This window comes from Neorhizobium sp. SHOUNA12A, from assembly GCF_023006505.1.
Lineage (GTDB): Bacteria > Pseudomonadota > Alphaproteobacteria > Rhizobiales > Rhizobiaceae > Neorhizobium.
In genome coordinates this window covers 1-56,658 of the sequence record NZ_JALBGV010000031.1, presented here as the reverse complement: position 1 = coordinate 56,658, position 56,658 = coordinate 1, and the positions used below count along the sequence as shown (strand labels likewise).

55 protein-coding genes and 2 pseudogenes (1 of these 57 only partly in view) are annotated in these 56,658 nt (G+C 58.6%); 26 read left to right on the top strand and 31 right to left on the bottom strand.

What is annotated here, in order from left to right; all coding sequences use genetic code 11:
* Positions 1–56 carry the 5' end (the start) of a GntR family transcriptional regulator gene (locus MOV63_RS15820; RefSeq protein ID WP_309500833.1) on the bottom strand. Its footprint begins 649 nt before the window's first position, so 56 of the gene's 705 nt are visible here — the first part of the coding sequence; its start codon is at positions 54–56; its stop codon lies beyond the left edge, outside the window.
* A 247-nt stretch (positions 57–303) separates the two neighbouring features.
* Here MOV63_RS15820 and MOV63_RS15815 point away from each other — a divergent pair, with 247 nt between their 5' ends.
* From MOV63_RS15815 to MOV63_RS15795, 5 genes are all read left to right on the top strand, one after another.
* Positions 304–1,431, top strand: a complete 1,128-nt coding sequence (locus MOV63_RS15815) for an ABC transporter ATP-binding protein (RefSeq protein WP_040124847.1) — start codon at positions 304–306, stop codon at positions 1,429–1,431.
* Positions 1,428–2,336, top strand: a complete 909-nt coding sequence (locus MOV63_RS15810) for an ABC transporter permease (protein ID WP_247034787.1) — start codon at positions 1,428–1,430, stop codon at positions 2,334–2,336. Before MOV63_RS15815 ends, MOV63_RS15810 begins: the two co-directional genes overlap by 4 nt.
* 76 nt (positions 2,337–2,412) lie before the next feature.
* The gene (locus MOV63_RS15805; RefSeq protein WP_051900709.1) at positions 2,413–3,213 is read left to right on the top strand and encodes an ABC transporter permease; all 801 of its coding nucleotides are present in this window, start codon (positions 2,413–2,415) and stop codon (positions 3,211–3,213) included.
* A gap of 17 nt (positions 3,214–3,230) precedes the next feature.
* Positions 3,231–4,301 (top strand): ABC transporter substrate-binding protein, encoded by a 1,071-nt coding sequence (locus MOV63_RS15800; RefSeq protein ID WP_247034785.1) that lies wholly within the window; start codon positions 3,231–3,233, stop codon positions 4,299–4,301.
* A gap of 30 nt (positions 4,302–4,331) precedes the next feature.
* Positions 4,332–5,843, top strand: a complete 1,512-nt coding sequence (locus MOV63_RS15795; protein WP_247034783.1) for a M81 family metallopeptidase — start codon at positions 4,332–4,334, stop codon at positions 5,841–5,843.
* 48 nt (positions 5,844–5,891) lie between these two features.
* On the opposite strand, the gene MOV63_RS15790 is transcribed toward MOV63_RS15795, so the two are convergent.
* Together MOV63_RS15790 and MOV63_RS15785 are read right to left on the bottom strand one after the other, a co-directional pair.
* Positions 5,892–6,176, bottom strand: a complete 285-nt coding sequence (locus MOV63_RS15790) for a hypothetical protein (protein WP_247034781.1) — start codon at positions 6,174–6,176, stop codon at positions 5,892–5,894.
* A gap of 514 nt (positions 6,177–6,690) precedes the next feature.
* Complete coding sequence (locus MOV63_RS15785; RefSeq protein WP_247034779.1) at positions 6,691–7,014, bottom strand: DUF1236 domain-containing protein; 324 nt, start codon at positions 7,012–7,014, stop codon at positions 6,691–6,693.
* 690 nt (positions 7,015–7,704) lie between these two features.
* On the opposite strand from MOV63_RS15785, the gene MOV63_RS15780 reads away from it, so the two are divergent.
* On the top strand, positions 7,705–7,935 hold the full coding sequence (locus tag MOV63_RS15780) for a hypothetical protein (protein WP_247034777.1): 231 nt from the start codon (positions 7,705–7,707) through the stop codon (positions 7,933–7,935).
* A 98-nt stretch (positions 7,936–8,033) separates the two neighbouring features.
* On the opposite strand, the gene MOV63_RS33000 is transcribed toward MOV63_RS15780, so the two are convergent.
* The 5 genes from MOV63_RS33000 to MOV63_RS15760 form a co-directional block, all read right to left on the bottom strand.
* On the bottom strand, positions 8,034–8,168 hold the full coding sequence (locus MOV63_RS33000) for a hypothetical protein (protein ID WP_405029339.1): 135 nt from the start codon (positions 8,166–8,168) through the stop codon (positions 8,034–8,036).
* A gap of 111 nt (positions 8,169–8,279) precedes the next feature.
* Positions 8,280–8,576, bottom strand: a complete 297-nt coding sequence (locus tag MOV63_RS15775; protein ID WP_247034776.1) for a nucleotidyltransferase family protein — start codon at positions 8,574–8,576, stop codon at positions 8,280–8,282.
* Positions 8,577–8,763: 187 nt separating this feature from the next.
* Complete coding sequence (locus MOV63_RS15770) at positions 8,764–9,285, bottom strand: GNAT family N-acetyltransferase (RefSeq protein ID WP_258719209.1); 522 nt, start codon at positions 9,283–9,285, stop codon at positions 8,764–8,766.
* Positions 9,275–10,720: an aspartate aminotransferase family protein gene (locus tag MOV63_RS15765; protein ID WP_247034775.1), complete on the bottom strand. Its 1,446-nt coding sequence runs from the start codon at positions 10,718–10,720 to the stop codon at positions 9,275–9,277. The genes MOV63_RS15770 and MOV63_RS15765 overlap by 11 nt, the downstream gene beginning before the upstream one ends.
* Entirely contained in the window at positions 10,612–11,886 is a 1,275-nt protein-coding gene (locus MOV63_RS15760) for an aminotransferase class I/II-fold pyridoxal phosphate-dependent enzyme (protein ID WP_247034774.1), read from the bottom strand. Before MOV63_RS15760 ends, MOV63_RS15765 begins: the two co-directional genes overlap by 109 nt.
* 154 nt (positions 11,887–12,040) lie before the next feature.
* Between MOV63_RS15760 and MOV63_RS15755 the strand changes: the two genes are divergently transcribed.
* The 4 genes from MOV63_RS15755 to MOV63_RS15740 all read left to right on the top strand — a co-directional run bounded on the left by MOV63_RS15755 (position 12,041) and on the right by MOV63_RS15740 (position 15,017).
* On the top strand, positions 12,041–12,505 hold the full coding sequence (locus MOV63_RS15755) for a YbhB/YbcL family Raf kinase inhibitor-like protein (RefSeq protein ID WP_247034767.1): 465 nt from the start codon (positions 12,041–12,043) through the stop codon (positions 12,503–12,505).
* An 18-nt stretch (positions 12,506–12,523) separates the two neighbouring features.
* Complete coding sequence (locus MOV63_RS15750) at positions 12,524–12,949, top strand: CBS domain-containing protein (protein WP_038543186.1); 426 nt, start codon at positions 12,524–12,526, stop codon at positions 12,947–12,949.
* 84 nt (positions 12,950–13,033) lie between these two features.
* Complete coding sequence (locus MOV63_RS15745; protein ID WP_247034765.1) at positions 13,034–14,203, top strand: zinc-dependent alcohol dehydrogenase; 1,170 nt, start codon at positions 13,034–13,036, stop codon at positions 14,201–14,203.
* A 13-nt stretch (positions 14,204–14,216) separates the two neighbouring features.
* Entirely contained in the window at positions 14,217–15,017 is an 801-nt protein-coding gene (locus MOV63_RS15740; RefSeq protein WP_247034763.1) for an SDR family oxidoreductase, read from the top strand.
* 6 nt (positions 15,018–15,023) lie between these two features.
* Here the strand turns inward: MOV63_RS15740 and MOV63_RS15735 are convergent, their stop codons facing one another.
* The 3 genes from MOV63_RS15735 to MOV63_RS15725 form a co-directional block, all read right to left on the bottom strand.
* Positions 15,024–16,085, bottom strand: coding sequence for a Gfo/Idh/MocA family protein (locus MOV63_RS15735; protein ID WP_247034759.1), 1,062 nt, complete (start codon positions 16,083–16,085; stop codon positions 15,024–15,026).
* A complete protein-coding gene (locus tag MOV63_RS15730; protein WP_247034757.1) occupies positions 16,078–17,070 on the bottom strand; it encodes a zinc-binding dehydrogenase in 993 nt (330 codons plus the stop codon). Before MOV63_RS15730 ends, MOV63_RS15735 begins: the two co-directional genes overlap by 8 nt.
* Before the next feature lie 109 nt (positions 17,071–17,179).
* Positions 17,180–17,737, bottom strand: a complete 558-nt coding sequence (locus MOV63_RS15725; RefSeq protein WP_247034755.1) for a DUF1003 domain-containing protein — start codon at positions 17,735–17,737, stop codon at positions 17,180–17,182.
* 186 nt (positions 17,738–17,923) lie between these two features.
* Here MOV63_RS15725 and MOV63_RS15720 point away from each other — a divergent pair, with 186 nt between their 5' ends.
* Genes MOV63_RS15720 through MOV63_RS15685 form a run of 8 tightly spaced genes read left to right on the top strand, consistent with a single transcriptional unit; the run spans position 17,924 to position 27,346 of the window.
* Complete coding sequence (locus MOV63_RS15720; RefSeq protein ID WP_247034753.1) at positions 17,924–19,030, top strand: NAD(P)-dependent oxidoreductase; 1,107 nt, start codon at positions 17,924–17,926, stop codon at positions 19,028–19,030.
* Positions 19,027–21,069: an SDR family NAD(P)-dependent oxidoreductase gene (locus MOV63_RS15715; protein ID WP_247034750.1), complete on the top strand. Its 2,043-nt coding sequence runs from the start codon at positions 19,027–19,029 to the stop codon at positions 21,067–21,069. Before MOV63_RS15720 ends, MOV63_RS15715 begins: the two co-directional genes overlap by 4 nt.
* The gene (locus tag MOV63_RS15710) at positions 21,066–22,184 is read left to right on the top strand and encodes a glycosyltransferase family 4 protein (RefSeq protein WP_247034741.1); all 1,119 of its coding nucleotides are present in this window, start codon (positions 21,066–21,068) and stop codon (positions 22,182–22,184) included. The genes MOV63_RS15715 and MOV63_RS15710 overlap by 4 nt, the downstream gene beginning before the upstream one ends.
* A gap of 2 nt (positions 22,185–22,186) precedes the next feature.
* Entirely contained in the window at positions 22,187–23,317 is a 1,131-nt protein-coding gene (locus tag MOV63_RS15705) for a glycosyltransferase (RefSeq protein ID WP_247034739.1), read from the top strand.
* Complete coding sequence (locus MOV63_RS15700; protein ID WP_247034737.1) at positions 23,314–24,405, top strand: glycosyltransferase; 1,092 nt, start codon at positions 23,314–23,316, stop codon at positions 24,403–24,405. Before MOV63_RS15705 ends, MOV63_RS15700 begins: the two co-directional genes overlap by 4 nt.
* A complete protein-coding gene (locus tag MOV63_RS15695; RefSeq protein WP_247034735.1) occupies positions 24,402–25,517 on the top strand; it encodes a glycosyltransferase in 1,116 nt (371 codons plus the stop codon). Before MOV63_RS15700 ends, MOV63_RS15695 begins: the two co-directional genes overlap by 4 nt.
* Before the next feature lie 12 nt (positions 25,518–25,529).
* Positions 25,530–26,573 carry a UDP-glucuronic acid decarboxylase family protein gene (locus tag MOV63_RS15690; protein ID WP_247034733.1) on the top strand — a complete coding sequence of 348 codons (1,044 nt, stop codon included), beginning with the start codon at positions 25,530–25,532 and terminating at the stop codon, positions 26,571–26,573.
* 2 nt (positions 26,574–26,575) lie between these two features.
* Complete coding sequence (locus MOV63_RS15685) at positions 26,576–27,346, top strand: TIGR04290 family methyltransferase (RefSeq protein ID WP_247034731.1); 771 nt, start codon at positions 26,576–26,578, stop codon at positions 27,344–27,346.
* Between the two features lie 174 nt (positions 27,347–27,520).
* Here MOV63_RS15685 and MOV63_RS15680 read toward each other — a convergent pair.
* Positions 27,521–27,739: pseudogene (locus tag MOV63_RS15680) on the bottom strand (helix-turn-helix domain-containing protein); the annotation flags it as partial.
* Between the two features lie 314 nt (positions 27,740–28,053).
* Between MOV63_RS15680 and MOV63_RS15675 the strand changes: the two are divergent.
* Complete coding sequence (locus MOV63_RS15675; RefSeq protein WP_247034730.1) at positions 28,054–28,791, top strand: hypothetical protein; 738 nt, start codon at positions 28,054–28,056, stop codon at positions 28,789–28,791.
* A gap of 6 nt (positions 28,792–28,797) precedes the next feature.
* On the opposite strand, the gene MOV63_RS15670 is transcribed toward MOV63_RS15675, so the two are convergent.
* The 5 genes and pseudogenes from MOV63_RS15670 to MOV63_RS15650 all read right to left on the bottom strand — a co-directional run bounded on the left by MOV63_RS15670 (position 28,798) and on the right by MOV63_RS15650 (position 35,255).
* Positions 28,798–30,225, bottom strand: a complete 1,428-nt coding sequence (locus MOV63_RS15670) for an ISNCY family transposase (RefSeq protein ID WP_247034728.1) — start codon at positions 30,223–30,225, stop codon at positions 28,798–28,800.
* 222 nt (positions 30,226–30,447) lie between these two features.
* Positions 30,448–31,743: an NAD(P)/FAD-dependent oxidoreductase gene (locus tag MOV63_RS15665; protein WP_051900457.1), complete on the bottom strand. Its 1,296-nt coding sequence runs from the start codon at positions 31,741–31,743 to the stop codon at positions 30,448–30,450.
* A gap of 110 nt (positions 31,744–31,853) precedes the next feature.
* A pseudogene (locus MOV63_RS15660) lies at positions 31,854–32,383 on the bottom strand (Glu/Leu/Phe/Val dehydrogenase); the annotation flags it as partial.
* A gap of 24 nt (positions 32,384–32,407) precedes the next feature.
* Positions 32,408–34,036, bottom strand: a complete 1,629-nt coding sequence (locus MOV63_RS15655; RefSeq protein WP_040125773.1) for a thiamine pyrophosphate-dependent enzyme — start codon at positions 34,034–34,036, stop codon at positions 32,408–32,410.
* Between the two features lie 31 nt (positions 34,037–34,067).
* Positions 34,068–35,255 carry an amino acid aminotransferase gene (locus tag MOV63_RS15650; protein ID WP_040124769.1) on the bottom strand — a complete coding sequence of 396 codons (1,188 nt, stop codon included), beginning with the start codon at positions 35,253–35,255 and terminating at the stop codon, positions 34,068–34,070.
* Between the two features lie 133 nt (positions 35,256–35,388).
* Between MOV63_RS15650 and MOV63_RS15645 the strand changes: the two genes are divergently transcribed.
* Positions 35,389–35,877: an Lrp/AsnC family transcriptional regulator gene (locus MOV63_RS15645; protein WP_040124767.1), complete on the top strand. Its 489-nt coding sequence runs from the start codon at positions 35,389–35,391 to the stop codon at positions 35,875–35,877.
* Positions 35,878–36,236: 359 nt separating this feature from the next.
* Here MOV63_RS15645 and hpaI read toward each other — a convergent pair whose 3' ends face one another.
* The 7 genes from hpaI to MOV63_RS15610 all read right to left on the bottom strand — a co-directional run bounded on the left by hpaI (position 36,237) and on the right by MOV63_RS15610 (position 43,335).
* On the bottom strand, positions 36,237–37,046 hold the full coding sequence (gene hpaI / locus MOV63_RS15640; RefSeq protein ID WP_040124765.1) for a 4-hydroxy-2-oxoheptanedioate aldolase: 810 nt from the start codon (positions 37,044–37,046) through the stop codon (positions 36,237–36,239).
* A gap of 9 nt (positions 37,047–37,055) precedes the next feature.
* Positions 37,056–37,859 carry a 2-oxo-hept-4-ene-1,7-dioate hydratase gene (hpaH, locus tag MOV63_RS15635; protein ID WP_040124762.1) on the bottom strand — a complete coding sequence of 268 codons (804 nt, stop codon included), beginning with the start codon at positions 37,857–37,859 and terminating at the stop codon, positions 37,056–37,058.
* A 1-nt stretch (position 37,860) separates the two neighbouring features.
* Complete coding sequence (locus MOV63_RS15630; RefSeq protein WP_040124760.1) at positions 37,861–38,730, bottom strand: fumarylacetoacetate hydrolase family protein; 870 nt, start codon at positions 38,728–38,730, stop codon at positions 37,861–37,863.
* Positions 38,731–38,742: 12 nt separating this feature from the next.
* Entirely contained in the window at positions 38,743–40,209 is a 1,467-nt protein-coding gene (gene gabD, locus MOV63_RS15625; protein ID WP_247034726.1) for an NADP-dependent succinate-semialdehyde dehydrogenase, read from the bottom strand.
* An 82-nt stretch (positions 40,210–40,291) separates the two neighbouring features.
* Complete coding sequence (gene hpaD, locus MOV63_RS15620; RefSeq protein WP_040124758.1) at positions 40,292–41,272, bottom strand: 3,4-dihydroxyphenylacetate 2,3-dioxygenase; 981 nt, start codon at positions 41,270–41,272, stop codon at positions 40,292–40,294.
* 99 nt (positions 41,273–41,371) lie between these two features.
* Complete coding sequence (gene hpaE / locus MOV63_RS15615) at positions 41,372–42,889, bottom strand: 5-carboxymethyl-2-hydroxymuconate semialdehyde dehydrogenase (RefSeq protein WP_040124756.1); 1,518 nt, start codon at positions 42,887–42,889, stop codon at positions 41,372–41,374.
* Positions 42,890–42,945: 56 nt separating this feature from the next.
* A complete protein-coding gene (locus MOV63_RS15610) occupies positions 42,946–43,335 on the bottom strand; it encodes a 5-carboxymethyl-2-hydroxymuconate Delta-isomerase (protein WP_040124754.1) in 390 nt (129 codons plus the stop codon).
* Positions 43,336–43,455: 120 nt separating this feature from the next.
* Between MOV63_RS15610 and hpaR the strand changes: the two genes are divergently transcribed.
* Entirely contained in the window at positions 43,456–43,914 is a 459-nt protein-coding gene (hpaR, locus tag MOV63_RS15605; RefSeq protein WP_040124752.1) for a homoprotocatechuate degradation operon regulator HpaR, read from the top strand.
* 82 nt (positions 43,915–43,996) lie between these two features.
* Positions 43,997–45,412 (top strand): aldehyde dehydrogenase family protein, encoded by a 1,416-nt coding sequence (locus tag MOV63_RS15600; RefSeq protein ID WP_040124751.1) that lies wholly within the window; start codon positions 43,997–43,999, stop codon positions 45,410–45,412.
* Between the two features lie 120 nt (positions 45,413–45,532).
* Here the strand turns inward: MOV63_RS15600 and MOV63_RS15595 are convergent, their stop codons facing one another.
* The 3 genes from MOV63_RS15595 to MOV63_RS15585 form a co-directional block, all read right to left on the bottom strand.
* The gene (locus MOV63_RS15595; RefSeq protein ID WP_040124750.1) at positions 45,533–46,333 is read right to left on the bottom strand and encodes an amino acid ABC transporter ATP-binding protein; all 801 of its coding nucleotides are present in this window, start codon (positions 46,331–46,333) and stop codon (positions 45,533–45,535) included.
* A 53-nt stretch (positions 46,334–46,386) separates the two neighbouring features.
* Positions 46,387–47,289, bottom strand: coding sequence for an ABC transporter substrate-binding protein (locus MOV63_RS15590; RefSeq protein WP_157885300.1), 903 nt, complete (start codon positions 47,287–47,289; stop codon positions 46,387–46,389).
* A gap of 72 nt (positions 47,290–47,361) precedes the next feature.
* Positions 47,362–48,123 carry an SDR family NAD(P)-dependent oxidoreductase gene (locus MOV63_RS15585; RefSeq protein ID WP_040124747.1) on the bottom strand — a complete coding sequence of 254 codons (762 nt, stop codon included), beginning with the start codon at positions 48,121–48,123 and terminating at the stop codon, positions 47,362–47,364.
* 178 nt (positions 48,124–48,301) lie between these two features.
* On the opposite strand from MOV63_RS15585, the gene MOV63_RS15580 reads away from it, so the two are divergent.
* The 4 genes from MOV63_RS15580 to MOV63_RS15565 all read left to right on the top strand — a co-directional run bounded on the left by MOV63_RS15580 (position 48,302) and on the right by MOV63_RS15565 (position 52,036).
* Positions 48,302–48,967: an amino acid ABC transporter permease gene (locus tag MOV63_RS15580; protein WP_247034722.1), complete on the top strand. Its 666-nt coding sequence runs from the start codon at positions 48,302–48,304 to the stop codon at positions 48,965–48,967.
* A gap of 5 nt (positions 48,968–48,972) precedes the next feature.
* Positions 48,973–49,629, top strand: coding sequence for an amino acid ABC transporter permease (locus MOV63_RS15575; protein ID WP_247034806.1), 657 nt, complete (start codon positions 48,973–48,975; stop codon positions 49,627–49,629).
* A gap of 84 nt (positions 49,630–49,713) precedes the next feature.
* The gene (locus tag MOV63_RS15570; RefSeq protein WP_051900455.1) at positions 49,714–50,445 is read left to right on the top strand and encodes a GntR family transcriptional regulator; all 732 of its coding nucleotides are present in this window, start codon (positions 49,714–49,716) and stop codon (positions 50,443–50,445) included.
* A gap of 4 nt (positions 50,446–50,449) precedes the next feature.
* Positions 50,450–52,036, top strand: coding sequence for an FAD-dependent oxidoreductase (locus tag MOV63_RS15565; protein WP_080719338.1), 1,587 nt, complete (start codon positions 50,450–50,452; stop codon positions 52,034–52,036).
* A gap of 257 nt (positions 52,037–52,293) precedes the next feature.
* Here MOV63_RS15565 and MOV63_RS15560 read toward each other — a convergent pair whose 3' ends face one another.
* From MOV63_RS15560 to MOV63_RS15545, 4 genes are read right to left on the bottom strand one after another with little or no spacing between them, the layout of a single operon-like run.
* Complete coding sequence (locus MOV63_RS15560; RefSeq protein WP_247034721.1) at positions 52,294–54,069, bottom strand: sulfatase; 1,776 nt, start codon at positions 54,067–54,069, stop codon at positions 52,294–52,296.
* A gap of 36 nt (positions 54,070–54,105) precedes the next feature.
* Positions 54,106–54,819 carry an SUMF1/EgtB/PvdO family nonheme iron enzyme gene (locus tag MOV63_RS15555; protein ID WP_040124743.1) on the bottom strand — a complete coding sequence of 238 codons (714 nt, stop codon included), beginning with the start codon at positions 54,817–54,819 and terminating at the stop codon, positions 54,106–54,108.
* Positions 54,816–55,466, bottom strand: coding sequence for a TetR/AcrR family transcriptional regulator (locus tag MOV63_RS15550; RefSeq protein ID WP_051900447.1), 651 nt, complete (start codon positions 55,464–55,466; stop codon positions 54,816–54,818). Before MOV63_RS15550 ends, MOV63_RS15555 begins: the two co-directional genes overlap by 4 nt.
* Positions 55,467–55,474: 8 nt before the next feature.
* On the bottom strand, positions 55,475–56,539 hold the full coding sequence (locus MOV63_RS15545; RefSeq protein WP_405029338.1) for an ABC transporter ATP-binding protein: 1,065 nt from the start codon (positions 56,537–56,539) through the stop codon (positions 55,475–55,477).
* Between the last annotated feature and the right edge of the window lie 119 nt (positions 56,540–56,658).

The following is a 56,658-nucleotide window of genomic DNA, read 5'->3' as shown; positions in this document are numbered from 1 at the left end:
ACCTTGTTCGAGCCGCCGACCAGTCCATCAGCCTCTTCCATTGAAGGTTCTGCCAAAGTTTTTTTCTCCACCACGATAATTTTGTTGCAACAAAAAAATCCCAAATGTATAGACGTTACATCTGACAGACGAACAAGCACGTCGAACGTGCGCAGGGGAATAAAACCAACCCGCCGACGGTACGTCCGGCTGCGGGAGCGTGGACACATCGCGTCTTCTTGCGATTATCGGCCGTTTTGTTTCCGGAACATATGGCTCTGCCATTGCTGAGAGCTCGCTCAATCTTGTGGAGGAAAACCGACATTGAACGGAGAACCTATCGATATACTGGGGATCGAAAAGCAGTTCGGCGACAAATCTGTCGTTTCGGATGTTTCTCTCTCCGTGAAGGCGGGCGAATTCCTGTCGCTGCTGGGGCCATCCGGATCTGGCAAGACGACCTTGCTGATGATGATCGCGGGGTTTGAGTTCCCGAATTCAGGGCAGATTCGTGTTGGGTCTCGAGACATTACGTATTTGGCTCCCAACCGGCGCGCCGTTGGCATGGTGTTCCAGAAATATGCCCTTTTCCCTCACATGACTGTAGAGCAGAACATCGCTTTTCCACTGAGAATGCGAAGCCTTGCAACCAAAGAGATCAATCGTCGGGTATCCGACATGATGGGTCTTGTCCAGTTGACCGGCTTTGAAGGCCGCTATCCGCAGCAACTGTCGGGTGGGCAGCAGCAACGGGTCGCCGTCGCGCGCGCATTGATCGCCGAGCCCCCGGTCCTGCTGATGGACGAACCACTCAGTGCGCTTGACAAGAAACTTCGCGAGACCATGCAGACCGAGATCAAGCGGATTCAAAACCGGGTCGGAGTCACGGTGGTCTACGTCACCCATGACCAGGAAGAAGCCTTGACCATGTCCGACCGTATTGCGGTGATGTCGGAGGGCCGACTGGTACAGGTCGGATCGCCGCTTGACCTCTATCAAAGACCGGCCACATCCTTTGTCGCCGAATTCGTCGGCAAGATGAACTTCCTGAAGGGGGAATTTGTCGGAAGCGACCATGGCACTTTCCGAGTGCGAATATCGGGGCATGCTACTCTCTCGTTCGATCTGGTCTTGAATGGAGAGGCCGAACAATACCGGCCGGGCTGCAGGGTCCGCGTCGCGATCAGACCCGAAGATATCATCATCAGGCAGCGTTTCGAACCTGGTCACCAGAGCGGCATTGTGCTGCGAGGGACGGTCGAGGCGGTTATCTTCCTTGGCCAGGCGCATGTGATCCTCGTCCAGATTGAGGGGCAGGGGGAGGCGCCGGTTCAGGTCCTGGTTCCTTCGCTCATCGGACAGGCGACATTTGCGCGGGGAGAGATGGTCGATCTCATGATCGCTCCCTCTGCTGTAAGGCTGTTTCCGGAGCTTGCGGGGTCTGTTCAATGACCGTTACCGCGACCATCGGGGTCCCGTCTACGGAAGCGATCAGGCGCCGGCCCCTGACCGGCTCCGCACGCAGCTATTCAAAAACACTCTCCCTGATACTCATCGCTCCGCTCGTGCTGTTGATGGGTTTCGGCTTCCTCTATCCCGTTGGCAAGCTGCTGCTCGGGAGTTTCTTCGCACCCGAATTCGGACTTGAGCAGTTCCAGCGGCTCATGCGCTCACCGCTTTATCTGACGGTTTTGCTGCGGACGTTCGAGATCGCATTTGCGGTGACGATTGCGAGCCTCGTTATCGGCTATCCGATCGCGTTTGCGATGGCGAAACTGCCACGCAGGTGGGCGGCCCTGACTACGGTATGCGTGCTCATCCCGCTCTGGACCTCGACATTGGTGAGGTCCTACGCGTGGATTGTGCTGTTGCAGCGCAAGGGTGTTGTGAACGCGCTCCTTCTGGACCTGGGCTGGATCACCGAGCCTTTGCGCCTGATCTACACGGAAGGGGCGGTTGTCATGGCGATGACCCATGTGCTCCTACCATATACGATACTGCCGATCTTCGCGGCGGTGCGCGCCGTCCCGAACGAACTTGGCCAGGCCGCGAGCAACCTGGGGGCAGGGACACTCAGTGTCTTCTGGCGGATCATGCTGCCGCTGAGCCTGCCCGGTGTTTTTGCGGGCTGCCTGATGACCTTCATTTTGGCACTCGGTTTCTATGTGACGCCGGCTCTGGTCGGTGGGCCCCGCACGATGCTGATGGCGACGCTCATCGGACAGCAAACCACCGAGACACTCGACTGGGCTTTTGCGGGCGCACTCTCGACGGTGCTTCTTGCAGCAACGCTCACCTTCGTCGTCGCCTTTCGCAAAACTCTGTCTCTCAATCGAGGATTCGCCGGTGTCTCCTGACATGGACTATGCACTCGCCGAGCGCGAAGCGGCTGAGATTGAAGGTCGCCGCCCGAAACCTGCCCGTCATCAGGCAATGGGTCTGCGTTACATCTCCGGGGTGGCGATGACGGTTGGCTTGGCGGCGCTGCTGTTCTTTCTGATTCTTCCGACCGTGCTGGTGATCCCCATGTCGCTTGGATCGGCGGACTACCTTGAGTTTCCACCGAAAGGCATCACCTTCAAATGGTACGTGCGATATCTGACCGATCCCGACTGGATCGCCGCGACGCTATTCAGTCTCAAGATCGCGTTGGCGACCACAGCCACGGCGACGATCATCGGCACGCTTGCGGCGATTGCCCTTGTCCGTGGCGACTTGCCGGGAAAGGCCGTTCTTCAGGCGATGACGATCAGCCCGATGATCGTTCCGCATATCGTCATTGCAGTGTCGGTGTTCGTGGCCTTCGCGCCGCTGAAACTGTCAGGCAACTTCGTCGGCTTTCTGATCGCCCACACGATGCTCGCCGTCCCCTATGTCGTTCTGACGGTCACAGCCTCACTTCAACGCTTCGACACGACGCTGGAACTCGCCGCGTTGAACTGTGGCGCCGGCCGGTCGAGGGCATTCTTCAGCGTCGTGCTACCCGGCATCGCGCCAGGCGTCTCAAGCGGTGCAGTGTTTGCCTTCCTCGCATCGTTCGACGAGGCGACTGTCGCTTTTTTCCTCTCCGGGATCGACGGCAAGACCATCACCCGCAAGATGTTCGAGGACATCGACTTCAATCTGACGCCGGTCGTGGCGGCGGTCTCGACGATCATGGTGCTCGTCTCGCTGCTGGTCATGGGCGGCCTCACGCTATTCCAAAAACACCAGAAGGCCACGAGCTGGAATTGATGGGAGGACAGCAGACAATGCGTAGATTTTTGAAGAATTGCACGAATGCAGGCCTGATCACTGCAGCCGTTTTCGCTGTTTCGGGATCGGGTTCGGTGTCTGCCCAGGAAAAGCTCGTCATCGCGACGACCGGCGGGACCCTGGAACAGGAAATGCGGACCCATTTCTTCGACCCCTTCACCAAGGAGACCGGGATCCAGGTGATCACCGTATCCGGCACGGGCGCCGAGAATGTCGCCCGCATCAAGGCGATGGCACAAACGGGCAATGTCGAATGGGACCTCTATCAGGCCGGCGAGATCCAGGCGGCCTCGGAGCTCCACAAATCGATGAACGAGGATATGACCGAGTTCTGCCGCGCCTATCAGGGCGACACGGATCTGCTCCCGGGCGCCTGCGCGTCCTCCGGCGTGCTCTCCGCCTACGGCACGACACTTCTGGCCTACAATACCCGGTCGTTTCCAGCACCCGGCCTGAAGACCTGGGGAGATTTCTTCAACGTAGAGAAGTTCCCCGGGCCACGTTCGATGCCGAATTTCAATGACCCATGGCGGGTCATGGCGGCAGCACTGCTTGCGGACGGCGTAAAGCCAGACGCGCTGTTCCCGCTCGACGTCGATCGCGCGCTTGGCAAGCTCGATACGATCCGGCCGCATATCAGTCTGTGGTGGAAGACGGGCGATCAGAGTACGCAAGGGTTTCGCAACGGAGAGTATGTCGCGGGCGAGATCTGGCAGACGCGCGCGTCCGCCTTGAAGAAGGAAGGCCAGCCGCTCGCCTGGAGCCAGGATCAGGCCTTTCTTGTCGGGGACCGCTGGGCATTGATCAAGAAAGCGCCTCATCGCGCCAACGCGATCAAGTTCCTCGAATATTTCCTCGCGCATCCGCAGGCGCAGGCCAGGGTCTGTGAGGCACTCACCTGCACGCCGGCCCGATACTCGGCCGCGAAGGCGATGAACGCAGAAGCGCAGGCGGCCGCGCCGACCTCACCAGACGTGTTCGAGAAGCTCATCCGGCCGGACGCAGCCTGGATAAACGCGAACAACCAGATGCTGCTTGAACGCTGGAACGAGTGGAATCAGCGCTAACGCCTCAACCGAACAGAAAGCTCTAAAATTATGAACGTGACCAACCAGAGGCCACGGATTGCCGTCGGCCGCCTATATCACGAGTCCAATCGCCTCAATCCGCAACCGGCCACCGCCGACCAATTCGAGATACAACGGGGCGAAGCAGTGTTTGAATGTGCCGGCTCGACATTGGGAGGCATCATCCGGTATCTCAGGCAAGCGAACGTCGAGATCCTGCCGCTGATCTCGGTCTCAGGCCCACCAAGCGGTCTCGTCGACCACGAATTCTACCAAGCGATCCGCACCGAACTGGTCGAGCGGATCCAGGCATCGCGCCCTGATGCAATCATCCTTGATCTGCACGGCGCGGCGGCTTCGACCGAGATCGCCGACCTCGAAGGAGATCTGCTGGCCTATCTCAGGCGACATTTCGGCCCCCTCGTTCCAATCGGAATCGGTCTCGACTTGCACGCGCACCTGACCGACGCCATGCTGGAAAACACCAACATCTGCATTGCGTGCAAGGAAAATCCGCATTCGGACGTCGTCGAATGCGGCATGCGAGCCGCGGAACTGACCCTGCAGGTTTTGAAAGGCGACTTGCGACCGGTCGTGATCAGTGCCCGGGTGCCGATGATCCTGCCAGGCGCCGGCGAAACCGCGAGTGGGCCGCTTGGCGAGATTCACGACAAGGCCCTAGAGCTTGCAGCCAGAACAAGTGGCATAGTGGATATCTCCATCTACAACGTCTTTCGCTACGCGGACGACTACAACATCGGGCAGGTGGTGACGATCATGACCGACGGAGCCCTTCCGCTGGCTTCGCAGGCGGCCAAGGACCTCGCATGGACGTTCTGGGACAACCGGGAACGTTTCGTCGATGATCTCTTCGAGATACGTGATGCCTTCGAGATCGTGCGATCGCAACCAGCCAACCGCCCATATGTCATGGCTGACATGGGCGATCGGATTCTAGCCGGTGCGCCCGGTGACAGTACGGTTTTGCTGGCGGAAGTGCTGGACCATTTCGCGGAGCTTAGAGGTGCCTTGACCATTACCGATGCGGCCAGCGTAAAACACGCACAGGATGCTGGATTGGGCGCCACGGTCACGCTCGACGTCGGCGGACAGATTTCGCCCGGATTATCGTCGCGCAGGATCACCGGGAAAGTGATTCACCTGAGCGACGGCGCATATACGCTCGCCGGGCCGTTCCATGGCGGGGAGGCAAGCTCCCTCGGTGCGGCGGCTGTCGTTCTGGTCGAAGGGCGAGTGTTTGTGCTTCTCACCAGCAAACCTGCCTTTAGTCACGACCCTGCCGTGTTCAGGAGCCAGGGAATTGATCTGAAGTCCATCGATTTCGTTGTGGTGAAGTCGGGTTATCACTTCACGATGAATTTCAAAGGGATTGCGACGCCGCTCCTCGTATCGACGCCCGGGGTCGGCTACTACCGGAAGGGGATCTTCCGTTACGACAAATCACGCTTTTGGCCGGAGCATGACATCGACCTCAAAGCCATCGAGACAAAAGCGTTTGGGGGCAGAACTATTTCGGCATGATCAGTAGGTTTGGGGGGTGGCGCTTGGGTATGCCATCCCCTGAAAAAGTCAGCCGTCCTTCTCTCCGCCACCCGCCGTTAACAGCCAAGCCACCGCCGCCCCAAGCAGCATGACACCGACGATGGCTCCAGTTGCCGCGGAAGGGTTCCTTTGGGCAGCCCTGCCAAGACCGTAACTTTCCTTTTGGAATTGCCGTGCGAACTGGCGAGCCTTAGGAGCGATGTATGTCGTCGCACTTTCCGCTGCGTCGCCAGCTTGCCCAGCGAGCGTAGTACGGAGATCGGCAAGTTGTTTGCCAATACGGTCGACCTCGGAAATGTAGTCGCGCTTCATAACTATCTCCGATCATCCCGGTCACGATCATATCCTCGCTCGCTCCCACGATCGCGGCTGAAGCCGCGTCCCGATTCGCCATCGGTCGAAGCCGACGTTTGGATCCGGTCGAGGATCTGTATCAATGCGTCGGCGCAATCTTTTGTAGAATCTGAATTGGCGCATCGCAGATCGACCCGCGTCCGACCGTTCTCGACTTGGATGCGGGCTCCACGTTCTGACGGCGGTGGGCGGTGGCCCCTATCGGGTCCCGGTCCACGTGGTCCCGAAGGTGGTGGCGGATTGCCTGCTGTTACTTCCGGAGGTGCCTTCGGCAGCGGCGAAGTGTCGGCCGGCGGAGACTGAGCGAAAGCGGCAGTAGCGGATAGTCCGACGAGCAGCGTCGTCAGTCGGATATAATTTCGCATGGGATTGCCTCTGATTTCCAGCGCAGAGAGAACGTCGGACGGATGCGATCGTTCCGCCCTCAGATATTGAGGTGAATCATAGTCGATCGCCGGGACGGGCCCATTTGTCACTCAACGATCCGCACCGCCACGAAGGTCTTGGGGTCGATGATCAGGCGTTTGTCATTGACGATCGTGAAGGCGAAGTTGGGCGCGTCCGGAATAGGTGACAGCACGAGGTTGTTTGGTATCGGCTGGCCAACCGCAATCTTCTCGCTGACCTGTACAGGATTGGCAGGCATGGGTTGCCTGCTGACAAATTCCACCGCCTTGTCGGATGGAGCCGCTGACCATTCCTCATTTTTCCGATGCGGCCATCCGTGCATCAAGAATCGGTGCGCCTCGAGCGGCCCGCCTGCGGCCCGAACCGGTTTCTCCCACTTCAGCGTCAAGATATTAGATCCTCCTTAAGAGGAAATAGCGCAGCCCGAGGGGAAGGCAAATGGTCGGCTACGGCTGGACGACGTTTTGGCGCGTCCGAAGCGCTCATCCAGGAACCAATATCTAGTCGCTACGGCTGCAATTTTCGGGCAACATCTGTGCGTCGCTCGAGTAAATATTACCTCAGTCCGAAGAAGCCGAGAATAAAGAGGACAATAACGACGGCTCCGACGAGCCATACGATGCTATTCATGGTGGCACCTACTGGTGGGTCTGATTTCAGATCCGGTTGGATCGCCGACGGAATGCCGTTGCCCGCTACTATGTTCCGAAATACGTGGATCTAGATCCAAATCGTTAGCCGGGATTTTCGAGACATAGCCGCACCTTGCGGTCGGACTATCTTCAACAAAATTTCCAGGTACACGAAACTTCCGTGAACTGCACTTGTTAAAGGATGGAACGCGGATGTTGATTTCAGCGCGTCTCCCAATGCCTGTTCCCCGTCACCATCCGCGTTCACCAGTGATCCACTACTCTACGAGGTCTCCCTCACTGGTCTCCGAGAGCGCCGACCCAGGAATGGGTCGAGCCCGGTCCGATTTTGATAGCTGCAAGGCGATCTCGTTAACCGTTAATTAAGCATCTTCTTGCAGACTGCGGACGGTGTGCGATGCTCCCCTGCCATGGGGAAACAGATCATGGACATGCGAACACAGACACCCGATGAACCATACGAACCTCTGCCTGCGCACCGCTTCAGGGTCGAAGCCGCGATGCTGGAGATGATCGAGCGCCTTCAGCAGGAAGGGCTCGGCCGGCAAGAAATCGCACTTATCCTCGCCGACGCAGCGGATGAGTACGTCATCATCTTGGCGAACATGACGGCTGAGACAGCGTCCGGTCAACACTCGTGCCAGCAACACCAGTAGGGTAGGGAGACAGAAAAGCTCCGAGAGGGCCAGCTGCGCGACCCGGGTGCGCGTCCGCTCATTGGGACTGCCGTCCAGGCCGCTTCAGAACGGTGCATTCAAATCGGTCGCAAGGGCCCATAAGCTTGCGACAATAATCGCGGAACGTCGGGAGCAAGGTTCAACAGCTCACCGGGAATGTTACGGCAGGCTTCAGATATAATTTCCAGCGCCCGTTGGGTGCCGAGGCGCAGCAGCCAATCGCGCTCGAACTCCGCCAGGGACTTTTCCGGTCGTGTGAATTTGAATGCCTTCGACGGCTTCCAGAATTTCAGCCAGAACCGGCCCGACCTTGCGCTTGACCATCAGAAGACACGAATGGCTGATTGCTCGATGTCGGTCCGCAGCATCGGATGCAGGCTACTGCGTGTTGTCACGTCGACCTCCACGGCAAGCTCTTCCTCCAGGAACTGCTTAATCCCGACCAAATCGAGGAGCGAGAACCGTGTGGCAGGGTCATAGTCGATGAACAGATCGAGATCGCTTGGCGCATGGGCTTCGTCGCGGGCGGTCGATCCGAAAAGATACATGGCCGTTGCGCCCATGCCTTTCACGGCATCGGCACGCTGCTGGAGCTTCTGAATGGCGTCGCTTCTGTTCATATCGCTAGCTTATATCATTCCGCTCAAGGCTTTCACCGTCCTCATCTGACGGCCTATCGGCACTACGTTCTAGATTCTGGCCGTCGAAGCTCCGCACACAGGAGTTTCAAGAACGGGGTTGGTAGCTTACAGCGATCGGAACATCCCGTAAAATCTGGTGGCGTTTTCAGATCCGAACTCCTGAGCCTCACAGTGCAAATTTGCCGGGTCGTTGCATCTCATAGAAGCGAAAGACAATCCCATGATGTTCGGTCATGCCGGCGAACGAAAATCCCAGCCGTAGCATGGCCTTCTGAGACCGGATGTTCGTCGGCCTGACGACGCAAACCAGCCGGCGCAGAGGAAGGCGTCGAAAGCCGAACTCGATCGCGGCTTCAAGACTTTCTCCGGCGATCCCCTTACCGGAGGAAAACCCGAACAGGCAGACACCAACCTCGACATCATGTTCGTCATATCGGCGCAGTCCGGCCCGACCGACGAAGGTCAGGTCACCGTTCGGTTCACGGAGATAGAGCATCCAGAAGCCATAGCCATAGCGGTCCCACTCATTGAGATAGAGATCGAGACGAGCGTCAGATTCGGCCCGCGTCAGCGGTTTGCCCTGCATGATAAGTTCGATGACAAGCGGATCGGTATGAAGGCGGTGTAGCGCGTCGCCGTCACGGGTGGTCACAGGCCGCATGAACAGCCGTTCGGTCTCAAGGTTCATCGGCCGCGACCTCTTTTCTCGCATGGGCTTTCCCGACCACCGCGCGCAGGGCGTCTTCGAAGATTGCCGCCAGCATGCCGACGTCCATCGGCGTCATCGGAGTCGAAATCGCCCCAAGGCCGACTTGCGAAATCAGAACGCCGCGATCGCGCATGTGCCTGATAATGTCGCCAAGCGTAGCGGAATCCTGCGAGGCGAGATGGGCGTCGGCATAACTTGAGATTTTGCCGGCGCCGATGAAGATGCGAAACAGCGATCCGGCGCCGGTGACCGCGCCGGTCACGCCCGCGCTTCGAAACGCATCGGCAAGCACGCGTCGCGCATCGTCACCGAGTTGATTGATGCGCAGAAACTCGTCTTCCGTCATCGCGCCCATCGCAGCCAGGCCCGCAACCATGGTCATTGGATTGGCTGTGAAAGTGCCTGAATGTGCAACATGCGGTCGTTTGCCCAACGGCGCAAAGACCTTCATCACATCACTGCCGCCCGCGACCGCACCTATCGGAAGACCACCGCCGATGATTTTGCCGAAGGCGGTAATGTCTGGCTTGGTCGAGCTTTCGCCGAAGGCGCCGGTGTACCCGAGCCTGAAGCTCAACACCTCGTCGGAGATCAGAAGAGCGGATCGGGCTGACGTCCATCGTCTCAGATAGTCGAGATATTCCGGAGTGATCTGAACGAGGCCGGCACGGGAGGGCAGGGGATCGATCAGTACGGCAGCGAGATCGCATCCGACAGCGGAGAGGATGCGATCGCTATTTTCGATGTCGTTGAAGGGGATCACGACTGTCTGCTGCGCGACCGAAGCGGTTAATCCGTCGTGCTCAAGGCTGCAGCCCCCACAGCCATCTGTCCAGCGGATTGGCGGGGCTGAGACGTTGATTTCGATCGAATCGTAGTTCCCGTGATATGCCCCATCGCATTTTGCCACCAGCGTCCGGCCGGTCAAAGCCCTTGCAGCCTTGATTGCCATCATCACCGCTTCGGAACCGGTGTTGGTGAAGCGCACTTGCTCGAAATGCGCTACCCGGTCGCAGAGAAGCTCCGCGAGTTCAATCTCGGGAAATGTTGGTTTCGCAAAGCTCAAGCCCTTCATCAACTGCGCCAGCAATGCGCTTGTCACGTCGGCATGACCATAACCATGGATCAGCGCGGTGAAGTTGTTCTGGAAGTCGAGAAAGCGGTTGCCATCGACGTCCGTGACATAGGCTCCGTCACCTGATGCAAGATAGATAGGATACGGCGTGGCAAATGCGGAGCTTCTTGTATTCCCCATGGGCATGACGCGCTGCGCCCGCCGGTTTGCTGCTTCAGAGACGTCGGTGATCAGCATGAACGCGGTCCCGATCCGTCGGCCGCACGTCCGTCGATGATCGACCTCAACTCGCGGCCTAACCAATCGACTTCTTCGACCAGATGGCTGGCGGTCGGGCAAACGCGCAAACCCGCTCGACCCTCGGCCACCGTCGGAAAAAAGATTGCGGACGTATAGAGGCCGCGGCCGAGCAACCGGCGCGCCGCTGAAATAGCTGCACGCTCGTCTCCGAGCATGATGGTGCGGATCGGAAAGGGCAGGGAGGTCTGCTCGGTTTCGATCATGGCATCGAACTGTTTGATCCGCTCTCCCAGCGCGATCTGGCGATCGAGGAGCTCCTGGGTGCGGTGAAGATTGGCCGATGCTATCGCGCCGCCGATGCCGGCAAGATTGATAGAAACCGAAAAGGCGAATGCCAGCGCGAACCGCCGAAAAAGGTCTTCCTGGCGTTGCGACCCGAGCATGAGCAACGCGCCTGAGGCGCCAAAACCCTTACCAAGCGACGCGGCAATGATGGTGCGATCGCCAAATTCCTCGGCGATGGACGATCGGGCATAGCCTTCCCCTCGGAAACCGAAAAGCGATATGCCGTGGGCGTCATCGATGTAGAGGAATAATCCGTATTGCCGTTGCAGCCTGAGCAGTTCATCGATCGGGGCTGCACCGCCCATGGAATAGAGACCATCGCAGACAAAGGCCACGAGCGGGTTTGCCCGACAGATCTGCTCGAGCATATCGACATCATTGTGATCGATGGTGAGCACCGTGGTCTCGGCAGCGACGAGCGGCTTGTGGACCGCCAGAGTCGCGTGGACCAGCCGGTCGAAGACGACAAGCGGTTTCTCACCCCCGGTCAGGTAACCGGAAGCCAGGATCGGCATGGCACTTAGATTGGCGGCAAGCACGGTCGAGAACGTGATGACATGCGCCTGAAACAGATCGGAAAGGTTCTCCTCAAGGTCCGAGAGCAGCCCGAAATTGAGGCGCGTGCGTGCGCAGGACCAGTGCAGGGAGCCATAATCTGCGATCGCCTCGATGGCGCCTGCGATGATGGCGGGGTGATTGTCGAGACCGAGGTAGGAACAGCGGACGAAGTCGACGACTTCTCGGGTGCCGTTCTGCCGGTCACTAACATGAACGAGGCGTCGTTCAACCGATTTTGCGCTCAGTCCCATCACACCTGCATCAAACGCAAGAGCGAAGATCGGGTCTGCGCGTTCGATCATACGTTGGGTATTCCGGATCGATCGCGGCTTGGCTGCAGAGGTCCGACTGTCTTTCGTCATGGCGCCCTCCCAATACCAGGGCAGGATGGGCGCGACACGGAGATATTGCAAACAATATCAACGATGTAGAGGCGATATATCGACAGGATTGAGAGCTCGTTTGTGAGCTGGTCGGCGTAGACTCAGTGCGAATTCGGACCTGCAGGAGCGAACAATGAGCATGACCCTCACCAGCCCGGCTTTCGCCGAAGGCGAACGCTTGCCGGACAAGTATACCCGCCTCGGGGGAAACCTGATGCCGCCCTTGAAATGGGGCGGTGCGCCCGAGGAAGCCAAAAGCTTCGCGCTGATCGTCGAGGACCCGGACGCACCGAACGGGATCTTCCGCCATTGCGGTGTCTTCAATATTCCCAAGGACTGGAAACAGCTGGGCCAGAGCGAGGATACGGCGCCCGGCGGTGGCCCGCGTTTCTCGGAGAACGACTTCGGCAATACCCGTTACGACGGTCCACAGCCGCCGAAAGGCCACGGCCTGCACCATTATCAGTTCCGTCTCGCCGCACTCGATGTCCCAAACCTCAAGGTGCCGGATACCGCTGGGGTGGAGGCGATGTGGAACGAGGCGCGCCACCACACCCTCTCGGAGACCACGCTCACCGGAACATTCGACGTCCACTAAAACGCAGGAGGAAAGATCATGAAAGTGTCAGAGATCATGTCGCGAGATGTAGAAATCGCCAGTCCCCACCAGACCGTCGCCGAAATCGCCAGGTGCATGGCCGACAGGCAGATCGGCTTTTTGCCCGTCGGTGACAACGACAAGCTCGTCGGAACGGTCACGGACCGGGATCTGGTCATCCGGGGGCTTGCCGACGGGCTTGGAGGCGATGCCAAGATCCGGGAAGTGATGACGCGGGACGTAAAGTACTGTTTCGAAGACGATGATGTCGACGACGTGGCGCGCAACATGGGCAAGGTTCAGGTCCGCCGTCTTCCCGTCGTCAACCGCGACAAACGCCTGACGGGGGTCATCTCGCTCGGTGATGCCGCCCTGGCGGACACCGCCGCCGCGGGAGCTGGATTGAAGAAGGTCTCCCGTCCGGGAGGTGCTCACGCGCACTGACGAAAAAACGCAGCATCCGGTGTCGTGCATCGGAATTAAACCTGTAGCCGCAGGTTCGGGGCGCTCAATCAGGAGGCCCCTCTCATGAAAGCTCTCACCTGGCACGGCAAGCACGACATCCGTTGCGAACGTGTTCCGGATCCAGAAATTCAGGATGGCAGGGATGCCATCATCAAGGTCACCGCCTGCGCCATCTGCGGCTCCGACCTGCACCTCTTCGACGGCGTAATGCCGGAAATGCACAGCGGCGACATCATGGGACACGAGACGATGGGTGAAGTCGTCGAGGTCGGCCGGGACAACGCCAAGCTGAAAGTCGGGGATCGGGTCGTGGTTCCCTTCACGATCTCCTGTGGCGAATGCTTCTTCTGTCAGCGCGGCTTTTATTCCGGCTGTGAACGCTCCAATCCCGACCGCAGCAAGGTGACCAAGCTGTGGGGCAATTCCCCGGCCGGGCTGTTCGGTTACTCGCATCTACTTGGCGGCTATAGCGGCGGTCAAGCAGAGTACCTACGTGTTCCCTATGCCGGTGTCGGACCGATCAAGGTCCCGGAAGGGCTAAGCGACGAACAGGTCCTGTTTCTCTCCGACATCTTCCCGACTGGTTACATGGCCGCGGACTTCTGCAATATCCAGCCGGGCGACACCATCGCCATCTGGGGCTGCGGCCCGGTAGGCCAGATGGCAATCCGCTCCGCCTTCCTGCTCGGCGCCGAGAGGGTTATCGCCGTCGACACCGTGCCGGAGCGGCTGGCGCTCGCAGCCTCCGCCGGCGCGCTCACTCTCGATTTCCTCGACGAAGACATCTACGACCGGATCATGGAATTGACCCGTGGTCGCGGCGCGGATGCCTGCATCGATGCGGTCGGCACCGAAGCGGATGCCTCGGCGAGCTGGGACTCACGCATCGACCGGATCAAGGTTGCGACCTTCATGGGCACCGACCGGCCGCACGTCCTGCGCCAGGCGATCCATTGCTGCCGCAATTTCGGAACCGTGTCGATCGTCGGCGTCTATGGCGTCTTCCTCGACAAGATCCCCATGGGGTCGGCGATCAACCGTGGCCTCACCTTCAAAATGGCCCAGACGCCGGTGCAGCGCTACCTGCCGATCCTCATGGAGCGCATCCAGAAGGGAGAGATCGATCCGTCCTTCGTCATCACCCATCGAGCTAGCCTGGAGGACGGGCCGGAGCTCTACAAGACCTTCCGCGACAAGAAGGACGGCTGCATCAAAGTCGTCATGAAACCCTGAAAAGGAGAGAAACATGAATCCCGTGGAAACAGGCAGGGGCCTTTCCGTCGTCACCGGCGCATCGACCGGTATCGGTTACGAATTGGCGAAATGTGCGGCACAGGATGGTTACGACCTCGTCATCGCCGCCGATGAGCCGCAGATCCAGGACGCGGCCGTGAAGCTCAGGGAGTTCGGCGGCAAGGTCGAGGCGATGCAGGCGGATCTCGCCACGCCGGATGGCGTGCGGCATTTCGTGGCGGGTATTACCGCGCTCGGACGGCCGGTCGACCTGCTGATGGCCAATGCGGGCAGGGGCCTGGGCAACGGTTTTCTCGACGAAGACATTCGCGAAGTACAGCGCGTCGTCGATACCAATATCATTGGCACGATCGCGCTGGTCCATGACATCGGCAACCGCATGCGAGCGCGCGGCCAGGGCCGCATTCTCTTCACCGGTTCGATCGCCGGCTTCGTGCCGGGAACCTTCCAGGCTGTCTACAACGGCACCAAAGCCTTCATCAATTCCTTCTCCTTCGCGTTACATGAGGAACTGAAGGATACCGGCGTCACGGTAACCTGCCTGATGCCCGGTGCGACGGACACCGAGTTCTTCGAACGCGCCGACCTCCTGGACACCCAGGTCGGTCAGTCTAGGAAGGACGATCCGGCTGTCGTGGCAGAGATCGGTTACGATGCGATGATGGATGGCGAAGGCGATGTCGTTTCGGGCTGGAAGAACAAGCTGATGTCGGCGGCGGCCAATATCACGCCGGCCGGCATGCTCGCCAGGCAGCACCGCAAGGTGGCCGAACCCGGTTCTGCCAAGAACTGATCAAGATCATTCGAGGCGGGCCGATTGGCCACCGGTCTCACGCGAAGAGCGGTAGATCCGGTCGATCACCCTGCCCACATCGGCGATCCTCTCGCATGCGGGATCATACCGCTCTCCCGCGGCCAACCGCCGAGCCCAGTCGGCTGCCGCGCGTCCGCCCCAGTCGTCCGGAGGCTCGATCAGGGTTTCGCGCGATGTGCCGTAAAAGCGTTCGAGGGTGAAATCGTAGAACGACCCATCGACATTGCGCATCGATATCCCCCCGTTCGTGCCGTAGAAACTTGCCTCGATGATAGCCTCGCGGCCGGCCTGCAGCCGCCATGAGCAGGCGAGGCGGACCGCTACTCCATCGCCAAGCGTCAGGCTCGCGACGGCGTAGTCCTCGACCTGATGATCATCGGCGAGGATTGGCCGGCCGCCGGCCATCAGGTGACCGGAGACGGATGTCACAGCCGGGAAATCCAGGGACCACAGCGCCATGTCGACTAGATGGACACCGAGATCCATAAGGCAGCCACCGCCCGACTTGGCCTTGTCATAGAACCACGGCTTGTCGGGTCCATAGGCATTGTGGAACACGAGGTCGGCTGCAAATATCTTGCCCAGTTCTTCTGCCCGTATGATCTCGCGGATGCGGTTCATGCCGGCGGTATGCCGGTAGGAAAAATCGACTTCCAGCAGCCTGTCGGACGCCTTTCCCGCCTCGATGACCGCTGCCACTTCTTCTGCCGAGCGTCCGAGCGGTTTCTGGCAGAAGACCGAGACGCCCGCCCGCAGCGCGGCGATCGACTGTTCCGCATGCTGGGCGCTGGGGGTCGCGATAACGACGCCATCCAAGCCGTGAGCGAGGAGCCCGTCGAGATCGTCTGCCATTGCGGCACCGGGCGCGATCTTTTTCGCCTCCGCCGCCATGTCCACGGAAGGGTCGGCGATCGCGACGGCCTCGGCAATTCCAGTATCGAGGATGACCTGCATGCGGTGCCGGCCGATCCAGCCCACCCCGAGGAACCCGAGCCTTACAGGCCTGGAGGAAAGGGACAATGTTCCTTCGGAAATCATTTCATTCATCGTAGAGCACCAATGCCTTGAGAAAGTTTCCCGGACGATCGCGGGTATCGTTGAGCGCCTGGTCGAGCTGGTTCAGGCGATAGGTGTGCGTGTAAAGCGGCGAGGGATCGATCTGGCCGGTCGCGACCGCTTCGACCGCCTCGCGAATGCCCTCTATGTACATGGCGGGATCGCGCTCATGGGCATTGACGACATCCAGCCCGCGCCAGTTCCAAAGCTGCATGTTGACCTGACGCGGACCGTCCTGGTGATAACCGGCGATGATCAGCTTGCCTCGCTCCATTGTCAGTTCGGCGGCGAGGTCGAGCGGCCATTGCTTGCCGACGGCCTCGATGACGCGGTCGCAGAAACGACCGTCGGTAAGCCTGCGGACTTCCTCGATGATGCGCCAATGGTCGTCCATGACGATGGTCTCGGCCGCGCCCATCCGCCGGGCGACCTCCAGAGAGAACGGCCGCCGCGAAATGGCGATCACCCGCACGCCGGCATTCGATGCCAACCGGGTCAGCAGAGTCCCAAGGAAGCCGATGCCGATAATCGCCACCGTCTGGCCGGGCTCTATTCCGCTGCGGCGGAGGATGTTCATGGCGCAGCCAAGCGGCTCGCCGGGGAAGGGTTTGCCCTCCAGCGCTGGCGGCAGAGGAACAACCATATTCTCGTCGGCCACGTCATGCGTGGCATAGGCATGATAGGACAGGGCGGCGACGCGGTCCCCGATCCTGACACTGCGGACATCAGGCCCTATCGCATCGACATCCCCCCAGCCTTCGTGCCCGAGGCCGCCCGGTTCGGTGGGAAACGTCATCCAATCAGGGCCGGCCCAGGGACCGAGGTTGGACGCGCATACACCGCATCCTTCCAGCCTGATCCTGACCTGATGAGGGCCGGGCTCCGGCAAAGGCCGCGCCTCCACCGCAATCCTGCCGGGGCCGGTCATGATGGCGGCCTTCATCTCCTTCAGCCGCGGCATCGTCGTGCTATCCATGCCAGATTTCTCCTCTTCGGAACGCGTGACACGGCGGGTGGAACTGGAAACCCGCGGCAGAGTTCCGGAAGAAGTTGAAGAAGATGAAGTCATAGAAGATGAAGCTGCATCAGCGGTCAGCTTGCCGCTCGATCTCTTCCATGACCACTTCCGGCGGTACGTTCTGTTTCATCTCCTCGATTTCATGCTGTTCGACCTCGGTTTCGATGCCGAGCCTGTCGGCGATTGCCGACACCATCGCGATCAATTTCGTCGTCTCATGTTCGTTGAGAAGCGAGATCTGGAGGCTGAGGTCCGCGCGTTTATCGTCTTCCAGCGCCATGCGGTTCTGGCTGATCAGCACGAAGGTCGAAATGAAGATCGCCTCGACCGAAGCCACCATGGCGAGGATCACAAGCGACGGGTCGAAGGCAGGTATCACCGGCAGCCATTCGACATTGACGACGATCCACAGACCGAAGACCAACGTGTGAAGGTAGACGAAGGGCATGCTGCCGGCAAAGTTCGTAATCGCTTCAGCGATGCGCTCCTGCCGCGACATTGTCTTCTGGTCTGCGGCGCGGCGCTGGATCAGCGCGTTGATATTGCGGTCGAGAACGGCGGAGATCGGCTGGCCCTTCCGGGGGACATCGGAGGCCGAGCTCTTTTCTTTTTCCTGATCGGTCACATCTCTATCCCGTCACGGTGCGTCCATTTTTCTCCTAACCGGAGACTCCGCGCGCGGTTCCTGCCGCTGGGGATGATGTCATTGATGAAGTCATAGATGACAAAGATGTCATTGATGAAGGAACTTTCGTTCCCGACTGCTGTTCGGCACCATCGAAATCCATGTTCCATACATCTAGGACATCCGATGGCAACGATTCTTGTAACTGGTGGTTGCGGCTTTATCGGCCGGCATGTGACTGAAGAACTTCTGGAAAATGGCTACGATGTACGCATTCTCGACGCTCTGATTGACCAGGTACATGGCGACGCGGAAGCGTCCGTGCCCGATGCGGCGGAAGTCTACCGCGGCGACGTCAGAGACAGGGCTGCAGTCGAAAAAGCGATCGAGGGCATCGATGGCATCATCCATCTCGCGGCCGAGGTGGGAGTGGGCCAGTCGATGTACGAGATCGCCCGTTATGTCGCTGGAAACGATCTCGGCACGGCAGTCCTTCTCGAAGCCATGATCGGCAGGCCCATCCGGAGGATCGTAGTGGCATCCTCGATGAGCGTCTATGGCGAGGGGCGTTACCGGACAGCCGACGGAGACCAGCTCGGCTTCATCCGAAGGAAACCTGAGCGGATCAGGATCGGACAGTGGGATCCTTTGTCTCCCGATGAAAGGGCGCTGATACCGATCGCCACCGACGAGGAAAAGCCGGTCGACCTCGCTTCGATCTATGCGCTGACGAAATATGCGCAAGAAAAGCAGGTGCTTATTTTCGGCGAGGCCTATGGAGTCGAGGCGGTGGCACTGCGGCTGTTCAACGTCTTCGGAGCCGGGCAGGCGCTTTCCAACCCCTATACCGGCGTGCTCGCCAACTTCGCGTCCCGGCTCGCGAACGGCCAACCGCCGATGATCTTCGAGGACGGCCAGCAGCGCCGTGATTTCGTCCATGTGCGTGACGTGGCCCGGGCATTCAGGCTGGCGCTCGAAAAGCCGAACGCCCCAGGCCATGTCATCAACATCGGCAGCGGTCAGGCCTATACGATCGCGGAGGTGGCAACCTTGCTCGCGGAGGCGATGGGCGTTCCTGACATTGCGCCGGACATCATGAACAAGGCCCGGTCCGGCGATATCCGCAACTGCTTTGCCGATATCTCCAAGGCCCGCGAACTCCTGGGCTTCGAACCCGGATATCGACTGGAGAACTCGCTGGAACCGTTCGCGGAATGGGTTCGCAGCACGGGCGCCGTCGATCGCGGTGCCGAAATGAAGCGGCAACTCGAAGAGCGGGGGCTGGTATCATGAACCCAACCGTCCCGTTCCCTGCAGATCCCGTGCGTCGCAAGTCATATGGTTTCGTCGAGTGGTTTCGCCCGGGTGAGTTCGATCGGACTGAGCAGTTGCTGCCCAACATCCTCGCGAGCGGTGCCGGCTATCTGCGCACCCATCTCTCCTGGGCGGAATACCTTGCGCCCGGTGGCGAAGAGTGGTTCGACTGGCTGATCCCGCGCCTCGGCAGCCAGATCGATCTCCTGCCCTGCATCCACTACACGCCGCCTTCGATGTCGCGGACCGGTCGGTCCTCCGGCGCGCCGCGCGATCTCAAATCCTATGCGGATTTCGTCGATCATGTGCTGACCCGCTACGGCCGGTATTTCAGTCACATCGAACTGTGGAACGAGCCCAACAACCTGCTGGACTGGGATTGGCGCGACGACGGCGACTTCCTGCTGTTCTGCGAAATGGTGGGCGGCGCTGCCTATTGGGCTAAACATCGGGGCTGGAAGCCGGTGCTGGGCGGCCCATGCCCCTTCGACCCCTATTGGCTGAACCTGATGGGCGAACGTGGCGTTCTGAATGTCGTGGACGCCGTCGGTTTCCATGGTTTTCCGGGTACCTGGGACAGCGAGACCGGCACGTGGGGCGGCTGGGACATGCATCTTGGCGAGATGCGCAAAATCCTCGACCGCTACAATCGGGAGGCCGAGGTCTGGATCACCGAAACGGGTTACTCCACCTGGCGCAGCGACGAGATGGAGCAGGCCCGGCGTTTCGTGAAGGCGCTCTCCGTGCCCGCCGACCGCATGTACTGGTATTCCTGGTGCGACGTGCCGCCGGACGTGCCGGTGCAGGAGGGGTTATGGTTCGATCCGCGGCACTATCATCTCGGCGCCGTCACCCATGATTATCAGCCGAAACTGCTTGCCCGATTGCTGATGGAAGGCGGCGTCTCTCGTCTCGAGGAAGTGACGCGACTTGCGGCTCCGAACCTTTCGGCCGGCGCGGCGCCCGTCGTGGTTACCGGGGGCAGCGGCTTCATCGGCTCCAACCTCGCCGACAGCTTCCTGCAGGAGGGCGAGGATGTGGTGATCCTCGACAATCTTAGCCGGCCCGGCGTCGATCAGAACCTTGCCTGGTTGACCGAGCGCCATGGCAAGCGGGTCCACCCGGTGCTTGCGGACGTGCGGGACCTGCGCAGCATCGAGGCGGCCTTCAGCGATGCCAAGGCGGTCTTTCATTTCGCGGCGCAGACTGCGGTCACCACCAGCCTCGTCCATCCGATCGACGACTTCGAGGCGAATGCGCGGGGTACGGTCAACGTGCTGGAGGCCGTGCGAAAGGCCGGAAAGAGCGCCCCGGTGATCTTCGCCAGCACCAACAAGGTTTATGGAGCCCTTGAAGATCTGAAAATGCTGGAAGTGGAGGATCGCTACATTCCGGCGTACGAAGGCGTGCGGTCACACGGCATCGGCGAGGACAGACCGCTCGATTTCTGCACGCCCTACGGCTGCTCGAAGGGCGTTGCCGACCAATACGTCCTCGACTACGCCAAGTCCTATTCGATTCCGACTGCCGTTCTGCGCATGAGCTGCATCTACGGGCCACGACAGTTCGGAACCGAGGATCAAGGGTGGGTGGCGCATTTCCTGATCCGCGCTCTGTCGGGCGAGCCGATTTCCATCTACGGCAATGGCAAACAGGTGCGCGACATCCTGCATGTCGATGATGCGGTCCAGGCCTACCGGGCGGTGCTTTCCAACATCGCTGAGGTCAAGGGCGAAGTCTTCAATCTCGGTGGCGGACCGCTTAACGCCGTCAGCATTCTAGCCGTCCTCGAAGAGATCGAGAAGCTCGCCGGGCATCCGCTGGAAACCGGCTTCGGCGACTGGCGCGCCGGTGACCAGTATTATTTCGTCGCGGACACGCGAAAGCTGGAACGCCAGCTCGACTGGCAGGCACGGGTGCGCTGGCAGAGCGGCCTGCGGCACCTGGGCGAATGGCTGGCCGACAACCGCTTCGGCGGCCGCTCGCGTCCTCGGCAGAAGCAGAAGGTGCGGGCATGACGGGGCGGGACAATCCCATCGGCCGCCGCCGGCTGCTGATGACGCTCGACGCCGTCGGCGGCATCTGGCGATACGCGCTCGACCTCGCTTCGGGTCTGCGATCGGACGGGGTCGACGTCGTCTTCGCCGGTCTGGGACTTAAACCATCGGTCGAGCAGACACGCGAGGCAGAGGCCCTTGGAAAGCTGGTCTGGTTAGACACCCCGCTCGATTGGATGGCCGAAGACGAGGCGGCACTGAGACCCGTTCCGGACCTCATCGCCAACCTTGCGGAGCGGGAAGGCATCGATCTGATCCATCTCAATCTCCCATCCCAGGCGGCTGGATTGGCGATTGAGATACCGGTGGTGGTCGTGTCCCATTCCTGCGTCGTCACCTGGTTTGCCGCCGTTCGCGGCCATGCGGTGCCCGATGACTGGCAATGGCAGTTTCGCCTCAACCGGCAAGGGTTCGATCGTGCGGACGCAGTGCTTGCGCCGAGCCGCAGCCATGCGGCGTCGTTGCAAAAGGCTTACGGGCCGATTTCCGGGCTGCAGGTCGTCCGCAATGCAAGCCTGGTTGAGCATCCGCGCGGCCCGAAAGAGGATTTCGTCTTTGCCGCCGGCCGCTGGTGGGATGACGGCAAGAACGGCGCCGTGCTGGATGCCGCAGCGAAGCACGTCGACTGGCCGGTGGTCATGGCTGGCGCTAACCGCGGGCCGAACGGGCAATATCTGCCGCTCGAAAATGTCCAATGGCGGGGCGAGCTTTCCCACGACGAAACGATGATGCTGATGGGCCGCGCCGCAATCGTCGCATCGCCTTCCGTCTATGAACCGTTCGGCTTGGCGGCTTTGGAGGCGGCCCGCAGCCGAAGCGCCTTGGTGCTGGCCGATATCCCGACCTATCGGGAGCTCTGGGATCGCGCGGCCCTGTTTGCCGATCCTCACGACCCGCAGGCATTCGCCCGGGCTATCAATCGGCTTTCCCGGGATAGGCGGTTGCGAGAAGAACTGGCCGAAGCAGCACTTTCCCGTGCTCGCCACTATACGCCGGACGCCCAGGTCGCAGCGGTCCTGCAGATCTATGACCGGCTCCTGCCGGCGAACCACCACGCACGCACCGCAGCGGAGTGATCATGAAGTTCATTTTCTACACCCATTCCCTGATTTCCGACTGGAATCACGGAAATGCCCATTTTCTTCGAGGCGTCATGCGCGACCTGATCCGCCGCGGCCATGAGGCGCTTGCGCTGGAGCCGCAGGATTCCTGGAGCCGTGCCAACCTCCTGAAGGAGCAGGGGCCTGCCGCCGTCCAGAAGTTCCGGGAGACATTTCCCGAACTCACGGCGCAGATCTATGACGGCGATTTCGACCACGAGGCCGCGGTCGCCGATGCCGATGTAGTCGTTGTCCACGAATGGACCGAGCCGGAGCTTGTGGAACGGATCGGTAAGATCCGGCGCAACGGCGGCAAGTTCACGTTGATTTTCCACGATACGCATCACCGCGCCGTTTCGGCCGAAAGCGATATCGCCGGTCTGAGGCTCGCCGACTACGATGCAATCCTGGCTTTTGGCGAGACGTTGCGGCAGCGTTATCTCAAGGCGGGCTGGGGCAGTGCCGTCTTCACCTGGCATGAGGCTGCGGACGACACGCTGTTCCATCCGCGGCTGGACATAGCCAGGACGGGCGACCTCATCTGGATCGGCAATTGGGGTGATGACGAACGGTCCGCGGAGATCATGGAATTTCTGATTCGTCCCGCAAAGGCGCTGAAACTCGGCGCGACGGTGCGCGGAGTGCGCTATCCGGAGCATGCGCTGGAAGCGCTCAGCCAAGCGGGGATCGCCTATGGCGGCTGGATTGCCAATACCGAGGCACCGCTCGCTTTCGCACGGCATAAAGCGACCGTCCATATTCCGCGGCGGCCCTACGTCGAAAGCCTGCCGGGCATTCCCACGATCCGTGTCTTCGAGGCGCTGGCCTGCGGCATCCCGCTGATCTCGGCCCCCTGGAACGACGTCGAAAATCTCTTTCGGCCGGAGACCGACTATCTCGTCGCCCGCGACAGTGAGCAGATGACGCGTTTGCTGCGCGATGTTCTGTCGGATCCGGATCTTTCGGGTTCACTGACCGCTTCCGGTCTGGCGACCGTCCGCGCCCGCCACACCTGCCGCCACCGCGTCGACGAACTGCTCTTCATCCTGACCCAATGCGGCACCGAAAGGGTTACCGGCAAACTGGCAGCAAGGGAGGCCGCCGAATGAAGATCGTTTTCTACGGATCGAGCCTTGTCTCCGCCTACTGGAACGGCGCCGCCACCTATTACCGCGGCCTCCTGAGGGCCCTGGCGCAAAAAGGCTACGACATCACCTTTTACGAACCGGATGTCTACGATCGCCAGAAGAACCGCGATATCGACCCGCCGGACTGGTGCAGGGTCGTCGTCTACGACGGCACCGTCGACGCGTTGAGGGCCGTTGCAGTGAGGGCGGCGGAGGCCGACATTGTCGTCAAGGCAAGCGGGGTCGGTTTTGAAGACGACCTTCTGCTCGAAGAGGTCCTTCGCAACACCCGGCCGACGGCGCTGAAGATCTTCTGGGACGTGGACGCGCCGGCGACGCTTGCAGAACTGCGGGGCGCTCCCGGGCATCCGCTTCGCCAGGCTCTCAGCAAGATCGACCTCGTTCTGACCTATGGCGGCGGCGACCCCGTCGTGAATGCCTATCGCGCCCTTGGGGCAGCCAACTGCGTTCCCGTCTACAATGCGCTCGATCCGCAAACCCATCGTCCGGTACCGGAGGAGCCACGTTTCAACGCCGATCTCGGATTTCTCGGCAATCGTCTGCCGGATCGCGAGGCACGCGTCGAACAGTTCTTCTTGGAACCCGCCGCACGATTGCCCCGGCAGATGTTCCTGCTCGGCGGTTCGGGCTGGCACGACAAGCCGATGAGCGACAACATACGCTCCATCGGACATGTCTCGACGCGCGATCACAATGCCTTCAATGCGACGCCGAAAGCCGTCCTGAACATCTCCCGCGCCAGCATGGCGGAAAATGGCTTTTCGCCGGCGACGCGGGTGTTCGAGGCGGCCGGCGCCGAAGCTTGCCTGATCACCGATTATTGGGAAGGCCTCGACCTTTTTCTCAAGCCCGACGAGGAGGTTTTGGTCGCCCGCGACGGTCATGACGTGGTCGAAATCCTCTGCGGTCTGACGCAGGAGAGGGCAAAGGCGATCGGAAAGAGGGCGTTGGCGCGGGTGCTTTCCGAACACACCTATGCTCATCGCGCAGACGAGGTGGATGCGATCTTCCGGGCCCATGCCGGCGCCCGAATGGAGGCTGCCGAATGACGAAGCGGCTCGACATCGTTTTCCTCGGCCTGTCGCTGTCGTCCTCCTGGGGCAACGGCCATGCCACGACCTTCCGGGCGCTGATCCGAGGGCTGAAGGCTGCGGGGCACCGCGTGCTGTTCTTGGAGCGCGATGTTCCGTGGTATGCGAACCAGCGCGACCTTGCCGATCCGGACTTCTGCGAGCTCGCCTACTATTCCGACATCGGGGCGATGATCGAGGCCTATGCCGACCGCATCCGGCGCGCCGACGCCGTCATCATCGGCTCCTATGTGCCGGAGGGCGTGAGCGTCATTGATGCGGTCGCGGACCTTCGGCCGAGACGTTTGTGCTTCTACGATATCGACACGCCGGTGACGCTTTCCAAGCTCGAAAGGGTGGACGAGGAATATCTGGCTCTGCGACAAATCCCGCTCTTCGACACCTATTTCTCCTTCTCGGGTGGCGAGGTCCTGACGCGGCTGGAGCGGTGCTTCGGGGCCAGGAAAGCCGAGGCCTTTTATTGTTCGGTCGATCCTGACCGGTATCGCAACATGGGTGAAACTTTCCGGTGGGATCTCGGTTATCTCGGCACATACAGCGCCGATCGCCAGCCGACGCTCGAGAGGCTGATGATCGAACCGGCAAGGCGGTTGCCGCACTTACGCTTCGTGGTGGCCGGCCCGCAATATCCCGACGACATCGACTGGCCTGCAAACGTGCAGCGCATCGAGCATCTGCCGCCGAGCGAGCATGCCGGCTTCTACAGCCGGCAGCGGTTTACCCTGAATGTCACGCGGGCCGACATGATCGCCGCCGGCTGGTCTCCGAGCGTTCGCCTGTTCGAAGCCGCCGCCTGTGGCACGCCGATCGTCAGCGACTTCTGGCGCGGCCTCGACGAGGTTCTGCCTCACAGTGAAGCCCTCATCGTCGCGAGGCAGCCGGAGGACGTGGTCAAAGTGCTGACCGAGATCGGCGAGGACGCCCGCAGAACTCTGGCGGAGGCCGCCAAGGCTCGTGTCCTGAAAGACCATACCGGCCTTGCCCGCGCCCGCCAACTCGCCGCCGCCCTTGAAGACCTACCCGAACGATCCGCCCGCACCGAGCCGATGATCCAATCCCAGTCAGCCTAAGGAGTGCCCTCAATGCTTCAAAGAACCCGAAACGGAAAAAGCAGAACTGTTCTTGTTGCCGGAGGGGCCGGCTTCGTGGGCTCGCATCTTTGCGATGCCCTGCTTGCCCGCGGTGATCGGGTGATTTGTGTGGACAGCTATATTACCGGTTCCAAGGACAATGTCCGTCCGCTGCTGAACCATCCGGACTTCCGGCTGATCGAGGCGGATATCTGCGAGTTCGACCGCTGCGACGAGCCGCTGGACCAGGTCTACAACCTCGCCTGCGCCGCGTCTCCGCCGCAGTATCAGGCCGATCCCGTCCACACGATGATGACCTGCGTCAGCGGCACCGGCAATCTCCTGTCGCTTGCCGAGCAGCACGGTGCCAGCTTCCTGCAGGCCTCGACCAGCGAGGTCTATGGCGACCCGGCCGAGCATCCGCAGCGCGAGGACTACCGCGGCAACGTCAACTGCATCGGCCCGCGGGCCTGCTACGACGAAGGCAAGCGCGCGGCGGAGGCCCTCTGCTTCGACCTGCTCCGGAGCGCAAGGGTGGATGCCCGGGTGGCGCGCATCTTCAACACCTACGGTCCGCGCATGCAGCCGAATGACGGCCGAATCATCTCCAATCTTCTGGTCCAGGCGATTTCCGGCAAGCCGCTGACGATCTATGGCACCGGCGAACAGACGCGCTCCTTCTGCTTCGTCAGCGATCTCGTCGCCGGCCTGATGGCGCTGATGGATGTGGATCCCAATCCGCAGGTGCCGGTCAACCTGGGCAATCCCGGCGAGTTCACCATCAACGAACTCGCCGCGCTTGTGCTCGCCATGGTGCCGACGGTTTCGAAGATGGTCCGCAAACCGCTTCCGCAAGACGATCCCCAGCGGCGTCGGCCGGATATCTTGAGGGCGCGGGAACTGCTCGGCTGGGAGCCGAAGGTGCCGCTGCGGGAAGGATTGCAGCATACGGCGGACTGGTTCATAGCGATGGTCGGGAACGATGCGGAGAAGAAGCCGCGTCGCAGTACCATCCGGACCCAGCCGGTCTCTCCCGAAATGGGCATGAGGGTCTGAGGATGGATGCGGGAAGAGGCGGAACGCATGAGGACCTGCAACGGCGAATCGCCGAGCTCGGCCCCTGGTTCCACAACATGGAGATCGGCGGCGTGCAGACGGCGCCGGATCATTTCCTCGGCGATTATCCGGCCTTCAAGTGGCGCGGTTTCCAGCATGTCATTCCCGACGACCTCGAAGGCCGCAGCGTCCTCGATATCGGTTGCAATGCCGGTTTCTATTCCCTGGAGATGAAGCGGCGGCATGCCGGGCGCGTCGTCGGCATCGATTCCGATCCGCGTTACCTCGCACAGGCGCGGTTTGCCGCGGAGCAATCCGGCGTCGACATCGAGTTCAGGCAGATGTCAGTCTATGACGTCGGACAGCTGCGTGAAAAGTTCGACCTCGTGATCTTCATGGGCGTGCTTTATCATCTGCGCCATCCGCTGCTGGCGCTCGACCTTCTCCGCGAGCACGTGGTCGCGGACCGGATGCTCTTCCAATGCCTGCAGCGCGGCGACGAACGGGCTCCGAATCTCCAGGAGAATTACGAGTTTTCCGAATGGGCGGTCTTCGACCGGCCGGATTACCCAAAGCTGTTTTTCGTCGAGGAACGTTACGCCTCTGATCCGACCAACTGGTTCATCCCCAACAAGGCGGCGATGGAAGCGATGCTGCGCAGTTCCGGCTTTGCGATCGAGGCAAATCCCGAGCGCGAGGTCTATCTTTGCCGGCGCGGCGAGCGGCACTACATGGTCGAACCGCCGCCGCGGATTTCTCCCGCAGATCCCTGACAGCTCTGAAATTGACTCCGATAGGGTCTATGGAGTAGGGAAGGCGGAGGCGGCATCCCCGCACGTGCAGGCCGGCAATTGCAAACCATTTCAGCGATGTAGAGTGGATTATATCAACAGGATAGAGAACACGTCTGTCAACTTGACGGCGCGGCAGTTTGCGTTATCCGCGTCAAGTGCATCGGGAATCCGATTGTTCGATGGCCGGCCGATCGCCTGGTGCCGGATCGACGCCGCGCCCCCAATTCGTATCCGCTCCAGCAGCCGACGCACCTGACGCTCGCTCAGATCAAGCACATGCGCCGCTGAAACCACGGTCATCCGCTCGGCAACCACTTTCGATAAAATCTCGATCCGCTGCAGATCACGCTCGCTCATCGCAATCAGTCCCATCGACAATCTCCCAGGTCATCAAGACCCGGGGAGAGTGACATTCCAACTTTGCAGAATCAGGACACTTCAACTTTGCGGCTACAAGGATTGTCAAAGCTGATTGGAGGCGCAACGTCGCTAGCCAGTTAGAAATGCGACACTGGCTCCGACAATCAGCCCCCGACCGGACCGGCTGGGCCGGGTTGCAAGGGAAGGGAGGGGGCGGCTGATAAACACACCCCTTTCGGCTTTAGCTTCCTCAGTAGCAATTGTTTCCTTGGCGGTTGATACTCGCTTGCGCCTGTATGTAGCAAGATAGGGATCTAAGCGGCACGATGCTTCCGGAAATCAAGTTGCAGGGTGACGTCGATGTCGCCGCGCTGTCACCACTTCTTCGCGGCATGCTTCTTTCCGTTGCCTATGCTAACGGTGAGGGTGGCATTGGGCTGACGGCGACCGGCGCCATGAACCGCAAGTTCGTGCATTGGGCCGCTGTGAACTTCCTCTGGCCCGACTTCACAGCAAAAGATCTCTACAGCATGAACAAGGTGCTCAATGAAAGCGACATGCCGCCGCTTTGGGTGGTGCGCGACATGACCCGTCATCTAAAGCTGCTGCGCCGGAGAAAGGATGTGCTGCTGCCAACCAGACGCGGCCGGGAGTTTCTGGTGAACCCGCAAGCTTTTTTCGATCTGGTCGCCACGGATTACCTCTATTCGTATGTCCACGCCACCGAACGAGGAAGCGAGGTCCGAGCACGGTTACGCTGGTGGCGCATGTTCCTCAATCTTCTCAATATCAAGGCCAGAGAAGGGTGCACGCCATTGCAGATTGTAAAAATTCTCAATCCAGACTTCGCGCCCCTGTCTGAGACCGAAATGACCCTGGAAGCCTGGGAGCTGAAATCCGATCTTCAGTATGGTGTCTTTCGACGCTTGTGCTGGCTCGGCTTGCTCTACGAGGCACGAGAGGGGCTCACTCTTCTCCAGGACGGATCCTTCCACAAGACGCCACTTTGGCCAGCCTGCCTGCAACTGGAATCGGATACGCAAAGCGACATCGGCGTGCATTGACGATCGTTACTCCGCCGCTGGCTGCCTCATCAATGCCTTCTCCCGCTTCGCAATCACGTCCGGATCGTTCATGAAATCCGTCCTTCGCCCCGGCTTGCGGCCCCGCTTCTGATAGCCGTTCGCCGTGCTGCCGTCGCGAATGCCGAACATATGATCCGTCTGACCGGTGCGGCGAGGACCACCCTTGCTGCGTTGCTGTTCTCTGCCTGCCTGCAACTCGGCGACGACCGATAGCATGTCGTCCAACCGCTTATTGTCGACCACCTCGGCGCGATGCACCGAGCGCAACGTGTCGAAGGTTCTGTAGGGCAGGGCAAAGCTCTCGTGCATGATCTCGAGGCGGCCGTCCGGATAGTCGCAGACGACCACCTTCTTACCCGCCAGAGGTCTGGAAATCTCGGTCGGATCGAGAATGAACAGCACCTTGTCGTAGCGCAGCGTCAGGGCCTGCGACAGCGTTCGCACTTCCTTCCTGCACATGGCGCCATCGAGGTTCTCATGGTCGGCCAAGGGTCGGTGCATGTCCTTCGGATTGCGTGGTTGCTTGCCAAAGCGAGTGTTGAAATCCGCAATGAACGCAGGTGCATAGGCATTGGCCGCCTCGATCGTATCGATGCCGCGGAGCCGCATCTCCTTCACCAACCGGTCCTGCAATGTCTGATTGGCACGTTCCACACGGCCCTTGGCCTGCGGAGTGTTGGCGCAGATGATGTCGATGTTCAACTCATAGAGCGCCCGACCGAACTGCGTCAGGCCGCTCGTCCGGTCCTTCTCGGACGAATGGGTCGAACGAAAAACACCATGCTTGTCGCTGTAGAAAGCCAGCGGCTTGCCCCATTGCTGCAGATAGGCCTTCGTCGCATGCAGATAATCGAACGTGTTCTCTGATCCGGCAAAGCGCAGATGCAGAAGCTTTCCAGTGGCATCGTCGATATAGACGAGCAGGGCGCATTTGGGGCCGCGGTTCTCGAACCACCAGTGATGCGACCCATCGATCTGCACCAGTTCGCCAAAGCAGTCGCGCCGGCCACGTGGCTGGAAAACCCGTTTCTTGCGTTCCCGGCGCGAGATCCAGATGCCGGCCTCGGTCATCCATTGCCGCAATGTCTCCTTGGCAACAGAGATCCGGTGCAACTCGATCAGTTTCTCGCGCGCCAATGTCGGGCCGAAATCCAGATAGCGCTCGCGGATCAGATCCAGCGCCGCATTGCGAAACTCCTCGCTGTGACGCCGGTTGCTCGGACGCGATCGCTTCTTCGACACGAGACCGGCTGGACCATCCCGGTCATAGGCCTGCAGCAGCCGATGGACCTGACTTCGACTGAGGTCGAGCAATTCGGCCGCCTGGACAACGCTAAGGCGTTCATCTCGAATCTTCTGGATGACTTCAAGGCGATGCAATTCTTTCTGCGACATGGTGATCAAACAGGACATGACAACTCCAACCGCTAATGGTCTCGACCAGGCTGAAGATCGTCATCCTTGCTCCCAACGTTGGCTTTGACCAGTGCGTCGAGAGGCGAGACTGTCGCATCTCTAACTGGCCCAACTGTCGCATTACCAAATAGCCCCTACAAGGATTGATCGCATAATAGATATTATGGAACTCAGAACACTACATTTTGGCTGGGGCCAAATGCATACACGCGACGCCCACTATGGCACCGATCTGACGCTGCTTGTTGGCTTCTGAGCGAGAGAAACGATGTCTCGTTGTGTAATTAAGCGAGCACTGTGCTGGCGCGAGAAGGATATCCAGAGCCAACTCATCGCAACTGCTAGGCGACTCCGCGTACCGATCAAGAAATAGATATGGGCGACGCCCCAGATCCACCAGGCAAGCCACCCTCGAATTTTAAGATTACCAAATTCGATTACCGCTGAGTTGCGTCCAATCGTGGCCAGATTTCCAAGATGGCGATACCTGAACTCATCACGTGAAGCTTTGCCTAACAACTCCGCTCGAATGCGCCGAGCTACGTAATATCCCTGCTGCTTCGCAGCCGGCGCGATTGCCGGAACATTTGCACCGTCTTTCCATACAACGGCTGCAGTATCGCCGATCACGTAGATGTTCGTTGCGCCGTCAATTGTTAGATCAGATTTCACGATCACACGCCCGGCGCGATCGTTTGGAACCCCTAACCACTGCGCTGCATCAGATGCTTTCACACCCGCTGCCCAAATGATTGTTTCGCAAGCGATAAAGCTTGAACCGACATTTATGCCGGTTGAGGTGCAAGCCGTGACTGGGTGGCCTTTGTGGATTTCGACGCCCAGCTTGCTCAGGGATTTCTCAGCGTAGAAAGACAGATCCTCCGAAAACGTGGGAAGAAGTCTTGACCCCGCCTCAATAAGCAAGACTCTAGCTGCTCGACTATCGATAGCCCGGAATTCATCGACTAGCGTTCGCTGGGCAAGCTCCGCGATCATACCGGCTAGCTCAACCCCTGTTGGGCCAGCCCCGACAATGCAGAATGTGAGCAGTGCATTGCGGCGCTCTTCGTCACGTTCGACCTCTGCTTTTTCGAAAGCCATGAGCATTCGACGCCGAATAGTCGTTGCATCTTCAAGTGTCTTTAGCCCTGGAGCGGGCATTTCCCATTCATCGTGACCGAAGTACATGTGCCGCGCACCAGTCGCCAAAACGAGGGTGTCGAAGGCAAGAACAGTCCCGTCTGCTAATGATACGACCTGCTGATTGCGATCGATCCCAACAACCTCGCCAAGCAACGTGCGTACATTGGGACTTCCTCGGAACATCTGCCGAATTGGCCATGCGATCTCTGAAGTTGCTAGGACCGACGTGGCAACTTGGTATAAAAGCGGCTGAAAAAGATGATGATTTCGCCGATCGACTATCGTCACGTCGACTTCCAGGCCACGGAGCTGCTTGGCGACCTGAAGGCCGCCGAAGCCGGCCCCCACTATTACGATGTTGCGCCTGATCATTACGAACTCGCTTTATGAGGGATAAGATCGCCCTATTTTCTCAGTCACTCGTCAAGGAAAGAGTCCCCGAGATTGCTTGGCGTCGGTAATGCGCTGCACTCCAATTGTGATCGCCGCCCCCGGATACCTCCGGCACTCACCGGTTTGCCCGTGACGATCTCACTTACAGTTCTGCTTGGTGCATGGAGTACGTGTCCATGAACCACGCCATCACCTGCTCATTTGTTCCCATGTCGGGGGCCATCACATCGATGTGCGGGCCTACAAAAGGAATCATCTCTTGCATCTACCTGCGCGACAGAGCTTCCAGCTCACGAATTGAAAGCTGTCGAGGAAGTCCGACAAGCGCGCATTTCCAACTCATCCAAACGGCCAAGGCCGCGACTTCACCGATATCAACGTTCGTTGCAAATCGCCTCCCACCTTTTGTGGGGCCGAGGGTCAAGTGATGTTGGACGCGATAGCCCTGAAAGACCGCGACTTCGCCGCTGTCGAGATGGATAGGACAAGAGATCGTTATCGCCCTTTTCGGATAGAGAAGGCGATTGCGCTGACCGTCTGGGAGATCCAGACGGTCAGCAATACGATTGAACTGGATCCTCGCCATCTCAAAGACGGGCCCGGAATAGATGTCTGTCATTTTGAAATCCAGTTGAATGACTTCTTATGCAGTAGGCGGTGCGGGATGGATGAAGGGCCAGGGGCTTGCTTCGGATCCCTTCTCGATTGGCACTTCGATGAGAACGGGAGCGTTCAGCTCCAGAGCCTCGCTGACAGCCGATTTCAGTTCACCTGGGGACGACACGCGATATGTTTTCACGCCGAAACTCTCGCCGAGTTTTACGAAATCAGGATTGGTAAGGTCTGAGCCAATGTACCGGCCGGAATAGGCTTGCTTCTGATCGCGTAATACGTTTCCGTAGGCATTGTTGTTGAACACGATTGCGACGACCGCAATGTTATGCTGCACGGCTGTGGCCAGCTCCTGCACACCGAACATGAAACCACCATCGCCCGACACTGAAACGACTGCCTTATCCGGATTGCCGACCTTGACACCGAGGGCGGTATTGAAGCCGAACCCGAGGTTGTCTTGATAGCCGCAAGTCACATACTGTCGGGGCCCGTAGACGGGGAAGGCAAACCGGGCGGTGAAGCCCATTTGACTGACTTCTTCGACGAAGAAACCATCGCGCGGCAGTGCCTCCCGGATCGCATTCAAATAATCGACCTGAGGCTGAACGGCTGAGAACCGTTCTTTCGCGTTGCGATTCAGGGCCGCGAACTCATCAGTTCGCGCCGCTCTGTCCGATGTTCCCACGGCTTTGGTCAAAGCTGCGGTGCCCGCCTTTGCGTCCGCGACAATTCCAACGTCCGGCTTCAACCGGACCATTTCCGTTGGATCGATATCGATCCGGATAACCTTGAGTCTCTTGGGAAGCCACTTCCACCGCATGAATTCGAGTTCAAGACGGCTCCCGATACCGATGAGCACATCGGTATCTTTCCAGTAATCGAACGCGGCGACAAAATTCAGATAGTTGGGATGCTCGTCGCTTACGACGCCCTTTCCCGAACGATGGGACGTAACCGGCGCTTTAAGCGCTTTGGCCAATTCAGCAACTTCCGCACCCGCATCAACAGCGCCGCCGCCCACCATAATCAGAGGGTTCTTGGCGTTTGCCAGGATAGCAGCCGCAGCCTGAATACTGTCAGGATTGACTTGGGGGTCCGCGGCGCGTCTGGTTTCAGGAAGGTCGAGCTCCGGGCCTGTCATTCCAAAGACATCCCAAGGCGCCTCGACCGCTCCGGGTCCCTGACGTCCGGAAAGCATTTTTCCGATCACCTCGGCCACGACCGTTCCGGTCTGGGACTGATGATCAATCCGCTCTGCGACCTTCGTGATCCCACGCATGGTCGCCAGTTGGTCGGGCAGCTCGTGGAGCTGGCCCCGACCCTGACCGATCAAGTGCGACATGATATTGCCCGTCAAACACAAGACAGGGGAATTCGCTCCATAGGCAGTGCAGAGGGCGGCGCCGGAATTGAGCATACCTGGACCAGGCACAACCGTATAGGCGCCAATGCGTCCAGTGGACTTCGCGTAACCGTATGCCATGTAGCCCGCACCCTGCTCGTGGCGGGTATGGATAAAACGGATCTCGTCGCGCTTTTCATAGAGAGCATCGTTGAAGTCGTACATATGGGCGCCGGGGATGCCGAAGACAGTGTCCACACCGTTTTCGACGAGTGAACGAGCGATGGCCTGCCCTGTGGTCTCTTTGTTTTTCATGATGATGTCCAAACCTGGTTTTTGGGGATGCTCAGGCCGCCGAGCGGGCGCTCAGCGTGCCTTCCGCCGACAGAGCCTTGACGATCACGCCCGCATCAGAAGGCTGCATCCCCGCCAAATTCATGCGACCGGAATCGGCCACGTAGATCCCGTGTTTGTGGCGCAATGCGACTGCCGTGTCTTTCGACATCGCCAGGTTCGAGAAGAGCCCTCGCTGGTTTGCGATAAAGCTCAGTTCCGGATGGGCAGCTGCAAGGGCGGCGCGGTTACCATTGACCCGAGCACACATTTCAACCAGCTCCTGCTTCCAGATTTGGGTAAGCTCCAAGCTCTCCAGAATCACGCGTACGATGGCAGCGCCGTGGTCCGGGGGCATCGACCAGTTGACACGTGCCAACGACGCCATGTTGCCATCGGCGATTTTGAGCTGCTCCGCATTGCGGCTCACAAGGTAAAGGGCACCAACACGCTCGCGATAAAGACCAAAATTCTTGTCACACGAGTAGGCAACAAGCGCTTCGTCTACTGCCTCGAGGATAAGGCGGGTTGGCTCCGCGTCCGCTTCGAGGCCGTTGCCCAGACCTTGGTAGGCAAGATCGATAAAGGGAAGGAGCTTGCGCTCGACGAGCTTTGCAGCGATCTGCTCCCACTGGCCGATATCAAAATCAATGCCAGTTGGGTTGTGGCAGCAGCCGTGTAGAAGGATCACATCACCAGTCTCGGCCGCGTCGAGAGCCTCCAGAACACGATCGAAGTCGATTTGCTGCTTGGCAAGGTCGACGAAACGATAGTCTTTGACGGTCAAGCGCGCCGACTCGAAAATCGGAGCATGATTGGGCCAGCTGGGTGTGCCAAGCCAGACCTTCGCACCGGGTGTGGCTGAGGCGATAAGTTCAGCGCCCAGTCGCAGAGCGCCGCTTCCACCTGGCGTCTGAATGCCTACAACCTTGCCGGCATAATGATTTGCGCCGACAATAATCGGTTTCAGGAGATTGACGAAATTCAGGTCCCCTTCCGGCCCGAGATAGCGCTTGCTGTCCTGGGTCTCGAGCAGCTGCCTTTCAGCGAGCTTGACGGCCCGCATGACCGGTGTTCGCCCTTGTTCGTCTCTGTAGACGCCGACGCCGAGGTCGACTTTGTAGCCTCTGGGATCGGCCTGAAACGCTTTGATGAGCGCAAGTAGGCTGTCGGCTGGTTGCGCAGTGAGTTTCTCAAACATGTTGTCTACCTCCTAAGAACGTGGCGCAAGCCTACAGGCGCTTTAGTGAGGTATGTTTGCAATTTTCAGCATATAGAGATATTATCTTACATGAAAATCACCAACTTTCCGCAAATTATGCAGATATTTTGACATGACCTCAAAGTTACATACCCTAGATCAATTCGATATCCGTCTTCTCGCGGCTATTCAAAGCAATGCTGAGCTGACACAGACTGAACTGTCGCAAGTCGTCAATCTGTCAGCAGCTCAATGCTCGCGGCGGCTTGACCGGCTGAGAAGCGAGGGTCTGATCCAGAACGTTGTAGCGATTTTGAACCCGGAAAAACTCGGCTTTTCCGTTGTTGCGCACACGCTGGTTAGCCTTCGGTCCCACACAGAGGAAGGGAATGCTCAACTGCACCGCTTCATCGAAACGGCGCCAGAGATCCTGGAATGCTACTCCCAGACGGGCGATGCGGATTTCCTGATGAAGATTGTGGCCAGCGATCTTGACCACCTCAGCATCTTTTTGGAGCGTATGATCAAGGTGACGGGTGGACTGGCGTCGGTCACCTCCAGCATCGTGCTACGGACCCTTAAGAAGAGTACCGAACTCCCGTTGCAGATTATTCAGACCTAGCGGGATCAACTACAACGCCAAAAGCAGGCTATCGGCTACCTTCGATATCGCGGCTCGGTCGACGATTGCAATGACGGAACCTGAGGCTATGACCATTCCTCCAACTGAAGCTGTCAGACGAATATAGCGACTTCTCCACCAAACCGACGCTTCAAGCTCGAATTTGGTGAACGCACTCGCTACAAAAATCATCCCAACGACCGCGGGAGCGGTCGCTACGGATAAAGCATCCGGACGATAGGCCAGGATGAGCGAGCATATCGTAAGGGTGACCGACCCGAGGACCGCCAGAAAGTAACATACCCACCAGTCTTGCCGGGCGCGTACACGGTCTGCCCTGGTTTTTCCCAGATATGACATCAGTATACGCTGCCTGAGCTCGCAGTACCGGGGCTGGAAGCGGTACGACCGAATTCCTCAATCAGCCGTGTCGTGGCGTTCGCAAATAAAGTGACATCATTTCCAATGGCAACGAATGTTGCACCGAGATCGACGTAGCGCCTGGCAAGCGACAGATCGGCGGTCAAGATTCCTGCAGCTTTTCCATGGGACTGGATGCGCAAGAGAGCCTTCTCAACTTCTTCTTGGACTTCCGGGGCTCCCGGCTTACCAAGATAGCCCATGTCAGCTGCGAGATCAGCCGGGCCGATGAACACGCCGTCGACGCCGTCGATCGATGCGATTTCATCTAGCGCGGCCAAACCTGCGCGGCTTTCGATCTGAAGCAAGAGACAGATTTCGTCGTTTGCCGTCTGGAGGTAGTCCGGAATCCGGTTGAAGCGTGAGGCACGAGCCAGCGCTGCACCAACGCCCCGGACCCCGCGCGGGGGATAAGACACGGCCTTTACCAAATTCTCGGCGACCTCTTTGCTGTCAACCATCGGGATCAGGAGTGTTTGCGCGCCGATGTCGAGCAGCTGTTTTATGATGTATGTCTCGCCGATTGGCGGCCTGATAACCGCGTGACTGGCTGAACCTTTCATCGCCTGTAACTGGGCGACCAGGAGCGGGATGTCGTTTGGCGCATGTTCGGCATCGAGAAGGAGCCAGTCGAAGCCGGCGTCCGCTGATATTTCGACCGTGTAAGGATTTGCCAGAGCTTGCCAAAATCCGGTTTGAAGCCGCTTTTCCTGAAGCGCCCTTTTGAAGGTGTTGGTTGGAGCTGGCATGGTTTTCCCCTATTCGAAATACAGGCTTACAGTTCCGTAGGGCCCGAAATCGCCTACGATCGTGTCTCCATGACGTGCCTCAATCGGTCGAATGAACGACCCGGCAAGAACGACCTGCCCTGCTTCTATTCCGTCTCCATATTGCGACAGCCGATTGGCAAGCCACGCAACACCACGAGCAGGTTGATTGAGGACGCCCGCGCCAAGCCCAGTCTCTTCGACCTCCGCGTTGCGAGACACTATGGCACCCATCCAACGCATATCCAGTTGATCCGGGCGCACAGCGCGGCCGCCCGTTACGATGCCGGCGTTCGCAGCATTGTCAGAGATCGTATCGAGGACGTTACGGTTTTTCTTCGTCTGGGGATCCACCCGAAGAATCCGCGTGTCGAGAATTTCGAGGGCTGGAGTGACATAATCGGTGGCATTGAGCACATCGACGACGGTCACGTTCGGCCCCTTTAGGGGCGCTTTCATGATGAAGGCGATTTCAGCTTCGATCCTCGGCTGAATAAACCGGTCTTTTGGAACGACCGAACTGTCCTCAAAGACCATGTCGTCCAGCAAGACCCCTGAGTCTGGAATGTTGATGTTGAGGGCATATTGCATCGCCTTGGATGTGATACCAATTTTCCAGCCCACCACCTGACGTCCGTCGGAAACTTTCTTTTTCACCCACGCAGACTGGATCGCATAGGCATCATCCATCACCATGTCCGGATGCTGAAGTGACAAAAGCCCGGTCTGAACGCGAGTCCGTTCGGCTTCGTCCAGCGCGGCAACAGCTGTTTCTATGTCTGCGGTGGACAGCATCTCAGATCATCTCGTCGGCAATGGTGTTGCGCAACAGACCGATACCGTCGGCCTCGACCTCAACGATGTCGCCCGGCTTCAACCAAATTGGCGGATCGAAGCGTGCTCCAGCGCCAGTAGGTGTTCCGCAGACGATCACGTCGCCTGGCACGAGTGTCGTAAAGGTTGAGACGTAATTGATGATCTTCCGGAATGAGAAAATCATTCGACTGGTCCGATCACTCTGGCGGACCTCGCCATTGACCCGCGTCTCCAGCTTGATGTCCGCTAGCTGACTTTCGTCAGTATAAGGAACTATCCATGGCCCAATCGAGCCCGAGGCCTCGAAATTCTTGCCTTGGGTAACGTTGAACTTGGCGTGCCGGACCCAATCCCGCAGCGTCCCTTCGTTGCAGAGCGACAGAGCCGCTATGTGTGAGAGAGCCTCGCTTTCTGGAATGCGTCGGCCTTCTTTTCCGATGACGACAACTATTTCCCCCTCATAATCGAGTTGAGGGCTCTCCGGTGGCCGGATCAGCGGCTGATCGTGACCCGTGAAGGATCGCGGGAAGCGGATAAACAGCGACGGATTGGTGGGCGCTGTCTGCCCATCTTTGTATTCCTCGTTACGGTCCGGAAAATTGACGCCGACGCAGATGATCTTTTCCGGCGACGGGATTGGAATGCCCAATGTAACCGCAGCCAGGGGATAGTCGACGGGGGCCGATTGACCTTTCTCGGCCAGCATGTCCAAAGCACCTGCGGCGATAACTTCGCGCAGGGTCGGAAAACGCGGGCGGATCCTGACGGACAGGTCCACCACGCCATCTTCGCGGATTAGGCCGTAACCCTGGCGACCGGAATTGGAAAAAGATGCAAAACGGGGATGCATACGGACTTTCCTTTATTGTTCTTTTGTTGTGATGCCACCAAGGCATACGTATTTGAGCTCGAGGTAGTCATCGATGCCGTATTTGGAGCCTTCACGGCCTAGCCCGGACGACTTTACGCCGCCGAACGGTGCTTCAGCAGTGGATATCAGGCCGGTATTCACGCCAACCATTCCATATTCGAGGGCCTCGGCAACTCGAAACACCCGCGACAGATCCTTCGCGTAGAAATAGGAAGCGAGACCGAATTCCGTGTCGTTCGCCTTTTCAACCACATCAGTCTCGTTCTCGAAGCGAAAGAGCGGCGCGATAGGCCCGAAGGTTTCTTCGGATGCCACGGCCATATCTTGCGTGACGCCTGTGAGAACAGTCGCTTCGTAGAAGGTGCCGCCAAGTTCATGCGCTTTTCCGCCTTGAATGACGATTGCGCCCTTCGATACGGCATCCTGAACGTGCTCTTCGACTTTCTTGAGAGCCGCTTCATCGATCAAGGGTCCGAGCGCAACACCCTCCTCGAACCCGTTTCCGGTCCGAAGCTTACTAACGGCTTTGGCCAGCTTTTCAGCGAACGCGTCATAGACCGTATCCTGGACGTACAGGCGATTGGCGCAAACGCAAGTCTGACCATTGTTCCTGAACTTCGCGATCAAGGCGCCTTCGACGGCTGCGTCGAGATCTGCATCATCGAACACGATGAAGGGCGCATTGCCGCCCAGCTCCAGACCAAGTTTTTTGATCGTGGGAGCAGACTGACGGTAAAGTTCGGCACCAACTTCCGTCGACCCAGTGAATGTGAGTTTACGTACGATGGGATTTGAGGTCATCTCGGCGCCGATTTCGCGAGATGAACCGGTGATCACGCTGAACAATCCTGCCGGCAATCCTGCCCGCTCCCCCAGTACCGCCAAAGCGATCGCGGAAAATGGCGTCTGAGCAGCGGGTTTCAATACCATTGCACATCCGGCTGCGAGCGCCGGGCCAGCTTTTCGTGTAATCATCGCGTTCGGAAAATTCCACGGCGTGATGGCCGCGACGACGCCAATCGGCTGCTTCATCACCAGAATGCGTTTGTCTCGCTGATGGCCGGATATAATGTCGCCGTTGATGCGTCTGGCTTCTTCGGCGAACCACTCGATGAAACTTGCCCCATAGGCGATCTCACCCTTTGCTTCGAGGAGCGGCTTTCCCTGTTCGAGTGTGAGAATGTGCGCCAAGTCATCCTGGTTGGACATTATCAACTCAAACCACTTGCGCAGGATTACGCTACGCTCCTTCGCGGTTCGCGCTGCCCATTCCTTCTGCGTTTCTTCGGCATGCGCGATCGCCGCACGTGCTTCTGCCGCCCCCAGCTTGGGAACGGAGCCGATCTTCTCACCAGTTGCGGGGTTTGTGACCGCAATGGCATCCGTATCGTTTGCTTCGATCCAGTCGCCACCAATGTAAGCGGCCTGGCGGAATAACGTTGGGTCTTTCGGGTGCATCGCTTGGTCACTCCGTGTGGGCTAAGAGAAAAGGGACACAGGGACTTGCCAATGTCCCTCGCCGTCTGTGTTCGCAACGAGATCAGGGCGCGATGATCGGTTGAGCCTTTAGAAGCGGCTCCTGGGTTGGAAGGTCGGTGAACAAACTGCCGTGTTCGAACCAAGACCTCGGCGCAGGTGCCCCCCACAATGTCTGACGCTGTGGATCCTTCAGGTCCCATTTGATCGGCTCGAGATCGGGATCGACAGTCTGGTAGTCCGAGCAGTAAATCTCGATGCGGTGGCCGTCCGGATCAAGGATGTAGAGGAAAAATGCATTAGAGATGCCGTGACGGCCTGGACCCCGTTCGATGTTTGCGAGGTATCCAGTGGTTGACATAAGATCGAGGAGATCGATGATGTTCAAAGGTGTTGGAACCCAGAATGCTGTGTGATGCAGTCGCGGGCCGACACCATTTGTGAACGCCATGTCGTGGACGCCACCCTTGCGATGCAACCAGGCGGCAAATAGTTTTTTGCTTTCCGCATCCTCGGTGTATTCGGTAACACGGAAACCGATGTCGTTGTAAAAGGCAACGGATGCGTCAACGTCTGGCGTGAAGCAGTTGAAGTGGTCGATCCGGAGTGGTTTGACCCCGTGATAAAGCGCGTACTTTTGATGGATGGGCGTCAGGCGATCCATTTTGAAGTAAAATTCAAGCGGGATGCCGAAGTTGTCATGGGTGCGCAGGGTGCGTCCCTGGAAAGGGCGCTCCACCCATGCCGTCTTATGGCCTTCTGTATCGAAATAGGCCTTGGCTTTGTCGAGATCTTCCTCGGAATAGACCTTCAAGGCGAGGTAACTGATTGCCGAAGTATCGCTCTTCTTGAGCACCATGCAGTGATGGCCGCGTTCTTCCATGGCACGCAGGTAGACAGTATCAGAATCTTCGTCTGTGACCTGAAGGCCGAGCATGTCCACATAGAAGGCACGGCTGGCAGCGAGATCCTTAACAAGGAATTCGACATGGCTAAGCCGAACTGTGTTGAACGCTGGATAGAGATTGAATTGCGGGAGCGGCATGGTTTCCTCCTCGGGGCCGAAACAGCCCGTGTTCGGCGCTTTGTTGTTACGAAGCGGCCGCGTCTTTTGTTGACGCGGCCAGAGTGTCGCGAAATCCCGTCAGCCGCCCAATTTCTGGATGGCATGGGCAGTCGTGGCGAAAGCGATGTTCTTGGTTTCCATGTAGAAATCGAACGACCAGTCTCCACCGTCGCGGCCGATACCGGAATTCTTGACGCCGCCGAACGGGGTCGGCAGGTGGCGGACATTCTCTGAATTGACCCAGATCATGCCAGCCTCGAGCTGGTCGGTCAGCCTGAAAGCGCGCGTGACATCGGAAGTCCAAAGATAACCGGTCAAACCGTACTGGACATCGTTGGCAATCTTCAAAGCATCCGCTTCGTCCTTGAACGGGATTGCGGTCAGAACCGGACCAAAGATCTCTTCCTGGGCGATCCGCATTCCATTATCGGCACTGGTAAAGAGCGTAGGAGCGACATAGCATCCGCCTCCCGGTCCATCGACCTTATAGCCACCGGCGGCGACAGTTGCGCCTTCGGCTTTGCCGATCTCGACGTATTCCAACACTTTGCGTTCATGGACAGGGTGAATCAGAGGTCCGACGACCGTCTGCGGATCGAGCGGGTGACCGACCTTGATACGTTTGGCCCTCTCGGCAACCATTTCAGTGAACTTGCCGTAGATACTGTCCTCGACCAGCAATCGGGATGAGGACGTGCAGCGTTCGCCGTTGAGCGAATAGATCATGAATACGGCAGCATCCGCCGCTCGCTCCAGATCAGCGTCAGCGAAAACAATGACCGGGTTTTTGCCACCGAGTTCGAAGTGGACGCGCTTGAGCGTGTCGGCACCCTGCTTCATGATCATTGAGCCCGTCCGGCTTTCGCCAACAAAACCGATCGCCTTGATCAATGGATGTTCTGTCAGCGCTTTACCGGCGTCCTCTCCCAAACCATTGACGAGGTTCCAAACACCTTTGGGAAGGCCGGCGCTTTCGGCAATCTCGACCAGCAGGCGTGCTGTCAGCGGCGAGAATTCCGCCGGCTTATGGACGATCGTGCAACCGGCCGCCAAGGCCGGTGCAATCTTCCAGGTGGATAGCATGAAAGGCGTGTTCCAAGGCGTGATCACACCGACCGGGCCTATGGGGTTCCGCGTTGTTACGTTTACCTGGCCTGGAATACGGATCGATCTGCCGTCTCTTGCTTCTGGTGCTCGGTCTGCGAAGAAACGAAAGTTCTCTGCGCCACGTAGTGCCGCCTTCGCCATGAATTTCAGGGACTGTCCGGTGTCCATGCACTCAACGAAGGCGATCTCCTCGGCGCGGGCAACGATCGCGTCAGCGATCTTGTGCAGGAGCGCTTTGCGAGCGTCACCAGGCATTGCCGCCCAGGCGGGAAATGCCTCGGATGCGGCTTTGGCGGCACGATCGATGTCTGCCGCTTTGCCATGGGCGACCTGCGCCAGAGGCTGCAAGTCGACGGGCGAGATTGTTTCGAACGTGGCACCATCTAAAGCAGGGACAGCCTCTCCGGCAATGTGGTTGAGGACGCCGCCGGCGCGAAACCGGGCAAGATAGGCATCGGCCTTTTTCTTGTTGTCTTCAAAATTCGTCATGAGATCTCCATCTCGAATGCAGCAGCATTCGCTCAGCCAATGTTCAATGGTGTTTTCTAAGTCCCCGCCCGAAGGCGCGCATGCATTGCATTGTCTTTCCAGCTTAGGGCTGGATCTATCTCGCGCACCTCAAGGGAGAGGGCAAAATGTGGCTCGCTGAAAAGGTCCAGCAGCTCGGCCTTGACGACTGCCATGATCGCGTTGCCAACACGCTTCTTTTCTTCTGAAGATCTGCCCGCGCCAATGCGAAAGCTCATGTCGATGAAAGAATTGCGCTCGTCGAGGTCAGCGATCGCATAGTCATCGCTAAGCAGAACTCGGACGCGAACCGCGCCACGTTCGAACAGCCCACTGTCGAGGATCGCTTTATGAACGACCTCACACAGCGATTTGAAATCGACGCGCGGTTTCAGGTTCGCGGATCCTTCAATGACGAAATGTGGCATTTATCGCTCCTCCGATACTTAACACGTTAACAATTATTGAGTGTTTGTCAACCCACTGTCGGGTGATCTCGGCCTGATCGAATATTGACGGGCCGGTAAATTCTCACTTATTCACCTCATATGGATCAGGATAAAAATCACCCTCGCCTTCTGCGTAGCACCCGCCAGGCACTCCCAATCGCACTGTTGAAGGCGCGAGAAGCAGTGATGGGCCATTTTCGACCGATGCTTGCGCAGCACAATGTGACGGAGCAGCAATGGCGTGTGCTGCGGCTCTTGAGTGAACGCGGGCAGATCGATGCCACCGAATTGGCGCAAGGTGCAGCTCTCCTTGCCCCCAGCCTGACAAGGATGATCAAGGCGCTTGAGGACCGTAAGCTGATCAGGACGACGAAGGATGCTGCGGATGGCCGACGTCTGCTTGTCCGGATTGATGACGCAGGTGCTGAGCTCCTCGAAGAAGTGCGGCCCGAAAGTCTTAAAATTTATGAAGAGCTTGAGCTTCGCATTGGCCACGACAAGATCGAAGCCCTGATTGCACTGCTTAACGAGGTCACGGACAAGGCGACGACGCGTTAGTCGAGTTTGCGCCCTTGCGTTCTTTCGCTAATTTACTTAACATGTTTAGTACTTCAGCGACGGAAATAGGAGGAGTTTTCCCATGGTGAACCAGCAATACAGGCTTGTCATCGACGGCCAGTCGATCGCAACTGAAGGAACATTCGACGTGCTAAATCCCTCAGATGGTCAAGTCGTGGGGGCAGCGCCAAAGGCAACCGTGGCCCAGTTGGACCAGGCGGTTTCCGCGGCGCAAACAGCTTACGAAAAGTGGAGCAAAGCTGACGACGCGACGCGCCAGAAGGCCTGTGTCGCAATCGCTGACACCTTGCGCGATCATGCGGAGGAGCTGGCCCAGCTTCTCACCTTGGAACAGGGAAAACCCCTGAATGGGATGGGCTCCCGGTATGAGCTCGGAGGGGTCGAAGCTTGGGCGCGATACACTGCCGGTCTGGAGCTGCCGGTCAAGGTTTTGCAGGATGACAATCAGGGCCGGGTGGAACTGCACCGCAAACCGGTGGGCGTTGTAGGATCAATTACGCCCTGGAACTGGCCGTTGATGATTGCGATCTGGCACATTGTACCGGCCATACGAACCGGGAACACTGTTGTGATCAAGCCCTCCCCGCTCACCCCGCTGTCCACCATCCGGATGATCGAACTGCTCAACACAGTTCTGCCGGCAGGTGTGTTGAATTGTGTGACGGGTGAAAACGACATCGGGGCCGCAATGTCCTCCCACCCTGGTATTGCCAAGATCGTTTTCACGGGCTCGACCGAGACCGGCAAAAAAATCATGGCAGGCGCTGCGGCGACATTGAAACGCCTGACTCTTGAACTCGGTGGTAATGATGCCGGCATTGTCCTGCCCGATTGCGATCCCCGCCAGATTGCCGAGGGACTGTTCTGGGGCGCTTTCATCAATGGCGGGCAAACCTGTGCGGCATTGAAGAGACTTTATGTTCACGAGGACATCTACGAAGACGTTTGCCGTGAGCTGACAAGCTTTGCAGCGACAGTCAAAGTCGGTGATGGACTTTCGGAAGATAGTGTCCTGGGTCCGGTCCAGAACCGCATGCAGTACCAGAAGGTCAAAGATCTGGTGGAAGATGCGAAGCGGCGTGGCGGGCGCATTCTCATTGGAGGGGATTCTGACGACAACGCTCCTGGGAATTTCTATCCCGTGACGCTGGTCGCGGACCTTAATAACGGCGATCGTCTAGTGGACGAGGAACAGTTTGGGCCGGCTCTCCCGATCATCAAGTATTCTGATCTCGACGAAGTCATCAGGCGCGCGAATGACAACCCGAACGGTCTTGGTGGTTCCGTCTGGGGCAGAGACCTTGCGAAAGCAAAGAAAGTGGCAAGCCAGCTGGAATGTGGATCCGTATGGATCAACAAGCACGGAGCTATCCAGCCGAACGTGCCGTTCGGTGGCGTGAAGGGTTCCGGTCTGGGCGTAGAATTTGCTGAAGAGGGCCTGGTGGAATACACGACGATCCAGGTCATTTTTCAGTAAGAGCCTGGAGCGCGAGAAAAGAAAGGGACGCCGGGTTCGCCGGCGTCCCTTTTCTTATGTCGTTCCGGGATCGAAGGCTCCGAATTCTATCGACAGCGTGACCGTGCGCGCCCTAAGACTTCAAGCGATCTCAGATAGGAACCGTTGAGCACGTTCGGTCTTTGGGTTGTCGAGGAAATCGTTCGAAAGCCCCTCCTCGATGATTTCACCGCTTTCGAGGAACACGATGTGGTTGCCGACTGCCCGCGCAAAACCCATCTCGTGCGTGACCACGACCATGGTCATACCTTCCTTGGCGAGATCTTGCATCACCGCCAAAACGCTTCCTCGCAGCTCGGGATCAAGGGCTGACGTGGGTTCGTCGAACAACATCGCCAGCGGTTTGGTGGCGATGGCGCGGGCAATGGCAACCCGCTGCTTTTGACCGCCCGACAGTTGCCCGGGGTAATGTCCTTCTCTGTCGGCCAGACCGACTTTTACGATCTCCTCGCGCGCAATTTCACGCGCTTCGTCTTTCGACATGCCCTTGCTGTGGACCAACCCACACATCACGTTCTCTAAAACGGTCATGTGCGGGAAGAGATTGAAGTGCTGAAAGACCATGCCCGTCTCGCGACGAAGCCGCTGAAAATCACGGCTGTAACGGCGCTCTCGTGAGCGTGCCGAAAAATAGGCTTTGGCATCCCATTCTACAGAGCCGACCCGTAGTTGTCCCTCGTCGGGAATATTGAGCAGGTTCAAACACCTCAAAAGTGTGCTTTTGCCTGAGCCACTTGGTCCGAGCAAGACGACGACATCGCCTTCAAGAACGTCAAGCGATACCGAATTCAGCCCCCTCACATTGGGAAGGTCGCGACTGGGGAACCACTTGCTCGCATTCCGCAGTGAGATGACTGTTTTTCTTTCTTCTGAATTTTCCATGTTCCGCTCCCTCGAAGAAGCGGGGCAGCCACTCGGCCGCCCCGACACGAATCTCACGCGTCCACTTTGAGAGGGCTGCCGCCCGGACCAACCGCAAGGTAAGGAAGGCCTGCGGCGATCGCATCTTTGCCGACATACTCGCGGAATACGGAGTTGAGGATTCCGCCTGCTGCATTGAAAAGCAACCAGTTGGTCACGAACATGTACATCTTCATGTCTCCCGTCGGCATGAAGAAGGTGTTGTGATCGACATAAGCCGGTTCCTTGCCGATTATCTGAAGCGCGACACCCTGTTTCTTGGTGTTCACGATCGTGAACAGCGACTGCAAGGTTGCGTTCGCACGTCCTGACATGACCTGACCGATGGCGCCCGTCTGGTCAGGGAATACCGAGACGTTTGCCTTCGGGTAGAGCGCCCGGATCTTCGCTTCCTGCGAGCTTCCCTGAAGAGCGGCGAACTTGAACTCCGGCGAGTTCATCTGTTCGAAAGTCAAGTCTGACGCGTCGCGTCCAACGACGTAGACCGGTTGAAACGTCACGGCACAGCCGGCAAACCAGCCACGTAGCGAACGTGATGGCAAGATCGTTCCCGTTGTCATGATATCGGCACGGCCGGATTCGACGGCTGCAAACATCTGACCGAAATCCATGTCTGCGAATTCTACCTGGATATCAGGCGAGACATCTTTCATCATTCGACGGATGAGAGCGATCTCGTAGCCGTCCGGCTCACCCTTGTCGTTGATGTACAGGTTTGGCGGATATTTGAGGCTCGCCGCGACCACGATTTTTTTGGTGCGGATCGCTTTGTCCAGGACGGATTCCTTCGCGGCATCCTGCGCGGCGGCCGGTGTCGTTGCACCGAGTGCAACAGCAGCTGCGCCGCCCACGAACAAACCTGCTGTCAGTAGTGAACGGCGCTTTGCCTGCATTCCATTATCTTGCTTCGTATCCATGAGCATTCCCCTTGTTGTTTCCACGATGAAATTTTCGGCCTGGAACCCACGATCCGTGGGGTACAGCTTTTGCTAAGCGGTAAGACCGCCATCGACTGTCAGCTGCGCACCATTCACGTAGCTGGCATCATCACTCGCCAAGAATAGCGTGGCTTTGGCGATTTCTTCGTATGTCCCAAGGCGACCGAGAGGGACCGTCGGCGCAAAGCGCTGGTCACGAGCTGCGACCTGTTCGGCCGACATTCGGGTCAATCTGTCTGCCATGACACTTTCAAGGACGCCGGGGCAGATCGCATTTGCGCGAATCCCTTTTGCTCCGTAGTCCCGGGCGATGGTACGCGTCAGCATGATCAACCCGGCCTTCGAGACGCCGTATACCGCCTCGGCTGTCGAGGCCCGCTGACCCGCGATAGAGGCCGTGTTGACGATCACACCCTTGCCCGCCTCCACCATGTGCGGGATCGCTTGCCTGCAGAAGAGATAAGCCGACTTTAGGTTCACGTCCAAAGCCTGCTGCCACATCGCGGGATCGGTCTGCGAAATTGTGCCTGTAGGGTTGATACCGGCATTGTTGATCAAGATGTCCAGGGATGAGAAGCGTGACCGGGCCAGTTCGACTGCTTGCTGTGAGGTTTCCTCCTGTGAAACATCGCCAACGAGTTCGACGACGTCCGCTCCCTCTCCGCGTAGAAGCAGCACCAAGTTTTCCAGCTGATCTTTTGCGCGATCAACGAGAACAAGCCTCGCACCTTCATTCGCCAGTGCCTGCGCAACGGCGCGCCCGAGCCCACTTGCGACCCCCGTTACGAGGACCGTTTTTCCTGAAAACCGCATGTCTGACTTTCCATTATTTGCTTTTTCGCGACCGCTTGGGACCGCTTTTTGACATCTATGACTTGAATCTATCTGTCTTGCAATATGAAATCATATATGATGTTGACGAAGCTGGCGCTCGGGTTTATCGATTGAGTCAGTACCGGAGAAGAAGCCGAGTAAAGAAAAAGGGAACGTCATGAACCTCGATTTCTCGATCATCCTGACGCAATGGCCCCGGTTCCTATGGGGATTAGGGTATGATCTCTATTTCGCATTCGCGGGATTCGCGCTCGGCTGTGTTATCGGGTTTATCTCCTATCTTGGCTCGGCCTCCCGCTCGAAAATCGCCCGCGCAGTGTCTTATACGTACGTGCAGATCGTTCGGGGCCTGCCGATGTATCTGTTGCTTTTGTGGATCTACTTTGGACTTGCAACAAAGTTCGGCCTGGCCTTGACCGGGCCGCAGGCGATCATCATCGCCATCGCCATCATGAGCTCGGCATTTGCTTCCGAGATTTTCAGGACCGGTTATAATTCGATTGACGTCGGTCAGATTGAAGCCGGCAAGGCACTCGGTCTTTCCGACCTCCGGATCAATCGCACTATCCTTTTTCCACAGGTCATTCGGGTCGTGATCCCGCCCCTGCTGAACGTCTTCGTGATCTGCTTCAAAGCGGCGACTTACGCGGCAGTGGTCGCTGTCCCGGAACTCGTCTTCACGGCCCAGGACATCAGTCTCAACCAATATAGGCCGTTCGAAGCCTATATCTCGGTCGCCGTCCTACTCATCGCGACGATGCTGGTTTTATCTTTGCTGGTCAAAGTCGTCGAAGACCGTCTCAATGACGGCAAAGGGGCTTGAAGTTCATGAATAGCTGGTACGTTGTCCTCAACCACCTGCCCGACATGCTCTACGGGCTTCGTTACACATTCCTGATCGCAATCGTCTCGCTCGCACTCTCAATGGTCTTCGGAGGGCTAGTGATATCCCTTCTCAGGAGCAAATCTGCTGCCATCCGAGCGATGGGGTTTCTCTACATCCAGGTCTTCCGCTCGCTATCGCCATATGTTTACGTTCTGCTCGTCTATTTTGCCCTCGCCGGAGCAACAGGCTGGAAAATGGATCCGATCACAGCCGCTATCATATCCTTGACACTTCTGAATACCGCTTACGTTGCAGAAATCTATCGGTCCGTGTTGCTCACCATTGATAGCGGGCAATGGGAAGCGGCCGCCGCAATGGGTCTGTCACCCTGGAAAACAAACTCGATCATTATCTGGCCGCAGGCGCTACGGACTGCAATTCCACTCCTTCTGAACCAATTCATCGTCATCTTGAAGGATTCCGCGATCGTGGGCGTGATTGGTGTCAAAGACATCCTCTATGTGGCGAATGCCCAGGCATCGATCACCTACAAGCAGTTCGAGTATCTGACGGCGGTTGGGGTGATCTTCATCCTGATTGTCTTCGTCCTGTCGCGGTTGAGTATGAGCCTTGAGCAGCGACTGGCCTGGAAGCACTAGCACTTGCCGAAACCACCCGAAGTCATTAGGTCGAAAAGGAAATCAAATCTGATTTTCAATTTGATCACCGTTGGAGAGTGACGCATGGCAAAGGTGGTGGCACCCGTCACAGAAGCTAGAAGCAAACAGCAACTTGCTTACGATTATCTCAAGGCTGGGATAGATCGCGGCCTCTATGCACCCAAACAGCGGCTTGTAATTGACACACTCGCGAAGGAGCTATCGATCAGCCCTGTACCGGTGCGCGAGGCGATCCGTCGGTTGGAAGCAGAAGGCCTGATCATATTCAGCAAAAACTCTGGCGCAATCGTGGCTGGAGCCGATCCGGATCTCTGGGCTGAGCAGATGGAACTTCTGGCATTGCTTGAGGGCTACGTAACCGGCGCCGCCGCGCCGAGGATTACTGCCAGCGATATCAAGCAGCTTCAGAAAATCAACGAGGGCATGGAACAGGCGCTGGCTTCCTTCGACCTTTCGGGATGGACTCAGGGCAACCTGGACTTCCACTCCGTGATAAATCGGAGGTGCCCGAACGAAACAATCGTCGAGCAGATCGCGCAATTGAGATCGCGAATTGCGATGATCAATCGCTTCATCCAGCCTCGGACGGAAGCGACCATCTTGCATACTCTTGGAAAGGATAGCGGGAAATCGACGCTTCAAGGGCACGAGTGGATCATTGCGGCCTATATCGCCAAAAAATCTCCCGCCGAGATCGAAGCGCATGTTCGCACGAATATCATTCTGCTCACCACAGAAACGCACCGCAATCTGGTCAACAACCATGATCGGCGAGTAAGCAGATCGCAGGGATAGTCATATGCAACCGTCGGAATATGATGTTGTCGTCCTTGGTAGCGGTGGTGCAGGTCTACTCACGGCGCTTTCAGCTGCAATTCAGGGCCTGTCAGTCGGTGTTTTCGAAAAGTCCCATCTAATCGGTGGCACCACCGCGATTTCCGGTGGTGGCATCTGGATTCCAAAAAACCACGTGATGCAAAAGTCCGGTTTTGAGGACCTGGAGACAGACGGTATCACCTATCTGACGCGACTGACCCTTGGCGAGATCGACAAGAGCCTTCTGGTCGATTTTCTAAAAACCGGGCCTGAAATGTTGTTGTTTCTGGAGAAACACTCGGAGCTGCGCTTCTTCAGTGTAGATCGCCCGGACTACCATCCCGGCTGGCCCGGCGCACGTTCCGGCCGATCGGTCGAACCGCTACCTTTCGCGCCAGCAATGGACGAGACTCTATTTCAGACGCTTCGGTCTTCGCACTTGCGTCAGCCGGTGACATCGTCCGAGAGCCGCAAAGGTCTGCCATCAGAGATCATCGAAGACCGTCAGAAGCGTCGAATGCGCACGCAAGGAGCAGCCCTGGTCGCCGGACTTGCGCAGGCATGCGCCAAACGTGGTGTTCAATTTCACCTTAATGAAGCCGCCGCGGGTTTATCGTTCGACGGAGAGCGCTGTCTAGGAGTCGAAACCGTTTCGGGTTCAACATCTGCCCGGCTGGGTGTTGTCCTCTCCACAGGCGGGTTCGAGTGGAATTCGTCCCTCGTCTCGGCTTACCTGCCTGGATTTTCAAGTGCACCGACCACACCGCCTGGTAATGAGGGAGACGGCCTGCGGTTTGGTCTTCGGGCCGGCGCGGCAGTGGCCAATATGACTGAAGCATGGTGGACCGCTGCATATCGAATTCCGGGGGATGCCCTAGATGGAGAACCACTAACACGCAACATGGTGCGTGAACTGGCATTGCCAGGCTCCATTATGGTCAACCGGAAGGGCGAGCGTTTCGTGAACGAAGCGAGCTCATACAATGACCTCGGTATGGCGTTCAACGCTTTTGATCCCGGCTCGTTTTCTTACCCAAACAGGCCTGCCTGGCTTATTTTCGATGACGCCTTCAAGTCGCGTTATCCCGTCGCGTCCGTTTCCCCGCAACAAACCGCACCGGAATGGATGATCAGTGCGGGTTCGGTGGCCGAACTCGCTCAGAAGCTTGGCGTTTCGGTTGAAGGCCTAACCGCAACAGTCGAACGATTCAATCAGTATGCTCGCGAGGGCCATGATCCAGATTTCGCACGCGGTGAGGACGTTCATGGTCTTTATTATGGAGATTCTGGCCACGCCCCAAATCCATGCCTGGGGAAGCTCGATGTTGCTCCCCTCTACGCAGTTGAAGTTCTACCAGGAAACAATGGCACAAAGGGCGGGTTGAAGACGAAATCTCGCGGTAGCGTCGTTCGTGATGACGGATCCGCGATTGAAGGACTTTTTGCGTGCGGGAATGTTGCAGCAAGTATATTCGGAAAAGGATATCCCGGCCACGGTGGCTCGCTCGGTCCGATTCTAACGGCGGCATACATTGTCGGTTTGGAAATCAGCGCCAATCAGCGGCGATGATTAATCCGTTTTGGAACATTCAATCCTCAAGTCCCGGAGTTGGGTAAGGGTGGACCGACACCAGCCTGCCATCAAAAATGGTGTCGAGGCTGGCATCCCGTGCCTGCCCAGCGCATCGGCGCGATCATGCGACCGGGCCACGGATTGGTCACTGCGGAACCCGGGCGGCACATCTCAAATTAAATGCCAAGAACCACTCGAACGGGCGCATTCTCACGATTAGCCGCCAAGCGACACAAAGACTCAAACAGGAACAATCATGGCAAAGCTCCAGCGCTCGACCATTCGGCAGGGATGGCATCAAAAACACGGAGCATGTCTGAAGTGACGTTCGGCATCAAGAACGAAAGCTGCCATGGGGTCAGATGGCCGAAACGATCGAGCACTGTAGATGACAAATCCAATCCGAAAATCGTCCTGAACGCCGCCGAGAGCCGGACGTCCTTAACAACCTCGTTTAGCGTTAATCTGACGCAACGGTGGTAGCTTGAACTGTCATCGTTGCGCTGTGACAGCCGCTCGCCATTCTTGACCTGCGCCCATTGCCGGTCGATCAGCAGATGCTCGGGACCGACGGCGCCCACCAGGGGCAGGCCAAGTCGTTCGAACTGCGAGGCCGGCGTGTGATTGGCGCGCATGGCTGCGACGAGGAGGTTCGCCATGCGCGTTTCGACCTCTTCATCGCGAAGAGGTTTCTGTTGTTCGGGATCGGTTTGGAGATCGAAGAGCAGCGTTCCAAATATATACGGATTGCCAAGCGCCTTGGCCGGAAGCCGCATGACCTGCACCTGCTTGGTGAAGGGAAACGGTCCGGCAAGCGAGATATCCTTGAGTTCGCCCGGTGCGAAGCGGTGGTCCATATGGGTCGGCATCAGCGTATATTGCTCGAGCGGCTGGTTTTCGGGGGTCACGCAGGCCCGCATATAGACGTAACGCCCGTCGGTAATGCAGACATGCCCGCCATGACTGCCGAACAGGCCGGCTTCACGGACCTGCTCGTCGGTAGAAATGACGCCGGACAGAGGCCTACCCTGCATATCCTCCGTCGGGGTTACCCCGAAGAAATCGAGAAGCGTCGGACCGAAATCGATCGTCTGGACCAGGCTCGAACGCCGCTCGTCCTTAACATGCAGGCGCGGATCCCAGACGAACAGCGGCGTGTGGATGTTTTCCTCATACCAGGGCTGCACGTTCTTGCCCCACCACCCGCGCTCGCCGAGCAGCAGTCCGTGGTCGGTGCAGACGATCAGCATCGTATCGTCCCACAGTCCATATTCGTCCATCGCATCCAGCACGCGGCCGAGGCTGTCGTCGCACATGCTGAGCAGCGCTGCATATTCCATCCGCGCATGTTCGACTTCCCCCGGCTTTTCGGTCACGGCCCGGTAGTCCGGCCAGTCGAAATGCGGGCCGTCGTAGTCGTGCGGATACCGTTCCTTGTGGCGGTCGTAGCTGAAGAAGGGTTCGTGCGGATCGAAACATTCAACCTGCAGGAACCAGCGATCCTCGGCGTGATTAGCCTTGATGAACTCGACGCCCGCATCGAAGGTCTTCGTCTGCGGATGATCGGCGATGTCGGTCATGTACTGGCGGTTTACCCAGTCCTGCCGCCAGAGACTGCCGGACCGCCAGCTTGCGGTCGCAGGGATCAGCGGCTCGCCGACATGGCCTTTCCAACGATCGCCTTCCTGGCCGCGGCAGAATTCGTAGCTGCTGTAGCGATTGTGATAGGTGGCGCCGCCATCCTCCCAATAATGCTGATGATCGGTGACGAGATGGGTATAGACCCCGCTGGTTCGCAGCATTTCCGGCATCGAATCGTCGAAGGGCTCCAGCGGCCCCCAGGAGCGGTGCAGGAAATTGTATCGGCCGGTATGGAGTTCGCGGCGGGCCGGCATGCAGGGCATGCTGCCGCCATAACAATTGTCGAAGGTGACAGTGCGCTCCTGCAGGCGGCGGAAATTGGGAAGGTGATTCCAGTCGGCACCATAGGCAGGCAGAAACCGGCGATTGAGGGTGTCGAACATGATCATGATCGCTTTCAAATCGGTACGTCCTGTCCTTATGCGCTATGAAAATCGGCGGGAAACGGTTCGAAAGCCGAGATTGCAGTTTGAGGAGCCCGGCGTACTGGAACTGCGCGCCGCCACCCGGTAACGGTGGCAGTAGGAGGCGTGACAGAGATAGGAGCCGCCGCCCCAGGGGAACCGTTTGCCCGCGAGACCGCCTCTAGCGGCATATTCCCACTCCGCTTCGGTCGGCAGACGGCGCCCGGCCCATTCGCAATAGGCAAGCGCATCGGCATGGCTGACATGCACGACCGGGTGATCCATCAGGCCCTCGATACCGGACAGCGGCCCGAACGGATGGCGCCAGTCCGCACCCCACACGGTGAGCCACCAGGGCGTGTCGTGATATCCGAGAATATCAGGTCGGTCGGCTGCGACGGCGAGGCGGAAAACGCTCGAATCGCCGTAGCGCTCCGCCTCCTTCCGATATCCCCTCGCCTTTGCGAAGGCCGAAAACTGCGCGACCGTCACGCATGTCGTGTCCATGGCGAACGGGCCGAGCGACACCTCGTGAACGGGCGCCTCGCCATCCGGCGCATAACCTTCACCGAAATGATCGCCCATCAGGAAAGTACCGCCGGGCAGCGACGCTTCCCGGTGAATCGGGCGTGCGCCGGAAGTCTGCGGGTTTGCCTCGGCCGGCATGGCCTCCCCTTCCCGCTCGCGCGAAGTGGAGCAGCAGCGGGCATTTCCAGCGGGAACCGCGTCGGTCATCGGCGTTTTTCTCGGCTCGGTTCGTCGAGCGAAATGTGCATATCCGGGTCTCGCATATAGGGGCGGAGGATGGTGAAGAACTGGATCATTGACGTCTCGCGGCTGACAGCCGTCGGATCCAGAAGCCACTGGAGCCGCACGCCATCGGCTACCGCGATAATCCAGCGGGCGAGTGTTTCGAGGGTCATTCCGGCTGGAAGCTTACTCTGATCGAAAACCGCCGCTAGCTCACTGGTCATGGAGGCCGCCACCTCTCGATACCGCTCGACAAACCAGTCGTGGGCCGGATGATCCTGAACGATGCTTTCGGCGGAAAGAATCGCAAAAAGCTGTACAAGAATTGGTGTTCGTTCGTTGGTATGAAGCGTGCGTAGAAATGTGCTTAAATAGTCGAAACCACGCTCTAAACTCTCCGATTTGGCCTTCTGGTTTCGCTCCTCGCGCTCCTGCAGCACTGCCAGAAGCAATGCGGCCTTCGACGGAAAATGATGCAGCATGCCGGCCTGCGTCATGCCGACGTCGGCGGCAATATCGGCAATGCTGGCGGAGTTGAAGCCGCGTTCGGAGAAAAGCCGCAGCGCCGAATCCAGGATCGCCCGCCGCCTGCTGTCTCCCTTTGGACTTCTGCGCGTCTCTTTCTTCTCCATGCTCGACCTCATCTCCCCGTCCGGATCTGCAAAGGCGTGCCCACAAAATGACAGGCAGCCTTCTGTCCGGTACCAGTTTCCTGGAGGCTTGGCGAACTGGTGGAACAGATTTCCCGCTCCGGAAAATACTCCGGCCCAATCGGACAGCGGGTGCGGAAACGGCAGCCGCTCGGCGGATTGGCGGGGCTCGGCATATCGCCGGCAAGTACGATCTTCTCCTGCGGCGCGTCGAGCACCGGTTCCGGCGTCGAGGAAATCAGCGCCGCCGTATAGGGATGCTGCGGAGAGCCGTAGACCTGTTCGGCCGTGCCAAGCTCGACGATCTTGCCAAGATACATCACCGCGACATTATCGCTGATGTGGCGCACCACCGAAAGGTCGTGAGCGATGAACAGGTAACCGAGCCCGAGTTCGTCGCGCAGTTCCTCCAGGAGGTTGATGATCTGCGCCTGGATCGAGACGTCGAGCGCCGAGACCGGCTCGTCGCAGATCAGAAGCTTCGGCTCGGTGGCGAGCGCTCGTGCAATGCCGACGCGCTGGCGCTGGCCGCCGGAAAGCTCGTAAGGGTAACGTTCGAGGAAATCCTCGTTCAGCCCGACCCGCAGCAGCAATTCCACCGAGCGCTGCCGCGCCTTCTCGCCGCGGATGCCGGCGACGCCCAGCGCTTCACCGAGCGACTGGGCGATGCTGCGGCGCGGATTGAGCGAGGCGAATGGGTCCTGGAAGACATATTGGATGGTTCTGGTGATCGTGTCGCGATCCTCCTGATCCATCGCACTGACATCGCGGCCGGCGACCGTGATCCGGCCCTCGGCGACCGGATTGATGCCGACGATGGTGCGCGACAGCGTGGACTTGCCGCAGCCGGATTCACCGACAAGACCGAGCGTTTCTCCGGGCCGGATTTCGAGCGATACGCCGTCCACCGCAAAGATCGGCTTGGCCTTGGAAAAGAACGACCCCGAACCGCGGTTGACGTCCGTCCTGAGGTTCTCGATCCGCAGGACAGGCTCGACCGAAAGAGTCCGCCGGGCCTTGCGCACAAGATCGTCTTCTTCCGGCACGACAGGCATGCCAGTGGCCGCGCTCACCCAGCAGGCGGCGGAATGACCGGGCACTAGCACCTCCAGCTTCGGCACGTCCGCGCGGCATCGCTCGACCGCGAAGCGGCAGCGCGGATGGAAGGCGCAGC

Coding starts and splice junctions, on each gene's coding strand:
- MOV63_RS15810 (WP_247034787.1), top strand. CDS start 1,428: ATGACCGTTACCGCGACCATCGGGGTCCCGTCTACGGAAGCGATCAGG.
- MOV63_RS15805 (WP_051900709.1), top strand. CDS start 2,413: ATGGGTCTGCGTTACATCTCCGGGGTGGCGATGACGGTTGGCTTGGCG.
- MOV63_RS15800 (WP_247034785.1), top strand. CDS start 3,231: ATGCGTAGATTTTTGAAGAATTGCACGAATGCAGGCCTGATCACTGCA.
- MOV63_RS15795 (WP_247034783.1), top strand. CDS start 4,332: ATGAACGTGACCAACCAGAGGCCACGGATTGCCGTCGGCCGCCTATAT.
- MOV63_RS15790 (WP_247034781.1), bottom strand. CDS start 6,176: ATGAAGCGCGACTACATTTCCGAGGTCGACCGTATTGGCAAACAACTT.
- MOV63_RS15780 (WP_247034777.1), top strand. CDS start 7,705: ATGGACATGCGAACACAGACACCCGATGAACCATACGAACCTCTGCCT.
- MOV63_RS15775 (WP_247034776.1), bottom strand. CDS start 8,576: ATGAACAGAAGCGACGCCATTCAGAAGCTCCAGCAGCGTGCCGATGCC.
- MOV63_RS15770 (WP_258719209.1), bottom strand. CDS start 9,285: ATGAACCTTGAGACCGAACGGCTGTTCATGCGGCCTGTGACCACCCGT.
- MOV63_RS15760 (WP_247034774.1), bottom strand. CDS start 11,886: ATGACGAAAGACAGTCGGACCTCTGCAGCCAAGCCGCGATCGATCCGG.
- MOV63_RS15755 (WP_247034767.1), top strand. CDS start 12,041: ATGAGCATGACCCTCACCAGCCCGGCTTTCGCCGAAGGCGAACGCTTG.
- MOV63_RS15750 (WP_038543186.1), top strand. CDS start 12,524: ATGAAAGTGTCAGAGATCATGTCGCGAGATGTAGAAATCGCCAGTCCC.
- MOV63_RS15745 (WP_247034765.1), top strand. CDS start 13,034: ATGAAAGCTCTCACCTGGCACGGCAAGCACGACATCCGTTGCGAACGT.
- MOV63_RS15740 (WP_247034763.1), top strand. CDS start 14,217: ATGAATCCCGTGGAAACAGGCAGGGGCCTTTCCGTCGTCACCGGCGCA.
- MOV63_RS15735 (WP_247034759.1), bottom strand. CDS start 16,085: ATGAATGAAATGATTTCCGAAGGAACATTGTCCCTTTCCTCCAGGCCT.
- MOV63_RS15730 (WP_247034757.1), bottom strand. CDS start 17,070: ATGGATAGCACGACGATGCCGCGGCTGAAGGAGATGAAGGCCGCCATC.
- MOV63_RS15720 (WP_247034753.1), top strand. CDS start 17,924: ATGGCAACGATTCTTGTAACTGGTGGTTGCGGCTTTATCGGCCGGCAT.
- MOV63_RS15715 (WP_247034750.1), top strand. CDS start 19,027: ATGAACCCAACCGTCCCGTTCCCTGCAGATCCCGTGCGTCGCAAGTCA.
- MOV63_RS15710 (WP_247034741.1), top strand. CDS start 21,066: ATGACGGGGCGGGACAATCCCATCGGCCGCCGCCGGCTGCTGATGACG.
- MOV63_RS15705 (WP_247034739.1), top strand. CDS start 22,187: ATGAAGTTCATTTTCTACACCCATTCCCTGATTTCCGACTGGAATCAC.
- MOV63_RS15700 (WP_247034737.1), top strand. CDS start 23,314: ATGAAGATCGTTTTCTACGGATCGAGCCTTGTCTCCGCCTACTGGAAC.
- MOV63_RS15695 (WP_247034735.1), top strand. CDS start 24,402: ATGACGAAGCGGCTCGACATCGTTTTCCTCGGCCTGTCGCTGTCGTCC.
- MOV63_RS15690 (WP_247034733.1), top strand. CDS start 25,530: ATGCTTCAAAGAACCCGAAACGGAAAAAGCAGAACTGTTCTTGTTGCC.
- MOV63_RS15685 (WP_247034731.1), top strand. CDS start 26,576: ATGGATGCGGGAAGAGGCGGAACGCATGAGGACCTGCAACGGCGAATC.
- MOV63_RS15675 (WP_247034730.1), top strand. CDS start 28,054: ATGCTTCCGGAAATCAAGTTGCAGGGTGACGTCGATGTCGCCGCGCTG.
- MOV63_RS15670 (WP_247034728.1), bottom strand. CDS start 30,225: ATGTCCTGTTTGATCACCATGTCGCAGAAAGAATTGCATCGCCTTGAA.
- MOV63_RS15665 (WP_051900457.1), bottom strand. CDS start 31,743: ATGATCAGGCGCAACATCGTAATAGTGGGGGCCGGCTTCGGCGGCCTT.
- MOV63_RS15655 (WP_040125773.1), bottom strand. CDS start 34,036: ATGAAAAACAAAGAGACCACAGGGCAGGCCATCGCTCGTTCACTCGTC.
- MOV63_RS15650 (WP_040124769.1), bottom strand. CDS start 35,255: ATGTTTGAGAAACTCACTGCGCAACCAGCCGACAGCCTACTTGCGCTC.
- MOV63_RS15645 (WP_040124767.1), top strand. CDS start 35,389: ATGACCTCAAAGTTACATACCCTAGATCAATTCGATATCCGTCTTCTC.
- hpaI (WP_040124765.1), bottom strand. CDS start 37,046: ATGCCAGCTCCAACCAACACCTTCAAAAGGGCGCTTCAGGAAAAGCGG.
- hpaH (WP_040124762.1), bottom strand. CDS start 37,859: ATGCTGTCCACCGCAGACATAGAAACAGCTGTTGCCGCGCTGGACGAA.
- MOV63_RS15630 (WP_040124760.1), bottom strand. CDS start 38,730: ATGCATCCCCGTTTTGCATCTTTTTCCAATTCCGGTCGCCAGGGTTAC.
- gabD (WP_247034726.1), bottom strand. CDS start 40,209: ATGCACCCGAAAGACCCAACGTTATTCCGCCAGGCCGCTTACATTGGT.
- hpaD (WP_040124758.1), bottom strand. CDS start 41,272: ATGCCGCTCCCGCAATTCAATCTCTATCCAGCGTTCAACACAGTTCGG.
- hpaE (WP_040124756.1), bottom strand. CDS start 42,889: ATGACGAATTTTGAAGACAACAAGAAAAAGGCCGATGCCTATCTTGCC.
- MOV63_RS15610 (WP_040124754.1), bottom strand. CDS start 43,335: ATGCCACATTTCGTCATTGAAGGATCCGCGAACCTGAAACCGCGCGTC.
- hpaR (WP_040124752.1), top strand. CDS start 43,456: ATGGATCAGGATAAAAATCACCCTCGCCTTCTGCGTAGCACCCGCCAG.
- MOV63_RS15600 (WP_040124751.1), top strand. CDS start 43,997: ATGGTGAACCAGCAATACAGGCTTGTCATCGACGGCCAGTCGATCGCA.
- MOV63_RS15595 (WP_040124750.1), bottom strand. CDS start 46,333: ATGGAAAATTCAGAAGAAAGAAAAACAGTCATCTCACTGCGGAATGCG.
- MOV63_RS15590 (WP_157885300.1), bottom strand. CDS start 47,289: ATGGATACGAAGCAAGATAATGGAATGCAGGCAAAGCGCCGTTCACTA.
- MOV63_RS15585 (WP_040124747.1), bottom strand. CDS start 48,123: ATGCGGTTTTCAGGAAAAACGGTCCTCGTAACGGGGGTCGCAAGTGGG.
- MOV63_RS15580 (WP_247034722.1), top strand. CDS start 48,302: ATGAACCTCGATTTCTCGATCATCCTGACGCAATGGCCCCGGTTCCTA.
- MOV63_RS15575 (WP_247034806.1), top strand. CDS start 48,973: ATGAATAGCTGGTACGTTGTCCTCAACCACCTGCCCGACATGCTCTAC.
- MOV63_RS15570 (WP_051900455.1), top strand. CDS start 49,714: ATGGCAAAGGTGGTGGCACCCGTCACAGAAGCTAGAAGCAAACAGCAA.
- MOV63_RS15565 (WP_080719338.1), top strand. CDS start 50,450: ATGCAACCGTCGGAATATGATGTTGTCGTCCTTGGTAGCGGTGGTGCA.
- MOV63_RS15560 (WP_247034721.1), bottom strand. CDS start 54,069: ATGATCATGTTCGACACCCTCAATCGCCGGTTTCTGCCTGCCTATGGT.
- MOV63_RS15555 (WP_040124743.1), bottom strand. CDS start 54,819: ATGACCGACGCGGTTCCCGCTGGAAATGCCCGCTGCTGCTCCACTTCG.
- MOV63_RS15550 (WP_051900447.1), bottom strand. CDS start 55,466: ATGGAGAAGAAAGAGACGCGCAGAAGTCCAAAGGGAGACAGCAGGCGG.
- MOV63_RS15545 (WP_405029338.1), bottom strand. CDS start 56,539: ATGCCTGTCGTGCCGGAAGAAGACGATCTTGTGCGCAAGGCCCGGCGG.